General features: G+C 62.0%; 51 protein-coding genes (2 of these 51 only partly in view). 25 read left to right on the forward strand and 26 right to left on the reverse strand.

The genetic code is table 11. The features are described from left to right. The 3 genes in view from ACM6IM_RS14205 to ACM6IM_RS14215 are tightly spaced (at most 21 nt apart) and all read left to right on the forward strand, a layout consistent with a single transcriptional unit that may run on beyond the window. Positions 1 to 114 carry the end of an ArsR/SmtB family transcription factor gene (locus ACM6IM_RS14205; RefSeq protein WP_414865444.1) on the forward strand. It extends 207 nt beyond the left edge of the window, so only the last 114 of its 321 coding nucleotides appear in the window; its start codon lies off the left edge, out of view; it ends in the stop codon at positions 112 to 114. 2 nt (positions 115 to 116) lie between these two features. Continuing rightward, positions 117 to 1,283, forward strand: coding sequence for an MFS transporter (locus ACM6IM_RS14210; RefSeq protein WP_192302388.1), 1,167 nt, complete (start codon positions 117 to 119; stop codon positions 1,281 to 1,283). 21 nt (positions 1,284 to 1,304) lie between these two features. Beyond that, positions 1,305 to 2,354, forward strand: coding sequence for an alkene reductase (locus ACM6IM_RS14215; protein WP_414865445.1), 1,050 nt, complete (start codon positions 1,305 to 1,307; stop codon positions 2,352 to 2,354). 244 nt (positions 2,355 to 2,598) lie between these two features. Here the strand turns inward: ACM6IM_RS14215 and emhR are convergent, their stop codons facing one another. Then, complete coding sequence (gene emhR / locus ACM6IM_RS14220) at positions 2,599 to 3,231, reverse strand: efflux system transcriptional repressor EmhR (RefSeq protein WP_414865446.1); 633 nt, start codon at positions 3,229 to 3,231, stop codon at positions 2,599 to 2,601. A gap of 266 nt (positions 3,232 to 3,497) precedes the next feature. Between emhR and emhA the strand changes: the two genes are divergently transcribed. The 4 genes from emhA to ACM6IM_RS14240 all read left to right on the forward strand — a co-directional run bounded on the left by emhA (position 3,498) and on the right by ACM6IM_RS14240 (position 10,847). After that, on the forward strand, positions 3,498 to 4,655 hold the full coding sequence (emhA, locus tag ACM6IM_RS14225) for an efflux RND transporter periplasmic adaptor subunit EmhA (protein WP_192302391.1): 1,158 nt from the start codon (positions 3,498 to 3,500) through the stop codon (positions 4,653 to 4,655). Positions 4,656 to 4,658: 3 nt separating this feature from the next. Further along, a complete protein-coding gene (gene emhB, locus ACM6IM_RS14230; protein ID WP_192302392.1) occupies positions 4,659 to 7,823 on the forward strand; it encodes an efflux RND transporter permease subunit EmhB in 3,165 nt (1,054 codons plus the stop codon). Beyond that, positions 7,820 to 9,280, forward strand: coding sequence for an efflux RND transporter outer membrane subunit EmhC (emhC, locus tag ACM6IM_RS14235; RefSeq protein WP_414865447.1), 1,461 nt, complete (start codon positions 7,820 to 7,822; stop codon positions 9,278 to 9,280). Before emhB ends, emhC begins: the two co-directional genes overlap by 4 nt. A 316-nt stretch (positions 9,281 to 9,596) precedes the next feature. Next, on the forward strand, positions 9,597 to 10,847 hold the full coding sequence (locus ACM6IM_RS14240) for an OprD family porin (protein WP_414865448.1): 1,251 nt from the start codon (positions 9,597 to 9,599) through the stop codon (positions 10,845 to 10,847). A gap of 143 nt (positions 10,848 to 10,990) precedes the next feature. Here the strand turns inward: ACM6IM_RS14240 and pcaC are convergent, their stop codons facing one another. From pcaC to pcaR, 11 genes are all read right to left on the reverse strand, one after another. Further along, positions 10,991 to 11,383, reverse strand: a complete 393-nt coding sequence (gene pcaC, locus ACM6IM_RS14245; protein ID WP_034146727.1) for a 4-carboxymuconolactone decarboxylase — start codon at positions 11,381 to 11,383, stop codon at positions 10,991 to 10,993. A gap of 10 nt (positions 11,384 to 11,393) precedes the next feature. Further along, on the reverse strand, positions 11,394 to 12,185 hold the full coding sequence (gene pcaD / locus ACM6IM_RS14250; protein WP_192302396.1) for a 3-oxoadipate enol-lactonase: 792 nt from the start codon (positions 12,183 to 12,185) through the stop codon (positions 11,394 to 11,396). Positions 12,186 to 12,196: 11 nt separating this feature from the next. Next, complete coding sequence (locus tag ACM6IM_RS14255) at positions 12,197 to 13,561, reverse strand: 3-carboxy-cis,cis-muconate cycloisomerase (protein WP_414865449.1); 1,365 nt, start codon at positions 13,559 to 13,561, stop codon at positions 12,197 to 12,199. Positions 13,562 to 13,606: 45 nt separating this feature from the next. Beyond that, entirely contained in the window at positions 13,607 to 14,911 is a 1,305-nt protein-coding gene (locus tag ACM6IM_RS14260; protein WP_414865450.1) for an MFS family transporter, read from the reverse strand. 134 nt (positions 14,912 to 15,045) lie between these two features. Then, positions 15,046 to 15,612: a protocatechuate 3,4-dioxygenase subunit alpha gene (gene pcaG, locus ACM6IM_RS14265; protein ID WP_414865451.1), complete on the reverse strand. Its 567-nt coding sequence runs from the start codon at positions 15,610 to 15,612 to the stop codon at positions 15,046 to 15,048. A gap of 1 nt (position 15,613) precedes the next feature. Then, positions 15,614 to 16,318 carry a protocatechuate 3,4-dioxygenase subunit beta gene (gene pcaH / locus ACM6IM_RS14270; protein WP_201196580.1) on the reverse strand — a complete coding sequence of 235 codons (705 nt, stop codon included), beginning with the start codon at positions 16,316 to 16,318 and terminating at the stop codon, positions 15,614 to 15,616. 35 nt (positions 16,319 to 16,353) lie between these two features. Continuing rightward, complete coding sequence (pcaF, locus tag ACM6IM_RS14275; RefSeq protein ID WP_414865452.1) at positions 16,354 to 17,559, reverse strand: 3-oxoadipyl-CoA thiolase; 1,206 nt, start codon at positions 17,557 to 17,559, stop codon at positions 16,354 to 16,356. Then, a complete protein-coding gene (locus ACM6IM_RS14280; protein ID WP_192302402.1) occupies positions 17,556 to 18,335 on the reverse strand; it encodes a CoA-transferase subunit beta in 780 nt (259 codons plus the stop codon). Before ACM6IM_RS14280 ends, pcaF begins: the two co-directional genes overlap by 4 nt. Further along, the gene (locus tag ACM6IM_RS14285; protein WP_192302403.1) at positions 18,335 to 19,192 is read right to left on the reverse strand and encodes a CoA transferase subunit A; all 858 of its coding nucleotides are present in this window, start codon (positions 19,190 to 19,192) and stop codon (positions 18,335 to 18,337) included. Before ACM6IM_RS14285 ends, ACM6IM_RS14280 begins: the two co-directional genes overlap by 1 nt. Before the next feature lie 279 nt (positions 19,193 to 19,471). Further along, complete coding sequence (locus ACM6IM_RS14290) at positions 19,472 to 20,818, reverse strand: MFS transporter (protein WP_414865453.1); 1,347 nt, start codon at positions 20,816 to 20,818, stop codon at positions 19,472 to 19,474. A 140-nt stretch (positions 20,819 to 20,958) separates the two neighbouring features. Beyond that, positions 20,959 to 21,801, reverse strand: a complete 843-nt coding sequence (pcaR, locus tag ACM6IM_RS14295; RefSeq protein WP_192302405.1) for a pca regulon transcriptional regulator PcaR — start codon at positions 21,799 to 21,801, stop codon at positions 20,959 to 20,961. A gap of 670 nt (positions 21,802 to 22,471) precedes the next feature. Between pcaR and ACM6IM_RS14300 the strand changes: the two genes are divergently transcribed. Both ACM6IM_RS14300 and ACM6IM_RS14305 read left to right on the forward strand, forming a co-directional pair. Next, on the forward strand, positions 22,472 to 22,672 hold the full coding sequence (locus ACM6IM_RS14300) for a hypothetical protein (RefSeq protein WP_192302406.1): 201 nt from the start codon (positions 22,472 to 22,474) through the stop codon (positions 22,670 to 22,672). Between the two features lie 374 nt (positions 22,673 to 23,046). Continuing rightward, positions 23,047 to 24,522 carry an inorganic phosphate transporter gene (locus tag ACM6IM_RS14305; RefSeq protein ID WP_192302407.1) on the forward strand — a complete coding sequence of 492 codons (1,476 nt, stop codon included), beginning with the start codon at positions 23,047 to 23,049 and terminating at the stop codon, positions 24,520 to 24,522. A 159-nt stretch (positions 24,523 to 24,681) separates the two neighbouring features. Here the strand turns inward: ACM6IM_RS14305 and ccoM are convergent, their stop codons facing one another. The 3 genes from ccoM to ACM6IM_RS14320 all read right to left on the reverse strand — a co-directional run bounded on the left by ccoM (position 24,682) and on the right by ACM6IM_RS14320 (position 25,602). Continuing rightward, positions 24,682 to 24,798: a cytochrome c oxidase subunit CcoM gene (gene ccoM / locus ACM6IM_RS14310; RefSeq protein ID WP_275959760.1), complete on the reverse strand. Its 117-nt coding sequence runs from the start codon at positions 24,796 to 24,798 to the stop codon at positions 24,682 to 24,684. Positions 24,799 to 24,941: 143 nt separating this feature from the next. Further along, positions 24,942 to 25,139 (reverse strand): hypothetical protein, encoded by a 198-nt coding sequence (locus tag ACM6IM_RS14315; RefSeq protein ID WP_414865502.1) that lies wholly within the window; start codon positions 25,137 to 25,139, stop codon positions 24,942 to 24,944. Between the two features lie 121 nt (positions 25,140 to 25,260). Continuing rightward, positions 25,261 to 25,602, reverse strand: a complete 342-nt coding sequence (locus tag ACM6IM_RS14320) for an aspartate-semialdehyde dehydrogenase (protein ID WP_192302408.1) — start codon at positions 25,600 to 25,602, stop codon at positions 25,261 to 25,263. Positions 25,603 to 25,822: 220 nt separating this feature from the next. Between ACM6IM_RS14320 and rapA the strand changes: the two genes are divergently transcribed. Next, complete coding sequence (rapA, locus tag ACM6IM_RS14325) at positions 25,823 to 28,669, forward strand: RNA polymerase-associated protein RapA (RefSeq protein ID WP_192302409.1); 2,847 nt, start codon at positions 25,823 to 25,825, stop codon at positions 28,667 to 28,669. Positions 28,670 to 28,826: 157 nt separating this feature from the next. On the opposite strand, the gene ACM6IM_RS14330 is transcribed toward rapA, so the two are convergent. After that, positions 28,827 to 30,176 (reverse strand): spinster family MFS transporter, encoded by a 1,350-nt coding sequence (locus ACM6IM_RS14330; protein WP_414865454.1) that lies wholly within the window; start codon positions 30,174 to 30,176, stop codon positions 28,827 to 28,829. A gap of 302 nt (positions 30,177 to 30,478) precedes the next feature. Here ACM6IM_RS14330 and ACM6IM_RS14335 point away from each other — a divergent pair, with 302 nt between their 5' ends. Continuing rightward, positions 30,479 to 30,838, forward strand: a complete 360-nt coding sequence (locus tag ACM6IM_RS14335; RefSeq protein ID WP_414865455.1) for a YkgJ family cysteine cluster protein — start codon at positions 30,479 to 30,481, stop codon at positions 30,836 to 30,838. Positions 30,839 to 30,981: 143 nt separating this feature from the next. Next, the gene (locus ACM6IM_RS14340; RefSeq protein WP_414865456.1) at positions 30,982 to 33,264 is read left to right on the forward strand and encodes a putative bifunctional diguanylate cyclase/phosphodiesterase; all 2,283 of its coding nucleotides are present in this window, start codon (positions 30,982 to 30,984) and stop codon (positions 33,262 to 33,264) included. On the opposite strand, the gene ACM6IM_RS14345 is transcribed toward ACM6IM_RS14340, so the two are convergent. Beyond that, positions 33,155 to 34,051, reverse strand: coding sequence for an NAD(P)-dependent oxidoreductase (locus ACM6IM_RS14345; RefSeq protein WP_414865457.1), 897 nt, complete (start codon positions 34,049 to 34,051; stop codon positions 33,155 to 33,157). The two genes, ACM6IM_RS14340 and ACM6IM_RS14345, sit on opposite strands and share 110 nt — an antisense overlap. Before the next feature lie 196 nt (positions 34,052 to 34,247). Between ACM6IM_RS14345 and ACM6IM_RS14350 the strand changes: the two genes are divergently transcribed. Continuing rightward, positions 34,248 to 36,449, forward strand: a complete 2,202-nt coding sequence (locus ACM6IM_RS14350; protein WP_192302414.1) for a hypothetical protein — start codon at positions 34,248 to 34,250, stop codon at positions 36,447 to 36,449. 271 nt (positions 36,450 to 36,720) lie between these two features. On the opposite strand, the gene ACM6IM_RS14355 is transcribed toward ACM6IM_RS14350, so the two are convergent. Beyond that, entirely contained in the window at positions 36,721 to 37,026 is a 306-nt protein-coding gene (locus ACM6IM_RS14355; protein WP_414865458.1) for a DUF2288 domain-containing protein, read from the reverse strand. A 339-nt stretch (positions 37,027 to 37,365) separates the two neighbouring features. Between ACM6IM_RS14355 and ACM6IM_RS14360 the strand changes: the two genes are divergently transcribed. The 5 genes from ACM6IM_RS14360 to ACM6IM_RS14380 all read left to right on the forward strand — a co-directional run bounded on the left by ACM6IM_RS14360 (position 37,366) and on the right by ACM6IM_RS14380 (position 42,369). Beyond that, positions 37,366 to 38,493: a branched-chain amino acid ABC transporter substrate-binding protein gene (locus tag ACM6IM_RS14360; RefSeq protein WP_414865459.1), complete on the forward strand. Its 1,128-nt coding sequence runs from the start codon at positions 37,366 to 37,368 to the stop codon at positions 38,491 to 38,493. 233 nt (positions 38,494 to 38,726) lie between these two features. Beyond that, entirely contained in the window at positions 38,727 to 39,650 is a 924-nt protein-coding gene (gene livH / locus ACM6IM_RS14365; RefSeq protein WP_192302417.1) for a high-affinity branched-chain amino acid ABC transporter permease LivH, read from the forward strand. Beyond that, on the forward strand, positions 39,647 to 40,903 hold the full coding sequence (locus ACM6IM_RS14370) for a high-affinity branched-chain amino acid ABC transporter permease LivM (RefSeq protein ID WP_192302418.1): 1,257 nt from the start codon (positions 39,647 to 39,649) through the stop codon (positions 40,901 to 40,903). The genes livH and ACM6IM_RS14370 overlap by 4 nt, the downstream gene beginning before the upstream one ends. Further along, positions 40,900 to 41,667 (forward strand): high-affinity branched-chain amino acid ABC transporter ATP-binding protein LivG, encoded by a 768-nt coding sequence (gene livG, locus ACM6IM_RS14375; RefSeq protein ID WP_192302419.1) that lies wholly within the window; start codon positions 40,900 to 40,902, stop codon positions 41,665 to 41,667. Before ACM6IM_RS14370 ends, livG begins: the two co-directional genes overlap by 4 nt. Next, on the forward strand, positions 41,668 to 42,369 hold the full coding sequence (locus tag ACM6IM_RS14380; RefSeq protein WP_192302420.1) for an ABC transporter ATP-binding protein: 702 nt from the start codon (positions 41,668 to 41,670) through the stop codon (positions 42,367 to 42,369). A 162-nt stretch (positions 42,370 to 42,531) separates the two neighbouring features. Here the strand turns inward: ACM6IM_RS14380 and ACM6IM_RS14385 are convergent, their stop codons facing one another. Then, a complete protein-coding gene (locus ACM6IM_RS14385; RefSeq protein WP_201196597.1) occupies positions 42,532 to 43,440 on the reverse strand; it encodes a LysR family transcriptional regulator in 909 nt (302 codons plus the stop codon). 105 nt (positions 43,441 to 43,545) lie between these two features. Between ACM6IM_RS14385 and ACM6IM_RS14390 the strand changes: the two genes are divergently transcribed. From ACM6IM_RS14390 to ACM6IM_RS14400, 3 genes are all read left to right on the forward strand, one after another. Next, complete coding sequence (locus tag ACM6IM_RS14390) at positions 43,546 to 44,145, forward strand: short chain dehydrogenase (RefSeq protein ID WP_201196600.1); 600 nt, start codon at positions 43,546 to 43,548, stop codon at positions 44,143 to 44,145. A gap of 59 nt (positions 44,146 to 44,204) precedes the next feature. Continuing rightward, entirely contained in the window at positions 44,205 to 44,870 is a 666-nt protein-coding gene (locus ACM6IM_RS14395; protein WP_414865460.1) for a COG3650 family protein, read from the forward strand. A 95-nt stretch (positions 44,871 to 44,965) separates the two neighbouring features. Continuing rightward, positions 44,966 to 46,579 carry an NAD(P)/FAD-dependent oxidoreductase gene (locus ACM6IM_RS14400; RefSeq protein WP_192302424.1) on the forward strand — a complete coding sequence of 538 codons (1,614 nt, stop codon included), beginning with the start codon at positions 44,966 to 44,968 and terminating at the stop codon, positions 46,577 to 46,579. Positions 46,580 to 46,695: 116 nt separating this feature from the next. Here the strand turns inward: ACM6IM_RS14400 and ACM6IM_RS14405 are convergent, their stop codons facing one another. Further along, positions 46,696 to 47,793, reverse strand: coding sequence for a PLP-dependent cysteine synthase family protein (locus ACM6IM_RS14405; RefSeq protein WP_414865501.1), 1,098 nt, complete (start codon positions 47,791 to 47,793; stop codon positions 46,696 to 46,698). Positions 47,794 to 48,027: 234 nt separating this feature from the next. Here ACM6IM_RS14405 and nhaA point away from each other — a divergent pair, with 234 nt between their 5' ends. The 3 genes from nhaA (at position 48,028) to ACM6IM_RS14420 (ending at position 50,767) form a co-directional block, all read left to right on the forward strand. Then, positions 48,028 to 49,215 carry a Na+/H+ antiporter NhaA gene (gene nhaA, locus ACM6IM_RS14410; RefSeq protein ID WP_414865461.1) on the forward strand — a complete coding sequence of 396 codons (1,188 nt, stop codon included), beginning with the start codon at positions 48,028 to 48,030 and terminating at the stop codon, positions 49,213 to 49,215. A 121-nt stretch (positions 49,216 to 49,336) separates the two neighbouring features. Beyond that, entirely contained in the window at positions 49,337 to 50,503 is a 1,167-nt protein-coding gene (locus ACM6IM_RS14415) for an S-type pyocin domain-containing protein (protein ID WP_414865462.1), read from the forward strand. A gap of 15 nt (positions 50,504 to 50,518) precedes the next feature. After that, complete coding sequence (locus ACM6IM_RS14420; RefSeq protein ID WP_414865463.1) at positions 50,519 to 50,767, forward strand: pyocin S6 family toxin immunity protein; 249 nt, start codon at positions 50,519 to 50,521, stop codon at positions 50,765 to 50,767. A gap of 122 nt (positions 50,768 to 50,889) precedes the next feature. On the opposite strand, the gene ACM6IM_RS14425 is transcribed toward ACM6IM_RS14420, so the two are convergent. Beyond that, positions 50,890 to 51,354 (reverse strand): glycine zipper 2TM domain-containing protein, encoded by a 465-nt coding sequence (locus ACM6IM_RS14425; protein ID WP_192302426.1) that lies wholly within the window; start codon positions 51,352 to 51,354, stop codon positions 50,890 to 50,892. A 163-nt stretch (positions 51,355 to 51,517) separates the two neighbouring features. On the opposite strand from ACM6IM_RS14425, the gene ACM6IM_RS14430 reads away from it, so the two are divergent. After that, on the forward strand, positions 51,518 to 51,754 hold the full coding sequence (locus ACM6IM_RS14430; protein WP_192302427.1) for a hypothetical protein: 237 nt from the start codon (positions 51,518 to 51,520) through the stop codon (positions 51,752 to 51,754). 5 nt (positions 51,755 to 51,759) lie between these two features. Here the strand turns inward: ACM6IM_RS14430 and pdxH are convergent, their stop codons facing one another. The 5 genes from pdxH to dinG form a co-directional block, all read right to left on the reverse strand. Continuing rightward, a complete protein-coding gene (pdxH, locus tag ACM6IM_RS14435; RefSeq protein WP_192302428.1) occupies positions 51,760 to 52,407 on the reverse strand; it encodes a pyridoxamine 5'-phosphate oxidase in 648 nt (215 codons plus the stop codon). 24 nt (positions 52,408 to 52,431) lie between these two features. Continuing rightward, positions 52,432 to 53,523, reverse strand: coding sequence for an OmpA family protein (locus ACM6IM_RS14440; RefSeq protein ID WP_414865464.1), 1,092 nt, complete (start codon positions 53,521 to 53,523; stop codon positions 52,432 to 52,434). Positions 53,524 to 53,635: 112 nt separating this feature from the next. Next, positions 53,636 to 54,781: a serine hydrolase domain-containing protein gene (locus tag ACM6IM_RS14445; RefSeq protein WP_414865465.1), complete on the reverse strand. Its 1,146-nt coding sequence runs from the start codon at positions 54,779 to 54,781 to the stop codon at positions 53,636 to 53,638. 222 nt (positions 54,782 to 55,003) lie between these two features. Further along, complete coding sequence (locus tag ACM6IM_RS14450; RefSeq protein WP_414865466.1) at positions 55,004 to 57,520, reverse strand: beta-agarase; 2,517 nt, start codon at positions 57,518 to 57,520, stop codon at positions 55,004 to 55,006. A gap of 95 nt (positions 57,521 to 57,615) precedes the next feature. Next, on the reverse strand, positions 57,616 to 57,671 hold the end of the coding sequence (gene dinG, locus ACM6IM_RS14455) for an ATP-dependent DNA helicase DinG (protein WP_192302432.1). 2,089 nt of this gene lie beyond the right edge of the window; only the last 56 of its 2,145 coding nucleotides appear in the window; its start codon lies beyond the right edge, outside the window; its stop codon occupies positions 57,616 to 57,618.

Below are 57,671 nucleotides of genomic sequence, written 5' to 3' on the forward strand. Positions count from 1 at the left end.
CTGATCAGCAGCCAGAAAGCCGGTCAATGGCACTTTTTCAAACGCAACGAGGACGTGATTCAGGCGTTCCTCGACGCCATCGTCAAGGAGCTCAGCGCTCCGGCAAGGAATTAAACATGCCCCTCTCGCTACTCATTCTGGCCCTGAGCGCCTTCGCCATCGGCACCACTGAATTCGTCATCATGGGCCTGTTGCCCGATGTGGCGGCCGACCTCGGTGTGTCGATCCCCGGTGCCGGCTGGCTGGTGACCGGCTACGCACTGGGTGTGGCCATCGGTGCACCGTTCATGGCCCTGGCCACCGCGAAGCTGCCGCGCAAGGCCGCACTGGTAGCGTTGATGGGCATTTTCATCATTGGCAACCTGTTGTGTGCCCTGGCCAGCGACTACAACGTGCTGATGTTTGCCCGGGTGATCACCGCCCTGTGTCACGGCGCCTTCTTTGGTATCGGTTCGGTGGTGGCGGCCAACCTGGTGCCCGCCAACAAGCGTGCGTCGGCGGTGGCGCTGATGTTCACCGGCCTGACCCTGGCCAACGTCCTTGGCGTGCCACTGGGCACCGCGCTCGGTCAGCAAGCCGGCTGGCGCTCGACCTTCTGGGCGGTGACCGTGATCGGCGTGGTGGCACTGATCGGCCTGATCCGCTTCCTGCCGGCCAAGCGCGATGAAGAAAAACTCGACATGCGCTCCGAACTGCGAGCCCTCAAAGGCGCCGGCATCTGGCTGTCGCTGAGCATGACCGCACTGTTCGCCGCGTCGGTCTTCACCCTGTTCACCTACGTCGCACCGCTGCTGGGCGAAGTCACCGGTGTCTCGCCACGCGGCGTGACCTGGACCCTGATGCTCATCGGCCTGGGCCTGACCGTCGGCAACATCATCGGCGGCAAGCTGGCGGACAAGGGCCTGGCGGCCACGCTGATCGGCGTGTTCATTGCCATGGCCGTGGTGTCCACCGTGCTGACCTGGACCAGCGTCGCGCTGATCCCGACCGAGATCACCCTGTTCCTCTGGGCCACCGCGTGTTTCGCCGCCGTGCCCGCCCTGCAAGTCAACGTGGTGACCTACGGCAAAGCCGCCCCGAACCTGGTCTCGACCCTGAACATCGGCGCCTTCAACGTCGGCAATGCCCTGGGCGCCTGGGTCGGCGGCAGCGTCATCGCCCACGGCTTCGGCCTGACCAGCGTGCCCCTCGCCGCAGCGGCACTGGCAGTGCTCGCCCTGCTCGTCACCCTGATCACTTTCCGCCAGAACGGTAACCCCGAGCTGGCTCCTGCTACCCACTGATATTTTCTTGAGGATATTGAAATGACCACTATTTTCGATCCGATCAAACTGGGCGACGTCGAGTTGGCCAACCGCATCATCATGGCGCCACTGACCCGCTGCCGTGCCGACGAAGGTCGCGTGCCCAACGCACTGATGGCCGAATACTACGTGCAGCGCGCCTCGGCCGGCCTGATCCTCAGCGAAGCGACTTCCGTGACGCCGATGGGCGTCGGCTACCCGGATACCCCGGGGATCTGGTCCAACGACCAGGTCCGTGGCTGGACCAACGTGACCAAGGCGATCCACGGCGCAGGCGGCAAGATTTTCCTGCAACTGTGGCACGTCGGCCGGGTGTCCCACCCGTCGTACCTGAACGGCGAAGCTCCGGTCGCACCGAGCGCTATCCAGCCCAAAGGTCACGTCAGCCTGGTGCGTCCGCTGGCCGACTACCCGACCCCACGCGCCCTGGAAACCGATGAAATCGCCGACATCATCGAGGCTTATCGCACCGGTGCCGAAAACGCCAAGGCCGCGGGCTTCGACGGCGTGGAAATCCACGGTGCCAACGGCTACCTGCTCGACCAGTTCCTGCAAAGCAGCACCAACCAGCGCACCGACCAGTACGGCGGCTCCCTGGAAAACCGCGCCCGCCTGTTGCTGGAAGTGACCGACGCTGCGATCGAAGTCTGGGGCGCCGGCCGTGTTGGCGTACACCTGGCACCGCGCGCCGACGCCCACGACATGGGCGACGACAACCTGGCCGAAACCTTCACCTACGTTGCCCGGGAACTGGGCAAACGCGGCATTGCGTTCATCTGCTCTCGCGAGAAAGAAGGCGCCGACAGCCTTGGCCCAACCCTGAAGGAAGCGTTCGGCGGCCCTTACATCGCCAACGAGCGTTTCACCAAGGACAGCGCCAACGCCTGGCTCGCCAGCGGCAAGGCTGATGCCGTGGCCTTCGGCATCCCGTTCATCGCCAACCCTGACCTGCCGGCGCGCCTGAAAGCCGATGCACCGCTGAACGAGCCGCGCCCGGAACTGTTCTACGGCAAGGGGCCGGTGGGCTACATCGACTATCCAACGCTGTAACCCTGCCTGCCTGAAACGCAAAAAGCCCCGGTTCGATAGCACCGGGGCTTTTTGTTATCGGGCACATCATGCTGGAGCAGCCGGCCGGGCCTCGATTGCTCGCGAGGGTCCTGCGCGCCCGGGATGATCGCGAGCAAGCTGACGCCTACCGGGACCAACACAAAAACCCTACAAAATACGTCGCTCACTGCCTGTCAACTTGGCGTTCAGCCGTATATAAAAGCACCCCATCACGAAACGTGTTTCATTTGCGCAGACTGGGGCTCAGGCGCAGCATGTCCAGCCCGGTATCGACCCAGCGCTCGGCCTCGGCGTGCAATTGAAAACTGTCGGGGGCCAGGAGCCACTGGTACAGGATGCCGTCGATGTAGGCATGCAGGCTGATCGCCGCCCGGGCCGTGTCGAGATTTTCCGGCAACTGCCCGCGATTCACCGCGTTACGCAAGGCCAGGCCGATGCGCACATTGCAATCGAGGCTCGCCTCCAGGCGTTGCTGGCGCAGATCGCACATTTCGTCGGTGAATTCGCACTTATGAAACAAAATCTCATTGATGCGGCGGGTTTTCGGGTCCAGTGCAACTTGATGAAACAAATGAATCAGCAATTTGCGCATGCAGCCCAACGGGTCGGGCTCCTCTTCGCTCTCACTGGCCTTGGCCATTTCGTCGAGCGGCTCGTGCAGCGTATCGAGCATGGCCTGCACCAGGTCCGCCTTGTTGCTGAAATGCCAGTAGATGGCGCCGCGCGTCACGCCGGCCAAGGTCGCGATGTCGGCCAGCGTGGTGCGCGCCACGCCCCGTTCGTAAAAGGCTTTCTCGGCCGCTTCGAGTATCTGGCTACGGGTTTCCTGGGCTTCCTCTTTGGTACGACGGACCATGGCAGTACAACCTCAATCAGGGTGCTTCAGCGATGTCTGAACAGGCGCTGAATAAAAGTGGGGCGGACGCTCTCGGGTGTCGTCCCCGGCCTACAATTCGAACCTTTGAAACGGCTTTTGTAACGGTGTGGGTACGCAGCCAAGGTATTTACAAACAACCATGAACGTAAGTATATTCCTTAGCAAGCTACTTATCCACCCGGCACTCTTTTTTTACCCTTTCACATTTCCTGTGCGCCATTGGCGCGCCTGACCCGAGGATTTTCATGCAATTCAAGCCAGCTGTTACCGCTCTGGTCGCCGCCGTCGCCCTTGCATCGCTGCTCAGCGGATGTAAAAAGGAAGAGGCGGCACCCGCCGCTCCACCGCCTCAGGTCGGCGTCGTCACCCTGCAACCCCAGGCCTTCACCCTGACCTCGGAGCTGCCGGGGCGCACCAGCGCCTATCGCATTGCCGAAGTGCGTCCTCAGGTCAACGGCATCATTCTCAAGCGTCTGTTCAAGGAAGGCGCCGACGTCAAGGCCGGCCAGCAGCTGTATCAGATCGATCCAGCGGTGTATGAAGCCACGCTGAAAAGCGCCGAAGCCAACCTGCAACAGACCAAATCGATCTCCGATCGCTACAAGCAATTGGTCAACGAGCAGGCGGTCAGCCGCCAGGAATACGACACCGCCCAGGCCAACCGCCTGCAATCGGAAGCCGCCCTGCAAAGCGCTCAGATCAATGTGCGCTACACCAAGGTCTACGCGCCACTGACCGGTCGCATCGGCCGCTCCAGCGTGACGGAAGGCGCCCTGGTCACCAGCGGCCAGGCCGACGCGATGGCGGTGATCCAGCAACTGGACCCGATCTACGTCGACGTCACCCAGTCCTCGGTTGAACTGCTGCAACTGCGCCGCGAACTGGAAAGCGGTCGCCTGCAGAAATCCGGCGACAACGCGGCGGCGGTCAAGCTGACCCTCGAGGACGGCAGCCAGTACAAGCTGGACGGCAAGCTCGAATTCTCCGAAGTCTCGGTGGATCAGACCACCGGCTCCGTGACATTGCGTGCCGTGTTCCCGAACCCGGACCACACCCTGCTCCCTGGCATGTTCGTGCACGCCCAGTTGCAGGCCGGCGTGAACAGCGCGGCCATCCTGGCCCCGCAGCAGGGCGTGACCCGTGACCTCAAGGGCACCCCGACCGCCCTGGTCGTCGGTCCCGACAACAAGGTCGAGCTGCGTCAGCTCAAGGCCAGCCGCACCGTCGGCAGCCAGTGGCTGATCGAAGACGGTCTGAAAGCCGGCGACCGCCTGATCACCGAAGGCCTGCAATTCGTCAAGCCTGGCGTTGAAGTCAAGGCCACCGAGGCAACCAACGTCGGCGCGAAGAACCCGGCCCCCGCACAGGCAGCTGACAAGGCTTCCAGCGGCAAAGGGGAGTAAACCATGTCGAAATTCTTTATCGAACGACCGATTTTCGCCTGGGTGATTGCCCTGGTGATCATGCTGGTCGGCGCTCTGTCGATCCTCAAGTTGCCGATCAACCAGTACCCGAGCATCGCCCCTCCGGCCATCGCCATCTCGGTGACCTACCCGGGTGCCTCTGCACAAACCGTGCAGGACACCGTGGTGCAGGTCATCGAGCAGCAGCTCAACGGGATCGACAACCTGCGTTATGTGTCCTCGGAAAGTAACTCCGACGGCACCATGACCATCACCGCGACCTTCGAGCAAGGCACCAACTCCGATACCGCCCAGGTCCAGGTGCAGAACAAGCTGAACCTGGCCACCCCGCTGCTGCCGCAAGAAGTGCAGCAACAGGGTATCCGCGTGACCAAGGCGGTGAAGAACTTCCTGCTGGTGATCGGCGTGGTATCGCGCGACGGCAGCATGACCAAGGACGACCTGTCCAACTACATCGTGTCCAACATGCAGGACCCGATTTCGCGGACTGCCGGTGTCGGTGACTTCCAGGTGTTCGGTTCCCAGTACGCCATGCGCATCTGGCTCGATCCGGCCAAGTTGAACAAATTCAACCTGACCCCGATCGACGTCAAGACCGCCATCGCGGCGCAGAACGTCCAGGTGTCGTCCGGCCAGCTCGGCGGCTTGCCTGCCCTGCCCGGCACCCAGTTGAACGCGACGATCATCGGCAAGACCCGCCTGCAGACCGCCGAGCAGTTCGACAAGATCCTGCTCAAGGTCAACAAGGACGGTTCCCAGGTCCGCCTCAAGGACGTCGCTGACGTCGGCCTGGGCGGCGAGAACTACAGCATCAACGCCCAGTTCAACGGCGCGCCGGCCTCCGGTCTCGCGGTCAAGCTGGCCAACGGCGCCAACGCCCTGGACACGGCGAAAGCCCTGCGCACCACCATCAACAACCTGAAGCCGTTCTTCCCGCAAGGGATGGAAGTGGTATTCCCGTACGACACCACCCCGGTGGTGACCGAATCGATCAAGGGCGTGGTTGAAACCCTGGTCGAAGCGGTCGTGCTGGTGTTCCTGGTGATGTTCCTGTTCCTGCAGAACTTCCGCGCCACCGTCATCACCACGATGACCGTGCCCGTGGTACTGCTGGGTACATTCGGGATCCTCGCGGCAGCCGGTTTCAGCATCAACACCCTGACCATGTTCGGCATGGTGCTGGCCATCGGCTTGCTGGTGGACGACGCCATCGTCGTGGTGGAAAACGTCGAACGGGTGATGAGCGAGGAAGGCCTGTCACCCAAGGAAGCGACGAAGAAATCCATGGGCCAGATCCAGGGCGCCCTGGTCGGTATTGCCCTGGTGCTGTCGGCGGTGTTGCTGCCCATGGCGTTCTTCGGTGGTTCCACCGGTGTGATTTACAAGCAGTTCTCCATCACCATCGTCTCGGCCATGGCCCTGTCGGTCCTGGTGGCGCTGATCTTCACCCCGGCCCTGTGTGCCACCATGCTCAAGCCGATTCCCAAAGGCGAGCATGGCACGCCAAAACGCGGCTTCTTTGGCTGGTTCAACCGTAATTTCGATCGCAGCGTGCAAAGCTACGAGCGTGGCGTGGGCAATATCCTGCGTCACAAGGCGCCGTACCTGCTCGCCTACCTGATCATTTTCATCGGCATGATCTGGCTGTTCCTGCGCATTCCGTCCTCGTTCCTCCCCGAGGAAGACCAGGGCGTACTGTTTGCCCAGGTACAGACACCGGCCGGCTCCACGTCCCAACGCACGCAAGTGGTCGTGGACCAGATGCGTGAATACCTGCTGCGTCCGGCCAAGGACGGCGGTGAAGGCGATGCGGTGAACTCGGTGTTTACCGTGACCGGCTTCAACTTCGCCGGCCGTGGTCAGAGCTCGGGCATGGCGTTCATCATGATGAAGCCGTGGGACGAGCGTAACGCCGATAACAGCGTGTTCAAGGTCGCGGCCCGTGCCCAACAGCACTTCTTCACCTTCCGTGACGCCATGGTGTTCGCCTTTGCTCCGCCAGCCGTACTGGAGCTGGGTAACGCCACCGGTTTCGACGTGTTCCTGCAGGATCGCGCCGGCCTGGGCCACGAGAAGCTGATGGAGGCGCGCAACCAGTTCCTCGGCATGGCCGCGCAAAGCAAGGTGCTGGCGCAGGTGCGTCCGAACGGTCTGAACGACGAACCGCAATACCAGCTGGAAATCGATGACGAGAAGGCCAGTGCCCTGGGCATTACCATCGCCGACATCAACAACACCCTGTCGATTGCGCTGGGCAGTAGCTACGTCAACGACTTCATCGACCGTGGTCGGGTGAAGAAGGTGTACGTGCAAGGCCAGCCGGACTCGCGGATGAGCCCCGAAGACCTGCAAAAATGGTACGTGCGCAACAGCGCGGGGACCATGGTGCCGTTCTCGGCGTTCGCCAAGGGTGAGTGGATCTACGGTTCGCCGAAGCTGTCGCGCTACAACGGTGTGGAAGCGGTGGAAATCCTCGGCGCCCCGGCACCGGGTTACTCCACGGGTGAAGCCATGGCCGAAGTCGAGGCCCTCGCCAAGAAACTGCCGGCCGGCGTCGGTATTTCCTGGACCGGCCTGTCCTATGAAGAACGCCTGGCAGGTTCGCAGGCACCGGCGCTGTTCGCCCTGTCGTTGCTGATGGTGTTCCTGTGCCTGGCGGCGCTGTACGAAAGCTGGTCGATTCCGATCGCGGTGGTGCTGGTGGTACCGTTGGGGATCATCGGCGCCCTGCTGGCCACCAGCCTGCGCGGCCTGTCCAACGACGTGTACTTCCTGGTGGGCCTGTTGACGACCATCGGTCTGGCGGCGAAAAACGCCATCCTGATCGTCGAGTTCGCCAAGGAACTGCATGAGCAAGGGCGCAGCCTGAGCGAAGCCGCGATCGAAGCCTGCCGCATGCGTCTGCGCCCGATCATCATGACCTCGCTGGCGTTTATCCTCGGCGTTGTACCGCTGGCGATTTCCACCGGTGCAGGTTCAGGTAGTCAACATGCGATCGGTACCGTGGTAATTGGCGGTATGATCACCGCCACCGTACTGGCGATCTTCTGGGTCCCGTTGTTCTTCGTCGCCGTATCGTCCATGGGCCAGCGCAAGATTGCCGACCAGGACGATGCACATGAACCTTCCAAAGAGGCTGGCCAATGAGCAAGTCGCTACTCTCCATCGCAGTCGCCGCCTTCGTGCTGAGCGGCTGCTCGCTGATCCCTGACTACCAGCAGCCGCAAGCGCCGGTGGCAGCCCAGTACCCGCAGGGTCCGGCGTATTCGCCGGCCCAGGCACCTGCCCAGGCGGCCGCAGAGCAAGGCTGGAAGCAGTTTTTCCATGACCCGGCCCTGCAGCAGATGATCCAGGTCGCCCTGGAGAACAACCGTGACCTGCGTGTCGCGGCGCTGAACATCGATGCGTTCGCCGCGCAGTACCGCATCCAGCGTGCCGACCTGTACCCGGCCATTTCGGCCAACGGTACCGGCAGCCGCCAGCGGGTTCCGGCGGATGCCTCGCAGACCGGCCAGGCCGGGATCACCAGTTCCTACTCCGCCACCGTCGGCATCAGTGCCTATGAACTCGACCTGTTCGGTCGGGTTCGCAGCCTGAGCGAAGAAGCGCTGCAAAGATACTTCGCCACCGAAGAAGGCCGTCGCAGCACGCAGATCAGCCTGGTGGCCAGCGTGGCCAATGCCTACCTGACCTGGCAGGCCGACAAGGAACTGCTCAAGCTGACCCAGGACACCCTCGGTGCCTTCGAGGAGAGCTACAAGCTCACCTCACGCAGCAACGAAGTGGGGGTTGCCTCGGCGCTGGACCTGGCGCAGTCGCGGACCTCGGTGGAAAACGCCCGTGCGCAACTGGCCCGTTACACCCGCCAGGTCGCCCAGGATGAAAACAGCCTGGTGCTGCTGCTCGGCACCGGCATCCCGGCCAATCTGCAAGCCGCCAAGCCGCTGTCCGACGATCTGCTGAGCGATGTTCCGCCCGGCTTGCCGTCGGACCTGCTGCAACGCCGTCCGGACATCCTGCAGGCCGAATACAACCTGAAAGCGGCCAACGCCAACATTGGCGCGGCACGTGCGGCGTTCTTCCCCAGCATCAGCCTGACCGCCAACGCCGGGACCCTCAGCCCCGACCTGTCGGGCCTGTTCAAGGGCGGTTCGGGCACCTGGCTGTTCCAGCCGCAGATCAACCTGCCGATCTTCAACGCCGGCAGCCTGCGCGCCAGCCTGGATTACTCGAAAATCCAGAAGGACATCGGCGTGGCGAACTACGAGAAGTCCATTCAAACGGCCTTCCAGGAAGTCGCCGACGGCCTGGCCGCGCGCCAGACCTACACCGAGCAGTTGCAGGCGCAACGTGATTTCGTCAGTGCCAACCAGGACTACTACCGCCTGGCCGAGCGTCGTTATCGCATTGGGGTCGACAGCAACCTGACCTTCCTTGATGCCCAGCGTCAGCTGTTCAGCGCCCAACAGGCACTGATCACCGACCGCCTGGCACAGCTGACCAGTGCCGTGAACCTGTACAAGGCACTGGGCGGCGGCTGGAACGAGCAGACGGCAAAGGTCGAACCGCTGAAGGAAGAAGCACCGAAGATGCGGTTGTTCTGATTTTTGGCGCGACACAAGAAGCCCACCGTTTGGTGGGCTTTTTGTTTTCAGCGGGGAATCTCTACTGGCAGTGCCGGCGTCATCGTCGGAACGCCGCCCGGAGCAAACCCGCTCCCACAGTGACCCGGTTCCTTCAGGAGGAATGCGGTCGAATGTGGGAGCGGGCTTGCTCGCGATGAGGCCAGTCAATACATCACAAAAACCCTGATCAATATCAGTTCGATAATCGCCCAAAACCCACTTCCGCAGATTGAACCATCCAGTACATTCACAGCACCATCGGGCCCACAAAACCAATAACAACAGGCTCGAATCCATGACACTCGCAATCCGTCCCCACTACTTGATCGCCCTCGCCGTCGCCAGCACCACCCTCCCCGCATCAGCCGAAGAATCGGGTTTTGTCGAAGGCGCCAGGGTCAACCTGAACCTGCGCAACTTCTACATCAACCGCAACTTCACCAACCCCAGCAAAACCCAGGGCAAGGCCGAAGAGTGGACGCAAAGCTTCATCCTCGACGCCCGGTCCGGGTTTACCCAGGGCACGGTCGGGTTCGGCATGGACGTGCTGGGCCTGTACTCGGTGAAGCTCGATGGCGGCAAAGGCACCGGGGGCACGCAACTGCTGCCGCTGGACCACGATGGCCGTCCGGCGGACAACTTCGGTCGCACCAACGTGGCGTTCAAAGCCAGGTTGTCGCAGACCGAAGTGAAGGTCGGCGAATGGATGCCGGTGCTGCCGATCCTGCGTTCGGACGATGGCCGCTCGTTGCCGCAGACTTTTCGCGGCGGCCAGGTCACTTCGAAGGAAATTGCCGGCCTGACGCTCTACGGTGGTCAGTTCCGGCAGAACAGCCCGCGTGACGACAGCAGCATGAGCGACCTGTCGATGACCGGCAAAGCCGCGTTTACCTCGGACCGCTTCAACTTCCAGGGCGGTGAATACCTGTTCAACGAAAAACGCACGCAGGTTGCGTTGTGGAATGCCCAACTCAAGGACATCTACAGCCAGCAATACCTCAACCTGACCCACAGCCAGCCCGTCGGCGACTGGACCCTGGGCGCCAACCTCGGCTATTTCTACGGCAAGGAAGACGGCAGCGCCCGGGCCGGTGACCTGGACAACAAGACCTGGTCGGCCCTGCTCTCGGCCAAGTACGGCGGCCACACCTTCTACGTCGGCCTGCAAAAGCTCACCGGCGACAGCGCCTGGATGCGCGTCAATGGCACCAGCGGCGGCACACTGGCCAACGACAGCTACAACGCCAGCTACGACAACGCCAGGGAGAAATCCTGGCAGGTGCGTCACGACTACAACTTCGTGGCGCTGGGCATTCCCGGCCTGACCCTGATGAATCGCTACATCAGCGGCGATAACGTGCACACCGGCACCGTCACCGACGGCAAGGAATGGGGACGCGAAAGTGAACTGGGTTACACGGTACAGAGCGGTGCGCTGAAAGACCTGAACGTGAAATGGCGCAACTCGACCTTGCGCCGTGACTTCAGCAACAACGAGTTCGATGAGAACCGCTTGATTGTCAGCTACCCAATAAGCTTGCTGTAAACCTTGCAACCGCTATCGCGAGCAGGCTCGCTCCCACAGGGGATCTACGGTGAATACAAAGCCTGTGTCCGCATCGAACAACCTGTGGGAGCGAGACCGGCTTGCCGGCGATGGCGTCAGTAGCAACACACGAATCTCGGGATCTACTCCCGCGACTCGACCCCCAACTCATCCCAGACCGACTCGGCCAGGTGAAACGTCGCATTGGCCGCCGGAATGCCGCAGTAGATCGCGCTCTGCATGATCACTTCCTTGATTTCGCCACGGCTGACGCCATTGTTGGCGGCGGCGCGCAGGTGCAGCTTGAGTTCACCCTCGCGGTTCATGCCGATCAGCATGGCGATGGTGATCAGGCTGCGGGTATGGCGCGGCAAACCCGGACGGGTCCAGATGTCACCCCAGGCGTGGCGGGTGATCATTTCCTGGAACTCCGAGTTGAACTCGGTCAGCGTGGTCAGGCTGCGGTCGACATGGGCATCGCCGAGCACGGCGCGACGCACGTTCATGCCCTCGTCGTAACGTTGTTTCTCGTCCACAACAATCCCCTTAATCGGCCAACAGGAAGGCCAGCACCCGCGCGCTGAAATCAGCCCCGGCCTGGACATTGGACAGGTGCGCGGCATAAAACTCGGCGTACTCGGCGCCCGGCACGCGCTCCTCGATGAAGTGCCCACCGGACGGCGGCGTAACGGCGTCTTCAGTGCCGGCGATGACCAGCAGCGGCACCTTGATCGACGACAATTGCTCACGCAAATCGGCATCGCGCACGGCCGCGCAATTGGCGGCATAACCTTGCGGCGACGTGGCCGCGAGCATGTCGGTGATCTGCTTCGCCGCCGCCGGATTGGCCTGGGCAAAGTCCGGGGTGAACCAGCGCGCAATCGATGCATCGCGCAGCGCAACCATGGCGGCCGCGCCGTCGCGCAGCACGGTTTCGATCCGGGGGTTCCAGATCGACGGATCGCCGATCTTCGCCGCGGTGTTGCACACCACCAGTTTGTTCAGGCGCTGTCCGGCGTTGATCCCCAGCCACTGGCCAATCAGGCCGCCCATCGACAGACCACAGAAATGCACCCGTTCGATGTTCAACGCGTCCAGCAGCGCCAACACATCGGCGCCCAGTTGCTCGATGCTGTACGGCCCCGGTGTGACCAGCGACTGGCCGTGGCCACGGGTGTCGAAACGCAGCACGCGAAAGTGCCGGGTGAAGTCAGCCATCTGCGCATCCCACATGTGCAGGTTGGTGCCCAGCGAGTTGGACAGCACCAGCACCGGCGCCTCCACCGGCCCATCGAGTTGGTAATGCAGTTCGCCCTCGGCGAGTTGTACGAAAGCCACAGCAATCTCCTTCAGGCAGTCAACGCGGAATGTTCAGCCACCGCACGCTCGACCCAGACCTGGGCCTGACCGAGGTAGTGGGCGGGGTCCAGCAGGTCATCGAGCTCAGCCGCCGACAGTTCGGCAGTCACTTGCGGCTCGTCGCCGAGCACGGCGCGCAGGTGTCGTTGTTCGGCCACGGCGCGCTTGCAGCATTGCTCCAGCAGGTGGTGCGCGGTGTCGCGCCCGACGCGCTGGGCGAGGACGATGCTCACCGCTTCGGCCAGGACCAGGCCCCGGGTCAGGTCGAGGTTGCGCGCCATGCGCTCGGCGTCCACTTCCAGACCGGCCGCGAGCAACAGCGCCTGCTTGAGACTGCCGGACACCAGGCAGCAAATCTCCGGCAAGGTTTCCCACTCGGCGTGCCACAGGCCCAGGCTGCGTTCGTGCTCTTGCGGCATGGCGCTGAACAGGGTCGAGAGCAGGCCAGGCACCCGCGTTGCGGCGCCGATCAGCACCGCCGCCCCCACCGGGTTGCGTTTGTGCGGCATGGTCGAGGAACCACCCTTGCCCGGTGCCGAAGGTTCGAACACTTCGCCGGCTTCGGTCTGCATCAGCAGGCTGATGTCGCGTCCCAGTTTGCCGAGGCTGCCGGCGATCAAGCCCAGCACCGAGGCGAATTCCACCAGGCGGTCGCGCTGGGTGTGCCAAGGCTGCTCCGGCAGGCTCAGCTGCAACTCGTCCGCCAGCGCCTGGGCAACCGGCATGGCCTTCTCGCCCAGGGCCGCCAGGGTGCCGGACGCGCCGCCAAATTGCAGCACCAGCAGACGTGGCCTGAGCGCTTGCAGGCGTTGCCGGCTGCGGGTGACGGCACCCAGCCAGCCAGCGATCTTCATGCCCAGGGTGACCGGCGTCGCATGCTGCAACCAGGTGCGCCCGGCCAGCGGTGTGGCAACAAAGCGCGCGGCTTGCGTCGCCAGGGTTTCGCCCAGTTGCGCCAGATCGCCTTCGATCAGTTCCAGCGCACGACGCAGTTGCAGCACCAGGCCGGTGTCCATCACATCCTGGCTGGTCGCACCCAAGTGCACATAACGCTCGGCGTCGGCATCGCTGGCCGCAATCCGCTTGCCCAAGGCTTTCACCAACGGAATCGCCGAATTGCCCGCCGTGGCAATCGCCTCGCCAAGGGCGGCAAAGTCGTACTGCCCGGCCTGGCACGCGGCGTCGATGGACGCCACCGCCGCGTGCGGAATCAACCCGACCCGCGCCTCGGCCCGGGCCAGTGCCGATTCGAAATCGAGCATGGCCTGAACCCGGCCCTGATCGCAGAACACCTCACGCATATCGCGGGCAGTGAAATAGGCATCGAACAATTGATTGCCCGGTCGCTGGTTCATAAACAGTCCTTGAAAGCGTGGGCCGCAGCGGCCCACGCAGATGGATCAAAGGTCGTGGTGCAGATATTTCGCCTGTTTCGGCAGGCGCAGGCTGAACAGGAAAGCCACCGCCATCATCACCGTAACGTACCAGTAGAACGAGTTTTCCATGCCCCCGGCCTTCAGGCTCAGGGCGACGTACTCCGCCGAGCCGCCGAAGATCGCGTTGGCCACCGCATACGCCAGGCCAACACCCAGGGCGCGCACCTCGGGCGGAAACATCTCGGCTTTCACCAGACCGCTGATCGAGGTGTAGAAACTGACGATGGCCAGCGCCAGGGTGATCAGCACGAAAGCCAGGAACGGGCTGCTGATGCCTTTCAGGGTCAACAGAATCGGTACGGTAAACAGCGTGCCGAGGCTACCGAACCAGAGCATCGAGTTACGCCGGCCGATCTTGTCGGCGAGCATGCCGAAAAACGGCTGCATGCACATATAGAGGAACAGTGCGCCGGTCATGATGTAACTGGCGGTCTTGGCGTGCATGCCGGCGGTGTTCACCAGGTATTTCTGCATGTACGTGGTGAAGGTGTAGAAAATCAGCGAGCCACCGGCGGTGTAGCCCAACACGGTGATGAACGCGGCCTTGTGGTCACGGAACAGCGCCATGATGCTGCCGGCGTCCTTGTTCTCGCGCATCTCCTTGCTGGTGGTTTCCTTGAGCGAGCGACGCAGAAACAGCGAAATCAACGCAGCCACCGCACCGACCACGAACGGAATCCGCCAGCCGTAGGCACGCAACTCATCTTCGTTGAGAAACTGTTGCAGGATCACCACCAGCAACACCGCCAGCAGTTGCCCGCCGATCAGCGTCACATACTGGAACGAGGCGAAGAAACCGCGCTGGCCCTTGAGGGCCACTTCGCTCATGTAGGTGGCGGTGGTGCCGTACTCGCCGCCCACGGACAGACCCTGGAGCAAACGGGCGAACAGCAGCAGGACCGGGGCCCAGACGCCGATGTCCTTGTAAGTCGGCAGGCAGGCGATGAGCAAGGAGCCGAAGCACATCATCAGAATCGAAATCAGCATCGAATTCTTGCGCCCGTGCTTGTCGGCGACTCGGCCGAAAATCCAGCCGCCAATCGGTCGCATCAGGAACCCGGCGGCAAACACGCCGGCGGTGTTCACCAATTGCACCGTCGGGTTGTCCGAGGGGAAAAACGCCGGGGCGAAATAGATCGCGCAGAAGGCATAGACGTAGAAGTCGAACCATTCGACGAGGTTGCCCGACGAAGCACCGACAATCGCAAAGATCCGTTTGCTGCGCTCTTCGCCGGTGTAGTGCGCTGTAGTAGCGGAGGGAATGGTCATTGTTGTTTCACTCTTTGGGGACAGTGAAAGTCTAGACATACTTTGCAACAGTCCCGTTCCACAGATGGCTCAGCACCTACATTCCCTTGTGGGAGCGCGCTTGCCCGCTCCACAAGGCAATGTGCGGCGTTCGATCAATAATCGAAAAACACTGTCTCGGCCTCGGTCCCCTGCAACACCACATTCCACTGATAAACGCCGCTCGCATCCGGCTTCGCCAGCAGCGTGCCGCGACGTTCGGCGGGAACGCACTCCAGCAACGGATCGTTCACGTTGGCCAGTTCGCCCTCGAAGTAAATCCGCGTCAGCAAGTGCTTCACCAGGCCACGGGCGAACACCAGCACCACCAGGTGCGGCGCCTGGGTCGAGCCCTTCAGGCCTTCGACCGTTCCCGGCTTGATCGTGGTAAAGCGGAAGCGCCCTTCGGCGTCCACCGGAATCCGGCCAAAGCCTTCGAAGTGCGGGTCCAGGGGTTTGTCCTGATCGTCTTCGGGATGGTCGTACTTGCCGGCGGCGTTGGCCTGCCAGACTTCGAGCATCGCGTCGTTGACGATGTCGCCATTGCCATCGACGACTTGCCCGGTGATCGCCACGCGTTGGCCAAGTGTCTGCTCGACGGTCAGGTTTTCACGGTTCAGCCAGGTCAGGCCAATGTGGTAATACGGCCCGACGGTGTGGGACGTGGTCGCAGTCAGGGTCATCTTATTTCTCCATCGGCGTGGCGTCGCGGCCGCGCAGGACAATGTCCCAACGATAACCGAGGGCGTAGGAAGGAATGGTTTTTTCCAGGTCGAAACGAGCGATCAGGCGCTCCTTGGCGCTGGTATCCGGTACGCAGTTGTAGATCGGGTCGTACGCCAGCAGTGGATCGCCGGGGAAATACATCTGCGTCACCAGGCGGGTCAGGATGCTCGGCCCGAACAGTGAGAAATGGATATGCGCCGGGCGCCACGCGTTGTGGTGGTTGCCCCACGGGTAAGCGCCGGGCTTGATCGTCTGGAACTGATACCAGCCATCGGCGTCGGTCACGGTGCGGCCCGTGCCGGTGAAGTTCGGGTCCAGCGGCGCGTCGTGCAGGTCACGGGCATGGGCGTAGCGTCCGGCGGCGTTGGCCTGCCAGATTTCCACCAGGATCCCCGGCACCGGCAGGCCGTTTTCATCCAGCACACGGCCGTGAATGATGATGCGCTCGCCCTGAGGTTGTCCCTCGTGCTGGGCGGTCAGGTCATTGTCCTTGTCGTTGATGCGCTCGGCACCGACGGTGGGCCCGGTGATTTCCGACAATGAATGGGGCAGAAACACCAACGGCTTGGACGGCGAGCGCAGGTTGGTGGATTGGTAAGTCGGGTGCAGGTATTCCGGCTGGGTGCCTTCCTGCGGGCGGCGATAACCAGGCTTGTCAGACATTTCGCTTTCCTCTGTTCTTGTTAGTCCGCTGGGCGTCAAACGCGCTCGATGGCCAGGGCCAGGCCTTGGCCCACTCCGACGCACATGGTCGCCAGGCCTTTCTTGCCACCGGTCTTTTCCAGTTGATGCAGCGCCGTCAGCACCAGACGCGCACCACTCATGCCCAACGGATGCCCCAGGGCGATGGCGCCGCCGTTCGGGTTGACCTGGGGCGCGTCATCGGCGATCCCCAGTTCGCGCAGCACGGCCAGGCCCTGGCTGGCGAAGGCTTCGTTGAGCTCGATGACGTCGAAATCGCTGACCGCCACGCCCAGGCGCTCGGTGAGCTTGCGCACCGCCGGCACCGGGCCGATGCCCATCACCCGTGGCGCCACACCGGCACTGGCCATGCCCAGCACTTTTGCGCGAGCGGTCAGGCCGTGTTTTTTCACCGCATCGGCCGAGGCCAGAATCAACGCCGCCGCGCCATCGTTCACACCCGACGCGTTGCCGGCGGTGACGGTTTTGTCGGGATCGTTGACCGGTTTCAGTTTGGTCAGCGCTTCCAGTGTCGTGTCGGCGCGAGGATGTTCGTCCTGGTTGACCACGGTTTCACCCTTTTTGTGGGCAATACGCACTTCCACGATTTCTTCGGCAAAATAGCCAGCAGCCTGGGCGGCTGCGGTGCGCTGCTGGCTGCGCAGGGCAAACGCGTCCTGATCGGCGCGGGACACCCGGTAATCGTCCGCGACGTTGTCAGCGGTCTGCGGCATCGCATCCACACCGTATTGGGCTTTCATCAACGGATTGATGAAGCGCCAGCCGATGGTGGTGTCTTCCAGTTTCATGTTGCGCGAAAACGCCGCGTCCGCCTTGCCCATCACGAACGGTGCGCGGGACATCGACTCGACGCCACCGGCAATCGCCAGTTCCATCTCGCCACTGGCGATGGCGCGAAACGCCGTGCCGATGGCATCCATGCCCGAGGCGCAAAGGCGATTGAGGGTCACCCCTGGAATGGTTTCCGGCAGACCCGCCAGCAGCAGCGCCATGCGCGCCACGTTACGGTTGTCTTCGCCGGCCTGGTTGGCGCAGCCGAGGAACACCTCGTCCACTGCCGTCCAGTCCACGGACGGGTTACGCGTCATCAGCGCCTTGATCGGCACGGCGGCCAGGTCGTCGGCGCGGACGCTCGACAGGCCACCGCCGAAACGGCCGATGGGGGTGCGAATCGCATCGCAGATATAAACGTCGCGCATCACGCTTCTCCGGGAGCTTGGCCGTGGGCGGCTGCGGTGCGGGCTTCCAGATCACGCAGTGCCTGCAATTCGACCGCGGTGGGTTCGTCGGTGACCAGGACCGTTTCGGCGAAACGGATCGGCCAGCCGGTGGCGGCGCTCACCTGCTCGCGGGTCACGCCCGGGTGCAGCGCGGTGACCACGAATTCGTGGGTGCCCGCCTCCGGCTCCATGATGCACAGGTCGGTGATGATGCCCACCGGGCCGGCACCCGGCAGCCCCAGGCGTTTGCGCGAATCACCGCCCTCGCCATGGCCGACCGAGGTGATGAAGTCGAGTTTGTCGACGAAGGACCGCGCCGACTGCTTGAGGATGATCAGCACGCTCTTGGCCGAACCGGCGATCTCCGGCGCACCGCCAGCGCCCGGCAGGCGGACTTTCGGCTGATGGTAGTCGCCCACCACCGTGGTGTTGATATTGCCGAAACGGTCGACCTGGGCGGCGCCGAGAAAACCGACGTCGATACGCCCGCCCTGCAACCAGTAGCGGAAGATCTCACCGGTCGGGACCACGGTATCGGCAGTTTCCGCCAGCTCACCGTCACCGATCGACAGTGGCAGTACGCTTGGCTTGGCGCCAATCGGGCCCGATTCGTAGATCAGGACCACGTCCGGCGAGGACGTCAGGCGCGCCAGGTTGGCGGCTTTGGAGGGCAGGCCGATGCCGACGAAGCACACCGAACCGTTCTTCAGGCGACGGGCAGCGGCGACGGTCATCATTTCATTGGTGGTGTAAGTCATTACTTCGCCTCCGAAGCAGCGGCCAGCTTGGCCTGGAACTCGCTGAAGTCAGCGCAGCCATGGATGTATTCGTTGATCCACGCGGTGAAGGTTTCACGGTCGCGGGCAATCGGATCCCAGGCCTGGTAGAAACGGTTGTCGCGCTCGTTGTAGCCGTGGGCGTAGGACGGATGCGCACCACCGGGGACGTGGCAGACCGCGCTCAGGGCCCAGGTCGGCAATACACAGGCATTCATCGGGGCCTTGAGGTCGTCGACGATTTCCTCGACGGTGACGATGCAGCGCTTGGCCGCCAGCGCGGCTTCTTTCTGCACGCCGAGAATGCCCCACAGCAGCACGTTGCCCTTGCGGTCGGCCTTCTGTGCGTGGATCACGGTGACGTCGGGGCGCACCGAAGGCACCGCCGCCAGCACTTCGCCGGTGAACGGGCACGTCACCGATTTGATCAGCGGGTTGACCTTCGGCAAATCGGAACCGGCGTAGGCACGCAGCACCGCGAATGGCAGGCCCGAAGCGCCGGCGACGTAGGCATTGGCCAGGTCGGCGTGGCTGTGTTCCTCGATTTCCAGCGCGTGCGGCCATTGCTTCTCGACGGCATCCCGCAGGCGGTGCAGGGAGCCGACACCCGGGTTGCCGCCCCAGGAAAAAATCAGCTTGCGAGCACAACCGGCGCCGATCAACTGATCGTAGATCAGGTCAGGTGTCATCCGAACCAGCGTCAGATCTTTCTTGCCCTGACGAATGATTTCGTGACCTGCCGCCGTAGGGATCAGGTGAGTGAAGCCTTCGAGCGCGACGGTATCGCCGTCGTTGACGAATTGCTTCACCGCGTCGTGCAGCGAAAGGATTTCAGCCATGGGGCAGGCTCCCGATTTGTTTGAACCGACAGTGGATGAACAAGGCGCGATGCGCGCGCCGGATGACTGAAGGGTAAGCCTGGGGAATACCCCAAACAATCCGATAATCGCCTAAGTGTTCGTTTATCGAACAGAATGTTGTCTTGCTAATCATCCTGATTGAGCACCGCGCCGCCTGCTTTCGCGAGCAAGCCCGCTCCCACACTTGGAATGCATTCCCCTGTGGGAGCGGGCTTGCTCGCGAAGGCCGCGACTCGGTATTACTGCCCCCGGGCAGCTTCAAGTCGCATCCGCATGGCTGACCAGCCCTTTGATCACCACCGCCGTGGTCGCCAGCGCCGCCGGAATCACCAGCGCCGTCAGCACTTGTTCGAAGTTCCAGCCCAATCCGAGCAAGGTCGCGCCCATCCACGCCCCGAGAATCGCGCCGAAGCGGCCGATCCCGAGCATCCACGAGACCCCGGTCGCCCGCCCCTGGGTCGGGTAAAACCGCGCCGCCAGGGACGGCATCGCCGATTGCGCGCCGTTGACACACATCCCCGCCACCAGCACCAGCGTTGCCAACAGCGTGATGCTGCCCAGGCTCTGCCCTACTGCGTAGGCAAACACCCCGGCCAGCAGGTAGAAAGTCCCGATGACCTTGTGTGGATTGAACCGGTCCATCGCCCAGCCCACGCCCACCGCGCTCAAGACGCCGCCGAACTGGAACAGCGCACCGATGAACGCGGCCTGCTCCATGCTCGCGCCGCTGTCACGCATCAGCGTCGGCAACCAACTGGTCAGCAGGTAGACAATCACCAGGCCCATGAAATAGGTGAGCCACAACAGCAAGGTGCCGGCGCTGTAGGTCCCGGAAAAGATCACTGCGAAAACATTGCGCGCCTTCACGGTCCGCTGTTCCGGCACGCTGAAACTGGCGGCCTGGGCGACTGTGTTGGGGTCGATCGGTGCCAGCGCCTTGCGCACTTTGTCGTTGCCACGGTTGCGCACCACCAGATAACGCGCTGACTCCGGCAACCACAACAGCAGGACGACCGCGAGGATCAACGGCAGAATGCCGCCCAACAGCAGCAGGCTGTGCCAACCGAACGCCGGAATCAGCTTGGCGGACATGAACCCGCCGCCGGCCATGCCAAGGTTGAAGCCACAGAACATGCTGGTCACCAGCAGGGACTTCTTGCGTTCGGGGGTGTACTCGGCCAGCAGCGTCGTGGCATTGGGCATCCCGGCGCCGAGACCCAGGCCGGTGAGGAAGCGCAGCACCAGCAACTGATCGACGTTGCTGCTGTAGGCCGAGGCCAGGCTGAAGGCGCCGAACACCAGCACTGCGCCCACCAGGACGACTTTTCGCCCGAAGCGGTCAGCCAGCGGGCCGGAACCCAGTGCGCCGAAGACCATGCCGATCAACGCTGCACTCATCACCGGGCCGAGGCTCGCACGATCGATGCCCCAGTCCTGGGACAGGGCCGGCGCGATGAAACCCATGGCCGCCGTGTCGAGGCCATCGAGAAAGACAATCAGGAAACACAGGATCACCACCCGCCACTGATAGCGCGAGATGGGTTGAGCATTGATGAAGGACTGCACATCGAGGCAGTTCCCTACAACGGACTGGGGCTGGTTCATTATTTTTATTCCACGCAAGAACGCAGTCGGACAGGAGCCAGCGCAGGCTGGCGCTGCCGCGACATTAGAGATCCGGGTGGAACACCGTCAATTCGATAAACGCAAGTCTGTGCGGTTATCGAACAGCTTAGCCGAACAACCTACGCAAACAGCTGGGCGCTGAGGTTGCGGCTGGCCGCGAGCAGCCCCGGCAGGAAACGCTGTTCCAACTCGCTGCGGCTGACCCGCCCGGCATGGGTGCTGACATTGAGCGCCGCCACCACTTGCCCGGAGGCGTCATACACCGGTACGGCAATCGAACGCAGGCCCTGTTCCAGTTCCTGGTCGACGATGCACCAGCCTTGCTGCCGCACTTGCTGCAGGCATTCGAGCAGCGCCTCGGGGGTATGCAGGGTGCGGCTGGTCTTGGCTTGCAGGTCGGCATGGTCGAGGTATTCGCGCAGCGAGGTATCGTCCAGCGCCGCGAGCAGGATCCTGCCCATGGAGGTGCAATAGGCCGGCAGGCGCCCGCCCACCGAGAGGTCGACGGAAATCAGGCGCTGGGTGGTGGCCGAACGGGCGATGTACAAAATGTCATCGCCTTCCAGCGTGGCCATGTTGCACGCCTCGTGGAGCTGTTCGCTCATGCGGTCCAGGTAAGGTTGCGCCGACACCGCCAGCGGGGTCGAGGACAGGTAGGCATGGCCGAGGGTCAGCACTTTGGGCAACAGCGAGTAGGTGCGCCCGTCGGTGGTGGCGTAGCCGAGCTTGATCAGGGTGTGCAGGCAACGTCGCACCGCAGCGCGGGGAATTTCCGTACGGTGGCTGATCTGGGCGATGGTCAGGTGCCGTTTGCGCTCCTGGAAGGCGTGCACCACGGCCAGGCCACGGGCCAGTGACGTCATGAAGTCCGGATCGCCGGTCAGGGCCTGGATCCGCTTGGCGGGCGACGCGACAATCGGCGGCGCTACTGAAGCGAAGGAGTTGCGCAGTTGATCGTTCATATCAGGTCCTTTTCCCACACGGATCGGCGTCGGCTATTACAAGCGGCTCGGTATCGCTCACACAAGCTACAGACAGTCATGATTGGGCGATTATCGAACCGGCAATCGATAATCGCAAATTCCCGTCCTTTGAAGGCGGCCGCCGTTCTGCCAGGCTTCGTCGTCCCTTACATGCTTTTTATTTGCGCTTGAGCCTTGAGTAAAATACCCCTGTCTAATACCTGAACTTATTCGACTTAATGGCGCCAGAAAGACATCGCTGCCTAATCGACGTAAAAAGTTGCAAGTAATTAAGCCCATCACACATCAAGATCCATTTTTAACTCTTTGCCGATAGTGTTCCGCAAATCGACCGCTATAATGCGAATCAGTGGCGACTGGTTTTTCTGATTGGCCGGTTTCGCCACCGGTAACGCGATGTTCAGTCGTTGTTGCCCGAAGCAGCGCCTGACGCTCATCGCAAAATGCGCAGGCAGTGCGCTCGCTAAACAGGAAACTGATGCTACGTCAGCTGTTTTGCTCTGGTGCCGTGGCCGCCTGCAACATGGAAGTATTGATCGCCGTGTCATGAACGATGCCTTCGCGGGCACTGTTTCTTCGCCGTGTGCGGTCGATACATTGGATGCAGCGCGATTTACCAGAATCCATCTCAACCCATACAGGTAGCACTGTGACGAAAGACGAACTGCGCGCCGAATTAGAGCGCCAGGAACAACGTTACAAGGAAGTTTACGGCGGGGAAGTCACCACTTACGCCGCCCAGCCCGAACCGGAACGCAAACCCTGGCGTAAACGCGCCACCGTTCAGGATCAGGCCTTTACCCAGGAACTGCAGAAGATGGAAAAGGAACTCAGAGCCGAAGAGCCATGAGCCTGTCGGTCTGAATCCTTTCAGGGCCTGCGTCTGCAACCGCTAAAAGCGGATGCACCGATGTTGCCATTCGCGCCCGCTACGAGCGGGCAGCGGTCACCTCATCCATCTGATGAGAAAATGGCTCATGTCTGGCCCCCTTCTCAGATATTTCATACAAGTCTTTACGCGGATCGTGATTGCACGCGGAGCCCTTGTGCCTGGGTGCTTTGCGAAAAAATTCAAGCACTTGCAACCCCCTGAAAAAGCCCCGATCCCGGGGTATTGCTGCAGGATAATTCAATGAAGAATGTTACCGATGAGCAGCTAGTGCATCGATTACCCGTCTTTTCTGGCATAATCGCGCCCCCTTATGACCGGGTCAGAAAACCTTCATGATCGATTTATTCAGCGGACTGGATGCTTGGGTGCTTGTGAGCCTCTTGCTCGCCCTCACCTTTGTCCTCGCGTTCGAGTTCATCAACGGCTTTCATGACACCGCTAACGCGGTTGCCACCGTTATCTACACCAAAGCCATGCCGCCGCATCTGGCCGTGTTCTTTTCCGGTGTATTCAATTTCCTTGGCGTACTGCTGGGCGGTGTCGGCGTGGCGTACGCCATCGTCCACCTGCTGCCGGTAGAGCTGCTGATCAATGTGAACACCGGTCACGGCCTGGCGATGGTGTTCTCGTTGCTGGCTGCGGCCATCGCCTGGAACCTGGGCACCTGGTACTTCGGGATCCCGGCCTCCAGCTCCCATACGCTGATCGGCTCGATCCTCGGCGTTGGCCTGGCCAATGCCCTGATCAATGAAATTCCGCTGGCCGATGGCGTGAACTGGCAGAAAGCCATTGATATCGGGGCCTCCCTGGTGTTCTCGCCCATGGCGGGTTTTGTGATCGCGGCGCTGATATTGCTGGGTCTCAAATGGTGGCGCCCGCTGTCGAAAATGCACAAGACGCCGGAACAGCGCCGCAAAATCGACGACAAGAAGCACCCACCCTTCTGGAATCGTCTTGTGCTGGTGATCTCGGCCATGGCCGTGAGCTTCGTGCACGGCTCCAACGACGGCCAGAAAGGCATCGGCCTGATCATGCTGGTGCTGATCGGTATCGTCCCGGCACAGTTCGTGCTCGACCTGGGCAGCACCACCTACCAGATCGAACGCACCCGCGACGCCACCCTGCACCTGAGCCAGTTCTACAAGCGCAACGGCGACACCCTGGGTGAGTTCCTGGCGCTGGGCAAAAGCGTCGAAGGCGACCTGCCGGAGAAATTCCGCTGCAACCCGCAGCAGACCGAACCGACCATCAGCGCCCTGCTCGACACCCTCAAGGGCGTCGCCGACTACCACTCGCTGCCGTCGGAAAGCCGCATCGAAGTGCGTCGCTACCTGCTTTGCCTGGATGACACGGCCAAGAAGGTCAGCAAGCTGCCGGGCCTGGCCCCTCGTGAAAAGGCTGACCTGGACAAACTGCGCAAGGACCTGACCGCCACCACCGAATACGCACCGTTCTGGGTGATTCTCGCGGTGGCCCTGGCCCTGGGCCTGGGCACCATGGTCGGCTGGAAGCGTGTGGTACTGACCATTGGCGAGAAAATCGGCAAGCAAGGCATGACCTATTCCCAGGGCATGTCGGCACAGATCACCACCGCGAGCCTGATCGGCATGGCCAACATCTTCAGCCTGCCGGTGTCCACCACCCACGTCCTGTCATCGGGCGTGGCCGGCACCATGGTCGCCAACAAGGCCGGCCTGCAGAGCGGCACCGTGAAAACCATCCTGCTGGCCTGGGTCCTGACCCTGCCCGCCACCGTGGCCCTGTCGGCCGGCCTGTTCTGGCTGGCATCGAAGGCGCTGGGTAGCTGATTCATCGTTGCAACGAAAAAGGCGCGTTCCGAGAGGTTCGCGCCTTTTTTATTTGCATCCCGACCACTTGCCGGGGATTGATCCGCTTTTCAACAGGCAAAAAAAAGGGCAACCGAAGTTGCCCAAAATGCCTTGCGTGCTCATTGCCTCCAGAAAGACCTACGGTTTTTTCCGCTTGTGTGCGTCTTTCCAGATAAAGAATCCAAACCCTGCAAAAAACAGAACCATGAGGCTGACAGTCAGCACCCCGGCGAACACCACGTTGTCGAAAAACATGACTGGCCTCCTGCGCTTGCCTTGTTGCGATGGGGCTAAGTTAACCAATCAGGCAGGCGGGGAAATTGACCGGGATCAATATCGTCAGGGTTTGGAGGCAAAGGAGGAGGGAAAGTGATCTACATCAATAAAGAAGGGGGGGATTAACGCTTTTTCGGTTTGTTCTTCGGTTTCTTCTTGGCGGTTTTGCCCAGCGGCATGGCCTGCTCGAAGGCTTGACGCACTTCATTCAGACGTTTTTCATTGAGGTCATGAACGCGCTTGGCACGTTCGGCATTCAGGTCGATCAACTTGTCGTCTTGGCTCATGGCGTTCAGTGCATCGTGTGAATTGAAATTCAACTGCGCAATCGTTCGCAGGGGATTGCGCCAATAATGCAGCCTGGTGCACGCGCTGACCAGCGGTCAAGGCCTCGATCAACTGCGAAAAATAAAAAGAATCGGACGACGTTCATCCAACCGGCTAGATCTGAATATCGACCCACAGCCCCTGGCGCGGCTCGTCATCGATCAGCGGCTTGACCGGCACGGTGTTGTCAGCGTTGAGCTCGACGCCGGGTATCGCCAGGTGCTCTTCGGGATCTTCATCCGCTTCACGGCGACGGCGTTGCTGCTCCTGCTTGCGGCGCTGTTCCTCGCGCAGCTGAAAAGCCGCCTCCTCGGGGTCGCGCTGTTGCAGGTCGATGGTGCTTTCGTTGGAGCTTTCCTGCACCGGTACAACGGGCGGGATATCCGGTCGCTGGCGAATCGGATCGTGCTGTGACGTGACCGGCACGGCACTCAAGGGAAGCATCGGTGGCAGCATGGTTTTTTTGTCTCCTGTCCTCAGGTTTTCGGCTGCGCCGATGACGACTTGAGCCATCGGTCGAAAACTGTGACCTGATTGGCACACACAAGTGCCCTGCCCCCTGTGCATCTCAAGCGTTGAGCCAAGGTCAATCGATGAGTTTTTCCGAGAGTCCTTTGGCCCTCAAGCCCTCATTCCGTTAAGATAGCCCGCTTTTTCAAGGTGGGAGTCAGGCAGCATGGCGCAGCAGTATCAACCGGGGCAACGCTGGATCAGTGACAGCGAAGCCGAGCTGGGTTTAGGCACCGTTCTGGCACAGGACGGCCGCTTGTTGACCGTGCTCTACCCGGCCACTGGCGACACACGCCAGTACGCGCTACGGAATGCGCCCCTGACCCGCGTGCGATTTTCGCCAGGCGACTCCATCACCCACTTCGAAGGCTGGAAGCTGACCGTCCAGGAAGTCGACGACATCGACGGCCTGCTGGTCTATCACGGCCTCAACGCGCAGAACGAAGCGGTTACCCTGCCGGAAACCCAACTGTCGAACTTCATTCAGTTCCGCCTGGCCAGCGACCGTCTGTTTGCCGGGCAGATCGATCCCCTGGCCTGGTTCTCCCTGCGCTACCACACCCTTGAACACACCAGCCGTCAGTTGCAGTCCTCGCTCTGGGGCCTGGGTGGCGTGCGTGCGCAACCGATTGCGCACCAGTTGCACATCGCCCGTGAAGTGGCCGACCGCATCGCACCACGGGTTCTGCTGGCAGACGAAGTCGGCCTGGGCAAGACCATCGAAGCCGGTCTGGTGATCCATCGCCAGCTGCTTTCGGGCCGCGCCAGCCGCGTGCTGATCCTGGTGCCGGAAAACCTGCAGCACCAGTGGCTGGTCGAAATGCGTCGTCGCTTCAACCTGCAAGTCGCGCTGTTCGACGAAGAACGTTTCATCGAAAGCGATGCGACCAACCCGTTCGAAGACACCCAACTGGCGCTGGTGGCGCTGGAGTGGCTGGTGGACGACGAGAAGGCCCAGGACGCGCTGTTCGCGGCCGGCTGGGACCTGCTGGTGGTCGACGAAGCTCACCACCTGGTGTGGCACGAAGACCAGGTCAGCCCGCAATATTCGCTGGTCGAACAGCTGGCCGAAGTCATTCCCGGCGTGCTGCTGCTGACCGCGACCCCGGAACAGCTTGGCCAGGACAGCCACTTCGCCCGTCTGCGCCTGCTCGACCCGAACCGCTTCCATGACCTGCACGCCTTCCGCGCCGAGAGCGAAAACTATCGCCCGGTGGCCGAAGCCGTTCAAGAGCTGCTGGACAAGGGGCGTCTGTCGCCTGCCGCGCACAAGACCATCCATGGTTTCCTCGGCAACGAAGGCGAAGCCTTGCTGACGGCAGTCAACGATGGCGACACCGAAGCCAGCGCCCGCCTGGTTCGTGAACTGCTGGACCGTCATGGCACCGGCCGCGTGCTGTTCCGCAACACCCGCGCCGCCGTGCAGGGTTTCCCGGAGCGCAAGCTGCACCCCTACCCGCTGCCGTCGCCGGACGAATACCTCGAACTCCCGCTGGGCGATCACGCCGAGCTGTACCCCGAAGTCAGTTTCCAGGCCCAGCCGGATGCCAACGACGAAGAGCGCTGGTGGAAATTCGACCCGCGCGTCGAATGGCTGATCGACACGCTGAAGATGCTCAAGCGCACCAAGGTGCTGGTGATCTGCGCCCACGCCGAAACCGCGATGGACCTGGAAGACGCCCTGCGCGTGCGCTCCGGCATCCCGGCCACGGTGTTCCATGAAGGCATGAACATCCTCGAGCGTGACCGCGCCGCCGCCTACTTTGCCGACGAAGAGTTCGGCGCGCAGGTGCTGATCTGCTCGGAAATCGGCAGTGAAGGTCGCAACTTCCAGTTCTCGCACCACCTGGTGCTGTTCGACCTGCCGTCGCACCCGGACCTGCTGGAGCAGCGCATCGGTCGTCTCGACCGGATCGGCCAGAAACACACCATCGAATTGCATGTGCCGTACCTGGAAACCAGCCCGCAGGAGCGCCTGTTCCAGTGGTACCACGAGGCCCTGAACGCGTTTCTCGCGACTTGCCCGACCGGCAACGCCCTGCAGCACCAGTTCGGCCCGCGCCTGTTGCCGCTGCTGGAAAATGCCGATGACGGCGAGTGGCAAGCGCTGATCGACGAAGCCCGCACCGAGCGCGAGCGCCTGGAAGCCGAGCTGCACACTGGCCGCGACCGTTTGCTGGAGCTCAATTCCGGTGGCGCTGGCGAAGGGGAAGCGCTGGTCGAGGCGATTCTCGAACAGGACGATCAGTTCGCCCTGCCGATCTACATGGAAACCCTGTTCGACGCATTCGGCATCGACAGCGAAGACCATTCGGAAAACGCCCTGATCCTCAAGCCGAGCGAGAAAATGCTCGACGCCAGCTTCCCGCTGGGCGACGACGAAGGCGTGACCATCACTTACGACCGCAACCAGGCGCTGTCCCGCGAAGACATGCAGTTCATCACCTGGGAACACCCGATGGTGCAAGGCGGCATGGACCTGGTGCTGTCCGGCTCCATGGGCAACACCGCCGTGGCGCTGATCAAGAACAAGGCGCTGAAACCCGGCACGGTGCTGTTGGAACTGCTGTACGTCAGCGAAGTGGTCGCCCCGCGTTCCCTGCAACTGGGCCGCTACCTGCCGCCGGCCGCCCTGCGCTGCCTGCTCGATACCAATGGCAACGACCTGTCGGCCCGGGTGGCATTCGAAACCCTCAACGATCAGCTGGAAAGCGTGCCGCGTGCCAGCGCCAACAAGTTCATCCAGGCCCAGCGCGACCAGCTGACGCCACGGATCAACGCCGGTGAAGAGAAAATCCTCCCGCGTCACGCCGAGCGTGTGGCCGAGGCAAAACGTCGCCTGGCCGCCGATACCGACGAAGAACTGGCGCGCCTGACCGCGTTGCAGGCGGTCAACCCGACCGTGCGCGACAGCGAACTGGTCGCCCTGCGCACTCAGCGCGAACAAGGCCTGGCCATGCTCGACAAGGCGGCGCTGCGACTGGAAGCGATTCGGGTGCTGGTGGCAGGCTAAACCTCCTGCGCCACCGACCATGGAAAAGGCCCGCAGTGATGCGGGCCTTTTTTGTGTGCTTGAGTTTTCCAGTGCGGCTGATGATGCATCGCGAACCGGCTCGCGCCCACAGGGTTTGCACTATCCCCTGTGGGAGCGAGCCTGCTCGCGATAGCGACTATGCCGTCGCCGCGGAAACCTGAGGCTCGACCACGGCGCCCAACTCCTCCTTCATCCGTTTGGCATCGCGCACAAAACAGCGCGACGCCAGGAACAGGAACACCATGGTCAGGAACAGCGCGACCGGGATCAGGTACATCGCGTCGTGCAGCCCGACGGCCTTGAACGCCTCGGTCATCTGTTCGGCCCCCGCCGCGAGCATGGCCGTCTTCGCAAAGTGATCGGACAGGCCGCCCACCACCACCGGCCCCAGGCCGCCGCCGAGCAGATACAACCCGGCAAAGAACAACGCCATGGCGGTCGCCCGCAGGCGCGGCTCGACCACGTCCTGGATGGCCGTGTAAACGCAGGTGTAGAAGTTGTAGGCAAACAACCAGCCGACACTGAACACCGCCACGAACACGCCGATCTCGATGCGTCCGGCGTGCAACGCCCAGGCGGTGCACAGCGTCGAGATGATCAGGCTGAACGCGGCGAACAGCAGGCGCCCGTTCGCGACCCGCTGGTGGATCTTGTCTGCCACCCATCCCCCCAGGGTCAGGCCGATCAGCCCGGTCACACCGACGATGACGCCGGTGGCGACGGCGGCCTCGTGCAAAGGCATCAGGAAGTAACGCTGCAGCATCGGCACCAGGAAGGAGTTGCACGCATAGGTCGCGAAGTTGAAACACAGCCCGGCCATGACCAGCCACAGGAAGGTCGGCACCGCCAGCACCCGACGGATCGGCCGGTCTACACGCTCCTGGGAAACCTGCACGCTTTCCGCCGCGCCGCGCTTCGGCTCCTTGATGTAGAACATGAACACCGCCAGGATCAGCCCCGGCACGGCGGCGATGAAAAACGGTGCACGCCAGCTGTCGAACGCCTTGACCATCCAGCCGATGGTGAAGAACGCCAGCAACAGGCCCAACGGCAAGCCCAGCATGAAAATGCCCATGGCTCGCGCGCGGCGGTGGGCGGGAAACAGGTCGCCGATCAGCGAGTTGGCGGCCGGCGCGTAACTGGCTTCGCCGATGCCGATGCCCATGCGCACGATCAGGAAGCTCCAGAAACTGCCCACCATGCCGTTGACCGCAGTCAACCCGCTCCACGCGGCCAGGCCCCAGCCCATCAATTTGGCGCGCGAACCGGTGTCGGCCATCCGCCCCAGGGGCAGCCCGGCAATGGCATAGACGATGGTGAACGCCGTGCCGATGATCCCCAGCTGGAAATCGCTGAGGCTCCACTCCATGCGGATCGGCTCGATGATGATGGCCGGGATGGTGCGGTCGAAGAAATTGAACAGGTTCGCAAGGAACAGCAGGAACAGAATGCGCCAGGCATTCGCCGCTTGGGTCGAGTTCTGCATGGGTCCGTCTCTTTTATTGTTATGGGGGCTTCACTGCCGTCGCATCCGAGCCCGGAACCTGCAATCTAGTCAGGCTCGCCCGAGCTGTCTGTCATTATTTGTAAAGCTGATATCAGCCCATGGCGAACACCCGTTGCGCCTCGGCGCTCGAACCCGGAACCTGCCGACACCGGTTGCTTTTCATGTGCCCCGACAGGCGTGAAAAAATACCGCCCGCGCCCCCTTCCCAAGCCCGTTGCGAAGCCTAGAATGGTGGCGTCGCCTTCTCTGACGCTGCCCTATCCCTCCTTTGATGATCGCCCATGTCCGAAGCCAGTCCGTGTCTGCATTGCGGTGCCTGCTGTTCTCATTTTCGCGTCTCGTTTTTCTGGGGAGAATGCACCTCTGCCGGCGGAACAGTGCCCGACGATCTCGTCGCGCCGATCAGCCCCAGCCGGGTCGCCATGCTCGGCACGGACTGCAAGCCCACCCGCTGTACCGCTCTGGTCGGGACCGTGGGCAGCACCGTTCAATGTTCGATTTATGACCAGCGCTCCAGCACCTGTCGGGAATTCGAAGCCTCGTGGGCCAATGGCGAGGCGAACGTGGATTGCGACGCCGCCAGGGCAGCGTTCGGCCTGCCCCCTCTGCAACCCGGGTTCGAGACCTTCGAAGCCGTCTGAGCGTTAGCACAAAACGCTATCGAGTCCATACCAAAATCATTGGTACCACCGTGCCACTACGGCTGGCGCTGATTGCATGAGTTCTATACTCCAATGCATTCGCCGGCGTGCATGACGCGGGCAAGGACCGGATGGGGCGTGCTATGGAATGGCTGGGCTTGCATTTTGTCACTGAGCTGACCGCGGACGGCCAGGTCGTTCTCAACTGCACGCATGATCCTTTCCTGGTGCTGCTGGCCTATCTGGTGGCCTGCGTCGGTGGCTTCGCCACGCTGGATATTTCCGAACGCATTGGCCATTCGGAAAAGCCCGCCTCCCAAAGGCTCTGGCGTTGGGTCGGTGCCGGCTGCCTGGCGGGCGGTATCTGGGCCATGCACTTCATCGGCATGCTGGCGTTCCAGGCGCCGGTGCAGATTCGCTACGAATTGCCCGTCACCCTGGCCTCGCTGCTGATCGCCCTCTTCGCCTCATGGCTGGCGATGCATACCCTCAGCCATCCTCGCCTGACGATCCGACAATACGTGCAGGCCTCGATCTGCATCGGCATGGGCATCGCCACCATGCATTACGTGGGCATGTCAGCCATGCGTTCGAACGCGGTGGCGTATTACCAACCTGTCCTTTTCGGTCTGTCCATCGCGATCGCCATCGGTGCAAGCCTGGCGGCGTTGTTGCTCTCCAGTCGCCTGCGCGAAGGCTCTGGTCGGCTGCATCAACTGATCAAACTCAGCGCCAGCCTGGTCCTCGGCGCAGGCATCATCAGCATGCACTTCACCGGCATGGCCGCCTTCACGCTGGTGCTCCCGGCCGGCAGCCCGCTGACCTTGCCCGGCGACAGCAGCCACCAGCAATTGGCACTGACGGTGGCCGTCATAACCCTCCTGATCATCGGCAGCAGCATCAGCGCGGCACTGGCGGACAAGAAACTGCAGCACAAGGAACGCGACCTGCAAAGGGTCAACATGCTGCTTGGCCAGTTGGACGAAGCACGACTGTCGCTGCAACATGCGGCGAACTATGACGCCCTGACCGGCCTGATCAACCGCCGTGGCTTCAACCAGGTGTTCGCCGAGAAGCTGCAGCAGAAAACCACGGAAGGCGGCATGCTGGCGGTGATGTTCCTGGACCTGGACCACTTCAAACGCATCAATGACAGCCTCGGGCACGACGCCGGCGATGAGTTGCTCACCGTCATGGCCCGGCACATCAGGGGGTCGGTCCGCAGCCAGGAAGATGTGGTGGCGCGCTTTGGCGGCGATGAGTTCTGCCTGCTCATCAGCCTGCGTGATCGCGAGGAGGCGCGGCTCATGGCCCAGCGCATCATGCTGAAAATGAAGGAACCGATCGAGCTGGCCGGGCGCCGCATGGTCATGACCACCAGCATCGGTATCAGCCTGTTCCCCGAGGACGGCACGACCTGTGAAGAACTGTTGAAACACGCCGACCTCGCGCTCTATCAATCCAAGGGCGGCGGTCGTAACGGGCTGAACTTCTTCAACCCGAGCCTCAAAACCCGGGCCTCCCTGGACTTGCAAATTGAAGAAGAACTGCGCCATGCCCTGCGCGAGAACACCGGACTGGTGCTGCACTACCAACCGATCTATGACCTGAAAAGCCACCAGGTCACCAAGCTCGAAGCGCTCGTGCGCTGGCAACATCCCATCCACGGCCTGCTGACACCCGATCGCTTCATTGCCATCGCCGAAGCCAACGGCCTGATCGCCGAACTGGATCAATGGGTTCTGCGAAAAGCCTGCGAAGACCTCGCCGAGCTGTCGCGCCAGGGCGCAGAAACATTGCACGTCGCGGTCAACTGCTCACCGCTGAACCTGGCGCGTGAGGACCTGGCCAACGACATCGAACAGGCGCTGCGTGTGGCCGGGGTCGCCCCGCAGCGACTGGAACTGGAAGTCACCGAGAACGCGCTGATGGACAACATTGCCGAATCCCTGGTGCTGCTGCGCCAGATTCGCGCCCTCGGCGTTTCGCTGTCGATCGACGACTTCGGCACGGGCTATTCCTCCCTGGCCTACCTGAGGCGCCTGCCGCTGAACACGCTGAAGATCGACCGCTCGTTCATCCAGGACATCCCCAAGGCCAGCCAGGACATGGAAATCGTGCAGGCGATCATCATCATGGCCCACACGCTGCACTTGCAGGTGGTCACCGAAGGCGTGGAGACCCCCGAGCAATATGCATTCCTGGAGCGCAACGGTTGCGACATGGTGCAGGGTTACCTGCTCAGCCGTCCGGTGCCCCTGACGGAACTGCGCACGGTGCTGGACGACATCCACCAGCGCCAACACACGTACGCCTTCAGCTCCCTGACCCTGGCTCACGGTACAACTGCACTAACGTCGACGGATCCTTTTCCAAAAAGCCCTGGCCCCCATGCAGGCGCATCAGTTGTGCGGCCAATCCGCTGATCGGCGTGGCCGAGCCCTGCTCGCGGGAAAACTTCACCGCCGTGTCCAGGTCCTTGAGCAGCGTGCGCACGTGCCACTTCACCGGTTCGAAACGGCTGTCGGCCATTTGCGGCGCCAGGATCTGCAACGGCTTCGAATCGGCGAATCCGCCGGCCAGCGCCTCGGCGATCAGACCCGCGTGGACGCCGGAGCGCTCGGCCAGCGCCACCACCTCGGCGATGACCAGCGCGTTACAGGCAACGATCATCTGATTGCAGGCCTTGGTCACCTGCCCCGCCCCGACCGCCCCCATGTGGGTGACCCGCTGGCCGAGACTGAGCAGCACCGGCCTGACACGCTCAAGGTCCGCCGCCGTGCCGCCAACCATGATGGCCAGGCTGCCAGCTTCGGCACCGACCACGCCGCCGGACACCGGCGCGTCCAGCCAGCTCATGCCGGCCTGGCTGGCCAACTGCGCCGACATTTCCCGGGTGGCGGCAGGTTCCAGGCTGGAAAAATCCACCAGCAACTGACCACTTTTCCCACCCTCGGCGATACCACCCGGCCCAAACACCACTTCGCGAACCACGGCAGTGTCCGCCAGGCATAACATCACCACATCGGCGTGCTGGCACAGTTCGGCCGGTGTGGCAACGTGTCGCGCGCCCGCTTCAACCAGCGGGGTGCACTTGGCCGGATTGCGGTTCCACACGGCCAGCGTATACCCCGCAGCCAGCAGGCGCCGGCACATCGGCAGGCCCATCAGGCCAATCCCGGCGAAACCCAACGATGGTAGGGTTGACATCATTTAGCCTTCTTTTCGATTAAAGATCGCCGAATATTGGCCGATCCATCATGACTAGGAAAGGATTCCCCCGAGCGATGCTCAGGCCAACCCCCTGATGCTTGGGCCCATTACGCGCCGAACGAAGACGCGAGAACCCAACCGTGACGGTCCGGCGCACCCCGCCGCCCAACCGACCAGCCCAGGTACATGGCGCACAATGACTTCCAAAAACAACCCGGCCCCCGCCATATCCGATCTGACGCCCAGCCCCGCAGCGAACAGCCCTGCTCCGTCGAAGCCATTGACGCCGTCGCGCCCGCTGGCGAGCCAGCAATACCTGTATTTCACCGAGACCAACACCGACCGCATCCTCGACAACCTCGACGGCCTGCGCGACCTGGTGTTCCCGCGCCCACCGCACCTGGAAGGCGACAGCGAACAGTACAGCGCCCAGGAATTCCCGTCGGTGTGCCTGATCGGCCTCGGACGCTGCGGTTCGAACATCGCACTGGATGTCGCGGAGCTGGTGTACAACGCCCGCAAGTTCTACCTCAACGAATTCAACAACGAAGATCGCGTATCGTCGGATAAACGCCTCGCCGACAAAGGCTACAGCCCGGCACAGTGGATCCGTTCCAGCCTGCGCCTGATCCCGAACAAGGCCACCAAGCCGGTGTTCCTGGTCGAGCCGCTGGTCATGCTCGGCGACCTCGACAAGGACATCGCCGGTCGCATCCGCTTCTCGCGCAAGGGCGAAAAGAGCGGCTTCCTGCGCGACTACAGCAAAATGAAGATCATGGACCTGTCGGAAGTCCACGCCGGTGGCGCCGGTAACGCGCCGATCCTCGGCCAGTACCTGGCCAAGATCATCCTGAACAAGGACACCCAGCGCTTCTCCAGCCCCGACTGGAAAATGATCCACTCGTACCTGATCGACAGCTGCGGGATCAAGGCCAACCAGTCGCGCCTGTACTTCTCGATCTTCAGTGCCGGTGGCGGTACCGGTTCGGGCATGGCTTCGGAGTTCGGCCTGGCCCAACAGCATTCGTACATGAACAAAACGTTCGACACCAAGCCGATGGACGAACACGACGGCAAGAGCGGTCATTCGTTCGTGTTCGAACCGATTTTCACCAGCGGCATCTGCGTGCTGCCGAACATCTCCGATCACCGCAGCGAAATGTCCGAAGCCCTGCACATCAACGCCGGTCGCCTGCTGTGTAAGTACCTGTCTGAAGAGTGGGACTTCTCCTACAACTTCGCCAACGAAGACAGCAGCGAAGCCAGCGTCATGGGCCGTATCCGCCCCTGGAACGCGATGATGCTGATCTCCAACGACATCATGCGCTACGCCGAAGAAAACGATGATGGCAACATTCAGAACATCGACGTCAACGCGATGGAGAAGCATGCCAACCAGTACATCTCGCAACAGATCTTCAACATCCTGACGGCGCAGGCGGTCACCACCGACTACGACCAGAACTACTTCCGTCGCGCCGGCATCGACATCGGCGAAACCATTCGCCTGGACGCCAACGACCTGTTCATGAGCCTGGCCGGCCCGGTCGCCATCGCCTACGCCGAATCCGTGGTACCGGAAACCCCGCCGCCGAGCAGCGACAAGTTCAAAGTGTTCGAGAAAGAGCCGCAACGCCTGAACATCGACGACCTGTTCTTCCGCTCCATCGACCTGCCGCATTTCAACAAGGTGACCCAGGCCATCGAAGGCATCAGCTTGCTGCCGATCGAATCCAAGCGTTACCGCGCCTCGCTGGAGCAATACAAGAATTCCGGCTACGACGCGGCGGCGCTGCACGACCTGCACTTCTTCAAGAACTGCTCGTCGGTGGTGTCGATCGTCTCCCTGCCGAAAGACTACAAGCTGTCCTACATGGACCTGAACCGGTTGAAGACCCACCTCAACAGCCTGTTCCCGAACACCACGCTCAAACGCTATGCGCTGGTGATCGGCGCCTCGGCCAACCTGTCGCTGACCACGTTGATCGCCAAGAGCCCTTGCCTGTCGGATGACTTCCTGACGCTGATCGTCGCATTCATCAAGCGCTGCTTCGCGAAGAACCCGTACCGCTTCGACGAAACGCTGGACAACTCGATCCTGGACTTCATCATCCAGGAGGAATTCAACGAAGAGTTGATTGACGACTTGCTCAACGAGTTCGAGAACCCGGCGAAAATCCTCGACACCAACTGGTATGCGATCAAGCCGATGTACGAGAAGAAGTACCGCGAACTGATCAACGACAAGGAGAAGTTCGTCTCGATCAATGACATTCGCCTGTCGCGCGATTGTGTGAAGAAAGCGATCAAGTACCTGCGCGAGATCTACCGTCACCGCATCGGCAAGACCAAGGTGATATCGCTGAACAACCACACGGGCAAGACTTACTCGGTCTGATAGTGACCGAGGCGACCCCATCGCGAGCAGGCTCGCTCCCACAGGTGGACAGTGAGCCCCTGCGGGAGCGAGCCTGCTCGCGATGGGCCCTGAAAGCGGCGCAAATCCACATCTGGAAACAATTAAACAAGCCTCAACCAGCGCCCTCAACTGTGCCCGTTACGTTTACGTCACCGTGAAGCTGTAGCCTTTCTCTACGGCAACATGCCATCACGCTACTCGGCTACACACTTTCCCACGAAAATCTGACGCACCAATCAAGTGCGCAACTTCATTCAGTCGCCCTTTCCTGGATCATAATCCAGGGCGAAACCACCACTGCCCAAAGCGTTGGATCACGTTCGAAAAGATCCAGCGCCCGCGTTTCAGACAGTTTGGCGACCTCATCGGCGGCCAGCCAGGCAGCCACTTTCTCCCCATCGTCGGTCGCCACGGCCTCTGCCGCCGCGATCAAATCCAGGCCCGGATCGACCCACAATAGGGCACCCTTGGCGAAGAAGGGCTCCAGCTCTTTCCACGAAATAGATGCGGTTTCACCAAGCAGCTTGGCATAGAGGGTGCTAGGTTCTTCAGTCATGGGTCCTGTCCGGAAAAGAAATCGACGTGGATGATAACGTCGGTGGTCTGGCAGAAAAACCCGGAAGCAATTGCATCACCGATTGAAAACTGCAGGAGCGCCAAGGATTGCTGGATTGTTCAGCTGGAACCCCGCCGCAATTCTGTCTTTTTCTTTCACAAAAGCGACACCCCTTGATTTTGCCCCCCGGCGCCAGCTTCCCAGGCTGACAATCGGCGCTCTACACTGTACCGGTACAGTTGCCGAGGGCATTTTCCGGAGGATGTCGTAGATATCTGACCCGGTTCTGCTGCTACGGCGCCAGGACTATAAAAATTACAACAGTAAGAGTGGAGCACTATGACAAAGGCTACTAAGCAGATTTCCAAACTGTTTGCCGCTATGGTTCTGGCCGGGGTTGCCAGCCATTCGTTCGCAGCTGACACCATCAAGATCGGTATCGCCGGCCCTAAAACCGGTGCTGTAGCCCAATACGGCGACATGCAGTTCAGTGGCGCCAAAATGGCCATCGAGCAAATCAACGCCAAGGGCGGCGTGGACGGCAAGAAACTCGAAGCCGTTGAATACGACGACGCCTGTGATCCGAAGCAAGCCGTGGCGGTAGCGAACAAGGTCGTCAACGACGGCGTCAAGTTCGTGGTCGGTCACCTGTGCTCCAGCTCCACTCAACCGGCTTCGGACATCTACGAAGACGAAGGCGTGATCATGATCACCCCGGCTGCCACCAGCCCGGACATCACCAGCCGTGGCTACAAAATGGTGTTCCGCACCATCGGCCTGGACAGCGCCCAGGGCCCTGCCGCCGGTAACTACATTGCCGATCACGTGAAACCGAAAATCGTTGCTGTGCTGCACGACAAACAGCAATACGGCGAAGGCATCGCCTCGGCCGTGAAGAAAACCCTGGAAGGCAAGAACGTCAAGGTTGCCGTGTTCGAAGGCATCAACGCCGGCGACAAGGACTTCTCCTCGATCATCGCCAAGCTCAAGCAAGCCAACGTCGACTTCGTCTACTACGGCGGCTACCACCCTGAGCTGGGCCTGATCCTGCGCCAGGCCCAGGAAAAAGGCCTGAAAGCCAAGTTCATGGGTCCGGAAGGCGTGGGTAACGACTCCATCTCGCAAATCGCCCAGGGTGCTTCCGAAGGCCTGCTGGTCACCCTGCCGAAGTCGTTCGACCAGGACCCGGCCAACGTTGCCCTGGCTGACGCCTTCAAAGCGAAGAAAGAAGACCCGAGCGGTCCGTTCGTGTTCCCGTCGTACTCGGCTGTGACCGTGATCGCTGATGCCATCACCTCCGCCAAGAGCGAAGACCCTGCCAAGGTGGCTGCCGCCATCCACGCAGGCACTTTCAAAACCCCGACCGGCGACCTGAGCTTCGATGCCAAGGGCGACCTGAAAGACTTCAAATTCGTGGTTTACGAGTGGCACTTCGGCAAACCTAAAACCGAAGCTTCGCCTCAGTAAGGCTTTGCCTGACTGACTGCCAACAAAGCCCACGGCGTGCCGTGGGCTTTGTTTTACGAATGTACCTGGGCCGTACTGGCGTGATCCGCCAGTCTCCCCACCTGAAAATCTCAAAACCGTCATCAGCGGTTCGCTGGCAAAACCCGGATTCGAAGTGGATGCAGATCCACGGGGCTCGGGCGGGAAAATGACTCCACCAGTGAAATGCGTATCAGGTTTTTAGGAGCGCTGTAATGCCTGACATCTATCACTTTTTCCAACAGCTGGTTAATGGCATGACCATTGGCAGCACGTATGCCCTGATCGCCATCGGCTATACGATGGTTTACGGCATCATTGGAATGATCAACTTCGCCCACGGCGAGGTGTACATGATCGGTTCCTACGTGGCGTTCATCGCCATTGCCGGGCTGGCCATGATGGGACTCGACAGTGTTCCGCTGTTGATGACCGCCGCTTTCCTCGCGACCATTGTCGTGACCAGTGCCTACGGCTACAGCATCGAACGGATCGCCTACCGCCCCTTGCGTGGCAGCAACCGTCTGATCCCGCTGATTTCCGCCATCGGCATGTCGATCTTCCTGCAGAACACCGTTCTGCTGGCGCAAGACTCCAAGGACAAATCCATTCCCAACCTGATTCCGGGCAACTTTGCTTTTGGGCCAGGTGGCGCACATGAAGTGCTGATTTCCTACATGCAAATCGTGGTGTTCGTGGTGACGCTGATCGCCATGCTCGGCCTGACGCTGTTCATCTCCCGCTCTCGCCTGGGCCGCGCCTGCCGCGCCTGCGCCGAAGACATCAAGATGGCCAACCTGCTGGGCATCAACACCAACAACATCATCGCCCTGACCTTCGTCATCGGCGCCGCACTGGCGGCCATCGCGGCCGTGCTGCTGAGCATGCAATACGGCGTGATCAACCCGAACGCCGGTTTCCTGGTCGGCCTCAAGGCCTTCACCGCCGCCGTACTGGGCGGAATCGGCAGCATCCCCGGCGCCATGCTCGGCGGGCTGGTGCTCGGCGTTGCGGAAGCCTTCGGTGCCGATATCTTCGGCGACCAGTACAAGGACGTCGTGGCGTTCGGTCTATTGGTCCTGGTGTTGTTGTTCCGGCCAACCGGCCTGCTGGGTCGTCCGGAGGTTGAGAAAGTATGACTAGGAATCTTAAACAGGCGTTGTTCAGCGCCTTGCTGGTGTGGGCGGTTGCCTACCCGGTACTGGGCCTGAAACTGTCCATCGTCGGTATCAAGCTCGAAGTTCACGGCACCAGCACCACCACGCTGGCCATCATCGCGGTGTGCTCGGTCCTGATGTTCCTGCGGGTGCTGTTCGATCAGCAGATCAGCTCGGCCTGGCGCTCCTCGCCCGGCATGCCGTTGATCCCGGCCAAGACCAGCCACTTCCTGACCCTGCCGAGCACTCAGCGCTGGATCATCATTGCGTTGATCATCGGCGCCCTGATCTGGCCGTTCTTCGGCTCCCGCGGTGCGGTGGACATCGCCACCCTGGTGTTGATCTACGTCATGCTCGGCCTCGGCCTGAACATCGTGGTCGGCCTGGCCGGCCTGCTCGACCTCGGCTACGTCGGTTTCTACGCCGTCGGCGCCTACAGCTATGCGCTGCTCTCCCACTACCTGGGCCTGAGCTTCTGGGTCTGCCTGCCGATCGCCGGCCTGATGGCCGCCACCTTCGGCTTCCTGCTGGGCTTCCCGGTCCTGCGCCTGCGCGGTGACTACCTGGCCATCGTGACCCTGGGCTTCGGTGAAATCATCCGCCTGTTCCTGCGTAACCTGACCGACATCACCGGTGGCCCGAACGGCATCAGCAACATCGAGAAACCGACGTTCTTCGGCCTGACCTTCGAACGTAAAGCCGCCGAAGGCATGCAGACCTTCCACGAGTACTTCGGCCTGGAATACAACTCGATCAACAAGGTGATTTTCCTTTACCTGGTTGCGCTGTTGCTGGCCCTCGCCGCGCTGTTCATCATCAACCGCCTGCTGCGCATGCCGATCGGCCGTGCGTGGGAAGCCCTGCGTGAAGATGAAATTGCCTGCCGTGCGCTGGGTCTCAATCCTACGGTCATCAAGCTCTCGGCCTTCACCCTCGGTGCCAGCTTCGCCGGTTTCGCCGGCAGCTTCTTCGCCGCCCGCCAGGGCCTGGTGACACCGGAGTCGTTCACCTTCATCGAGTCGGCGATCATCCTCGCCATCGTCGTGCTGGGTGGCATGGGCTCGCAGCTGGGCGTGATCCTGGCGGCCGTGGTGATGATCCTGTTGCCTGAAATGATGCGTGAGTTCAGTGAGTACCGCATGTTGATGTTCGGCGCCCTGATGGTGCTGATGATGATCTGGCGACCTCAAGGTCTGCTGCCCATGCAACGTCCTCACATGGAGCTGCGCAAATGAGCCGCGAGATCCTTAAAGTTGAAAATCTGAGCATGCGCTTCGGCGGCCTGCTCGCGGTCAACGGCGTGGCCCTGACCGTGAAAGAGAAACAGGTGGTTGCCCTGATCGGCCCCAATGGGGCCGGCAAGACCACGGTGTTCAACTGCCTGACCGGTTTCTACAAGCCGAGCGGCGGCAGCATCCTGCTGGACGGCGAGCCGATCGAGGGCCTGCCCGGCCACAAGATTGCGCTCAAGGGCGTGGTGCGCACCTTCCAGAACGTGCGCTTGTTCAAGGACATGACGGCGGTCGAGAACCTGTTGATCGCGCAACACCGTCACCTGAACACCAACTTCCTGTCCGGTTTGTTCAAGACCCCGGGGTTCCGCAAGAGCGAGCGCGAGGCGATGGAATTCGCCGAGTACTGGCTGGACAAGGTCAACCTCACGGAGTTTGCCAACCGTCCGGCCGGCACATTGGCCTACGGTCAGCAACGTCGCCTGGAAATCGCCCGCTGCATGATGACCCGCCCACGGATCCTCATGCTCGACGAACCGGCCGCCGGCCTGAACCCGAAGGAAACCGAAGATCTGAAGGCGCTGATCAGCGTGTTGCGTGAAGAACACGACGTGACCGTGCTGCTGATCGAGCACGACATGAAACTGGTCATGAGCATTTCCGACCACATCGTCGTGATCAACCAGGGCACCCCCCTGGCCGATGGCACGCCGGAACAGATCCGCGACAATCCTGAAGTGATCAAAGCCTACCTGGGGGAAGCGTAAATGCTGCAGTTCGAAAACGTTTCCACTTTCTACGGCAAGATCCAGGCCCTGCACAGCGTCAACGTCGAAGTCCGCCAGGGCGAGATCGTGACCCTGATCGGTGCCAACGGCGCCGGCAAGTCGACCCTGCTGATGACCCTCTGCGGTTCGCCGCAGGCCCACAGCGGCAGCATCCGCTACCTGGGTGAGGAGCTCGTCGGCCAGAGTTCGTCGCAGATCATGCGCAAGAGCATCGCCGTGGTGCCGGAAGGTCGTCGGGTGTTTGCCCGTCTGACCGTGGAAGAAAACCTCTCGATGGGCGGCTTCTTCACCGAAAAGGGTGATTATCAGGAACAGATGGACAAGGTTCTGGGACTTTTCCCACGCCTGAAAGAACGCTTCACGCAGCGCGGCGGCACCATGTCCGGCGGCGAACAGCAAATGCTTGCCATCGGTCGTGCACTGATGAGCAAACCCAAGCTGTTGCTGCTCGACGAGCCCTCGCTGGGCCTGGCCCCGATCATCATCCAGCAGATCTTCGATATCATCGAGCAGCTGCGCAAGGATGGCGTGACGGTGTTCCTGGTCGAGCAGAACGCCAACCAGGCGCTGAAGATCGCTGACCGCGCCTATGTTCTGGAGAACGGCCGGGTGGTGATGCAAGGCACCGGTGAAGCGCTGCTGACCGACCCGAAAGTGCGCGAAGCGTACCTGGGCGGCTAAGTGGCTGCAGAACCAGAAAAGACGGCCTTCGGGCCGTTTTTTTATGCCCCCCGATTGTGGGAGCGAGCCTGCTCGCGATGGCCTCAGATCCTTCAACACGATCGTTGAAGGTCAAACCGCAATCGCGAGCAGGCTCGCTCCCACCGGGGCCGGGGTGATGCTTCAAAGGCGATCCAGTGCCTCGCCACTGCGCTTGAACCAGCCCATCAGATAATCCGCCAGCACCTGCGTACGCTTGGGCAAGCCACCCTGGTAGGGGTGCACCAGGTACATCGGCATGCGTCGGGTCTGGAAGTCGCGCAGGAGCCAGCGCAATCGACCGTCAGCCAATTCCGCCTGCAACAGGTAGGACGGCAGGCGCGCAATGCCGGCGCCCGCCAGTGCGGCTTTTTTCAGCAGGCTGTAATGATTGCTGGCGAACGGCCCCGAGACACGCACCCGCAACAGCTCGTGTTGCTGGTGATAGAGCCATTCCTCGCGCCCGCTGTAGTGGCTGTTGAGCAGGCACTGGTGCTCCGCCAGGGCCTGTGGCGCCAGGGGTTCGCCGTGTTGCGCGAGATAGGCCGGGCTGGCGCAGGTCAGTTCGTGCCAGGCCAGCAGCGGGCGCGCCACCAGACGCTCGTCATTGCCCACTTCGGAACGCACCGCCAGGTCGAAACCTTCCCGCGACAGGTCCCGGTAGTCGTTGCTGAGGTCGAGTTCGATCTGCACTTGCGGGTACTGCTGGGAAAACTCCAGCAACAAGCCATCGAAGAAGGTTTCTCCCAGGGACACCGGAACGGTCATGCGCACCGGTCCGACCATGTCGTCCTTCAGGCGGGCCAATGCCTGACGCGCCCTTTCCACCTGCACCACCAGCGCCTGCGCTTGCGGCAACAGCGCCGCCCCGGCTGCCGTCAGGCTCAGCCGACGCGTGGTGCGCTGCAACAGGACCACGGAAAACCGCGTCTCCAGCAAGCTGATGCGCTTGGACAACTGGCCTTTGCTGCACCCCAGTCGCTGCGCCGCCAGGGTAAAGCTGCCGGCTTCGATCAACACGGCAAACGCCGCCAGATCATCCATCTCGCTCATGGATTGTTTCCAATAGAAAACCAAAGGTTGCCTATTAGCGCGCTTATCCACGGAAAAAACCACTCTAGACTGAAACCACTTTCAACCCACACGAGGATCCACCCCATGAAAATTCTTCTGATCGGCGCAGCCGGTACGATCGGTTCGGCCATCGACAAAGCGCTGTCCGAGCGTCACGAGATCATCCGCATCGGTCGCAACAGCGGTGATTTGCAGGTGGATATCAGCGACAGCGCCTCGATTCGCCGCCTCTTCGAAAAGACCGGGACATTCGATGCGCTGATCTGCGCCGCCGGCAACGTGACCTTCGCCCCGCTCGACGAAATGAGCGCAGACAGTTTTGCCCTGGGCCTCAAGGACAAACTCATGGGCCAGGTCAACCTGCTGCTGATCGGCCGCGAATTCGCCAACGACGGTGCCTCGTTCACCTTCACCACCGGCGTGCTCAGTCACGACCCGATCCGCAGCGGCGCGTCGGCGGCGCTGGTCAACGGCGCCCTCGACAGTTTCGTGCGGGCTGCCGCGATCGAACTGCCGCGCGGCCTGCGCGTGAACTCGGTCAGCCCTAACGTGCTGCTCGAGGCCATGGGCAAATATGCACCGTACTTCCGCGGCTTCAAGCCGGTTCCCGCAGCCGATGTGGCACTGGCCTACGCCAAGAGCGTGGAAGGCCTGCAAACAGGTCAGACCTTTCATGTGGGCTGAGCCCTTGTGATGAACGGTCAGGCTGAGTAACGTGGCGGCACTTGTCTGGAGAGCCAAAGATGCGTGTTGCCCGTTCCTTAGTCCTCGTTGCCCTGCTTCCGCTGTTCGCCGCCTGCCAGTTACTGGAAAGCCCCCGTGAAAGTGCCTCTCACGTGGGTCAGAGCCGAATGCAGGGTCAACTGATGGCAGCCGATGGCAAACTGGTGTTCCAGCCGTGCAATGAGCAGCGCAACCTGGTGGTCAACGACATCGGCGGCACCAGTGTCCTGCAGGAGGCCGCGACCCTGGCCGACGCGCAGGGCAAGCTGTTCGCCGATGTTCGCGGGCGCGTCGTTGCCAGCGGCGGCGAGGACCGGCTGGACCTGGCGCAGTTGTACCGCGTCGAGCGCTCGGGCACCGCGTGCGACGATCCGAACTTCAAGTTGCTGATCCTGCGTGCCGCCGGCCATGGTCCGGACTGGAACGTCAGGGTCAGCGGCAAGGGCATGGTCATCGACCGGGCGGGGCAACCGCCGCTGGCCGTTCCCTACGTTGAGGAGCAACTGGGCGACGGGCGCTTCAACCTCAGCACCGAAGCCAATAACCAGCACATCGAACTGTGGGTCGCGCCGCAGCGTTGCGTCGACAGCAGCACCGGCAGCATTGCGCACATGAGCGCCGAGTTGCGTGTCGATGGCCAGGTCCAACGGGGCTGCGGGTATTTCGGCGGTTCGCGCAACGACTGATCGTTTAAGCCTCACGGGAATCGTCCTTTGAGGCTTATAATCGCGGCCTTCAAACGCCCTGGCGCAGTTGAGCGCCCCGCGAACCGGATCCCGCCATGTTACGAATCACCGAACTCAAGCTGCCGATCGACCATCCCGATGAAGACCTGCGCCGCGCCATTGTGCAACGCCTGGGCATCGCCAGTGATGACCTGCTCGACTTCACCTTGTTCAAGCGCAGCTACGATGCGCGCAAGAAATCCTCCGAACTGTGCTTCATCTACACCATCGACCTCACCGCCAGGGATGAGGCGGCCCTGCTGCACAAGTTCGCCGACGACCGTAACGTCAACGTGGCACCGGATGTCAGCTACAAAATGGTCGGCCAGGCGCCGGCCGGCCTAGAGCAACGCCCGGTCGTGGTCGGGTTCGGCCCCTGCGGCATTTTCGCCGGCCTGTTGCTGGCGCAGATGGGCTTCAAGCCGATCATCCTCGAGCGCGGCCCCGATGTCCGCCAGCGCACCAAGGACACCTGGGGGCTGTGGCGCAAAAGCGTCCTCAACCCTGAGTCCAACGTGCAGTTCGGTGAAGGGGGTGCCGGCACCTTCTCCGACGGCAAGCTCTACAGCCAGATCAAAGACCCGAAATTCATCGGCCGCAAAGTCCTGCACGAGTTCGTCAAGGCCGGCGCGCCGGAAGAAATCCTCTACGTCAGCAAGCCGCACATCGGCACCTTCCGCCTGACGGGCGTCGTGGAAAACATGCGCGAGCAGATCCGCGCCCTGGGCGGTGAGGTGCGCTTCCAGCAGCGCGTCACCGACGTGTTGATCGAAGACGGTCAACTGGTCGGCGTCGAGCTCCACGGCGGCGAACAGATCCACTCCAGACACGTGATCCTGGCCCTCGGCCACAGCGCCCGCGACACCTTCCGCATGCTCCACGGCCGTGGCGTGTTCATGGAAGCCAAGCCGTTCTCCGTGGGCTTCCGCATCGAGCACCCGCAGTCGCTGATCGACCGCGCGCGCCTGGGCAAATACGCCGGCCACCCGAAACTTGGGGCCGCCGATTACAAACTGGTGCACCACGCCAAGAATGGCCGCTCGGTCTACAGCTTCTGCATGTGCCCGGGTGGCACCGTGGTTGCCGCGACGTCCGAGCCCAATCGCGTCGTGACCAACGGCATGAGCCAGTACTCGCGTAACGAGCGCAACGCCAACTCCGGCATCGTGGTCGGCATCACCCCGGAAGTCGATTACCCGGGCGGCCCGCTGGCGGGCATCGAATTGCAGGAACGCCTGGAATCCCACGCCTATGTCCTGGGTGGCAGCAACTACGAGGCACCGGCGCAACTGGTGGGCGATTTCATCGCCGGCAAACCGTCCACCGAGCTGGGCAGTGTCGAGCCTTCCTACAAACCCGGCGTGGCACTGGGTGACCTGGCCCTGGCCTTGCCGGCGTTCGCCATCGAAGCCATTCGCGAAGCCTTGCCGGCGTTCGAAAAGCAGATCCGTGGTTACTCGCTGCATGATGCGGTGTTGACGGGCATCGAAACCCGCACGTCGTCGCCTTTGCGCATCACCCGCGATGAGTCGATGCAGAGCCTGAACGTGAAGGGTCTGTTCCCGGCGGGTGAAGGCGCAGGTTATGCCGGCGGGATTCTGTCGGCGGGTGTCGATGGCATTCGCATTGCCGAAGCCGTGGCGCGGGACATCCTCGGCCTGCCAGCCTGACCCGATTCAAATGTGGGAGCGGGCTTGCTCGCGAATGCGGTAGATTAGCCAACATCTCTGTTGAGTGTTAAACCCCTTCGCGAGCAAGCCCGCTCCCACACTTGATAGTGTGTGTGTCAGATGTTGGCGCGCAGCACTGTGTCCGGCAGTGGCTCACCTCGTTCGACCGTGGCAGCCACTTCAGCCATCAACCCGCTCAATTCATACCCTTGGGCCTTGAGCCAGGCTTGATCGTAGTAGCTGGTCTCGTAACGCTCGCCGCCATCACACAGAATCGCCACGATCGACCCCGACTCCCCCGCTGCCGCCATCTGCTGCGCTGCCATCAACGCGCCGATCAGGTTGGTCCCGCTCGACCCGCCGACACGCCGCCCCAGGCGTTGCGCCAGGTAGTGCATGGCAGCCAGCGACAAGGCGTCCGGCACCTTGACCATCGCATCGATCACTTTCGGCAGGAACGACGCCTCGACCCGCGGCCGTCCGATGCCTTCGATCCGCGAGCCGTGATCCAGGCGCAGGCTGGCATCGCCGGTCTGGTAGTAAGCGAAAAACACCGAACGCTCGGCATCGGCACACAACACGCGGGTGCAATGCTGGCGATAACGCACGTAGCGGCCGAGGGTCGCGGTAGTGCCGCCGGTGCCGGGGCTGGATATCAGCCAGCTCGGCTCGGGATGTTGCTCGAAACGCATCTGGTGGAAGATCGACTCGGCGATGTTGTTGTTCGCCCGCCAGTCGGTGGCGCGTTCGGCGTAGGTGAACTGGTCGATGAAATGCCCGTCGTGCTCACGGGCCAGGCGCTCGGACTCGGCATAGATTCGGGTCGGATCGTCCACCAGGTGGCTTTTGCCGCCGTAGAATTCAATCTGCGCGATCTTCTCCCTGGAGGTGGTTGCCGGCATCACCGCGATGAACGGCAACCCCAGTAGACGAGCGAAGTACGCCTCGGAAATCGCCGTCGAGCCGCTGGATGCCTCGATCACCGGCGCACCGGGCTTGAGCCAGCCGTTGCACAGCGCATACAGGAATAATGAGCGCGCCAGGCGATGTTTCAGGCTGCCGGTGGGATGGCTCGACTCATCCTTGAAGTACAACTCGATGCCCGGAAAACCTGGCAGGGGCAAGGGGATGAGGTGCGTGTCGGCGCTGCGCTGGAAGTCGGCTTCGATGATCCGGATGGCTTCCCGGGCCCATTGTCGGTTGTCGCTCATGATGGCTTCTCGTTGAGGCGGCCTTGTTGCAAGGCTCAGCCCCGCAGCTTAGGAAAAATCCGACATCGCGCACAGATACAGCTGAGCCTCAATACCTGAATCAACTGCTAGGCTCAGGTCCGTGCTGCCCATCGCACCTCAACGGCATATAACAAAAAAGAATATAACTTTTGTTTTAACAACTAACGGTACGGGTTAGGGTGTGCCACCTTTTTCATAATTCGATGGAGAGCGACCTTGCCTCTGCGTAGCACTTTCACGCGTTTCTTTCAGTTGGAAGCTGCCAGCGGTCTGTTGTTGATCGCCGCGGCCGCCCTGGCCCTGATCATCAACAACTCATCGCTGTCATGGCTGTACAACGGTCTGCTGGACACCCCCGTGGTCGCCCAGGTCGGGGCGCTGAAAATCGCCAAGCCGCTGCTGCTGTGGATCAATGACGGCCTGATGGCGCTGTTCTTCCTGCTGATCGGCCTGGAAGTGAAGCGCGAAGTGCTCGACGGCCAACTGGCGAAACCCTCGCAGATCGTCCTCCCCGGCGCGGCGGCCATTGGCGGCATGATCGTGCCGGCCCTGATCTACTGGTTCCTCAACCGCGACAACCCGGCGGCACTGAGTGGCTGGGCCATTCCGACCGCCACCGACATCGCCTTCGCCCTCGGCGTGCTGGCCCTGCTGGGCAAGCGGGTGCCGGTGTCGCTGAAACTGTTCCTGATGACCCTGGCCATCATCGATGACCTCGGTGCAATCGTCATCATTGCGATCTTTTATTCCGGCGCCCTGTCGACCTTGTCCCTGGCGCTGGCAGCCGTCTGCATCGGGGCGCTGATCGCGATGAACCGGATGGGTGTGGTCAAGCTCGGGCCGTACATGATCATCGGCCTGATCCTGTGGGTGTGCGTTCTCAAGAGCGGCGTCCACGCCACGCTGGCCGGCGTGACCCTGGCGTTCTGCATCCCTCTGCGCACGAAAAACGCCGAACCTTCGCCCCTGCTGACGCTGGAGCACGCCCTCCACCCTTGGGTGGCCTACGGCATCCTGCCGCTGTTCGCCTTCGCCAACGCCGGCTTGTCCCTCAGTGGCGTGACCGTCGAAAGCTTCACCCACGACGTTCCCATGGGCATCGCACTGGGCCTGCTGCTGGGCAAGACGATCGGTGTATTCGGCCTGACGTGGCTGGCAGTGAAAACCGGCATCGCTGCCCTGCCCCAAGGCGCCAACTGGGGGCAGGTACTGGGTGTGGCGATCCTCTGCGGGATCGGCTTCACCATGAGCTTGTTCGTCGGTTCCCTGGCCTTCGTGCCCGGCGCCAGCGACTACGCCGGCATGGACCGCATGGGCATCCTCACCGGCTCGATCCTGGCCGCCTTGATCGGTTATGCGGTGACGGCGGCGGCGAGTCGCAGGAGCGCTGCGCTGCTGTCCTGATCATCTGAGACAACTTCGCGTCACATTAGCGACGCTTCCTACAGCCACGATCAATCCGCTTCGATAACGTCGCACAACCCGTTTGCCAAGGGTTGGCGACGTATGAATGCAAGGACGATCAGTGGCTGGCAACAAGGATATTCCCAGGGTCAAAAACCCTCCGTCGGGCGATGGCCATCATGTGACCTATCGCCTGATGAACGCCACCGAGCTGGCGGAGCGGGAGGCAAGGCAAAAGGCCTACGACGCCATGCGCGAACGGCAGCAGGCGTTCGAGGACAGCCGGACGGTGGTGCCAGGCGAGCCCGCGACGGTTCGCAAGGGCTGCGTGTTCGCCAAGTCCTGCAAGCTGCCGGACGCCATCATCGACTACACGAACCCTTCGGGGATGGTGCCCACCGACAGCCTCAAGGATTACGGCGAAGTGGCCTGGCTCGGCGCCTCCGAGGTCAATAGCGCAGGCCTGGCAGAACTCAACCGCATCGGCGGCACGGCGCTCGCCATCGGCCGACTGGCGCTGTGGACGCCGGCTGCTGCAGCGCCCGTCGGCGCACTCAGCGTGGCCGGCTCAACCGCCCTGGTCGCACTGATAGCGGTGTTCTGGTCGCCGAGCCTGGGCGACAGCGCGCTCTACAGCGAAGAGCAACTGCGCACCCTGAAACAGGCCCGTACCCGCGTGCGCCTGCACGTCGAGCAGCTGGCCGACGGCACCCTCAAGGGCTACGGCTTCTACACCGGTACGAACCGCGAGTGGGAAATGGTCGATGTGGTGCAACTTGCGTTGCGCGACAGCCAATACGTTGCCGATCTGGGCGAAGGCATCAAGCTGATCTGGACCCCGGCCGTCGATGGTTCGGACATTCTCGGCATTCCCAAGCTGGAAGCGGCGCCGCAGGCACCACATATCTGGGTCTATCCGCCGACGAAACAGGCTGAGGCGATCATCGTCGACCCGGTTTACCCGCCGGATTACAAGGATTTCATTCTTGTGTTTCCGGTGGGGTCGGGGGTTCGGCCGTTGTATGTGGTCGTTTCACGCCCGCTGAATGGCGACCACACTTACCATACTCCGCCACGGACTTTACCCGCATTTTCCGACGCCATTCGCGTCAAGACCAAAGGAAATAGAAAGCGCTGGGAAAGCAAAAAGCGTATTTATGAATGGGACTACGAACACGGTGCGGTCGAGGTTTACAACTGGGCGGGCGATCATCTGGGCGAGTTTGATGCAACGACGGGCAAACAGACCGGGGAAGCAAAACCTGGAAGACGAACCTATACAAAATGAGCAGTGAGGCCAGACATGATATTTATCGAGATTGAAGGCTTTTTCCCGGATCCAAACCCCGACAATACGCTGCAGTATGAAAAAGCAGTCCCCCAAACACTGGAGACCTCAGTGCTGAACGTGATGGGTTGGTCGACTCTGCATGACGTACCTATGGGAGAGCATCTTCTATCTCCAGATCAAGCCAGTACCATTATTGAGTTGGTGGGTGAACCTTTCAGGGTAGAGCTCGATTACTACATGGGGCTTTGCACTACAAATTGAGGAGATTTCCCTCCCTCAAGATCCTACCCATGCAGAGCGTGGGAAGGATCAGCTGGCAACGACATAAAAAAAACCCCAACCAGCTCTCACTGATCGGGGTTCTTCGTTACCCGCCGCTGCGCTTAATGCGAAACGCGGCTGGTGCCGTCAACGGTCGCGATGCGTACGCGTTCGCCGACACGGAACACTTCGTTTTCCTGAACCTGCTGGACGTAGGCGCGCATGCTGCCGTCGTCTTCGCGCACGGTGATTTCCACGCCCTGGGTGCGGGTCAGGCCTTCTTCAGTGGCAGAGCCGAGCAAGCCACCGGCAACGGCACCGATGACGGCGGCCACGATGCTGCCGCGACCACCACCAATGGCGCTGCCGCCGACACCGCCGACCACGGCGCCTGCTGCGCCACCGATCGGAGTCTTGGTGCCTTCGATTTTCACCGGACGCAGGGACTCGATGGTGCCCATGCGAACCGTCTGCACGCGACGCGCTTCGTCACGGGAGTAGGAGTCACCGGTCAGGCTCGATTGGCAGCCAGTGAGCAACATCGCCATCGTGGTAAAGGTAGCAACTAGCAGAACAGACTTACGCATAGCATCAACTCCAAAGGACAGATATTCATTAAACTCCGCAGCTTGACGCGTGTCACGACGTGGCCCGGATAAAATGGGTTTGATTCAGGCCAGGTACAGGCGTTTCCACTCACCCCGGCACGCGGTATTTGGCCGAATATGCGCTGCAAAACCAAGGATTGTCATGGATTACTTCATCATTGTCGTCACCACTGTCGCCGGTCTGTATTTCCACTGGTGGATATACGTGCGGATCAAACGCTGGATGGACCGTGACCTGGCGCTCGCCCTGGCAGGTGACGACGAGCATAAGAAAGTCTTTATGCTCCAGCAACTGGCGAATGCTCAAGCGCAGAAAATCAAGCGCCGCGACCTGCCCCAGTGGCTGGAGGCCGCTGCAGCAGGTTATCCCGGTCGGTAGACTGCCTAGGGGGCCAGACGTTCAAGAATCCAGTTGGCGCCCTGGACACGGTAGTTGAGGCGATCGTGCAGGCGACTCGAACGGCCCTGCCAGAACTCGATGCGCTCGGGCAGCAGGCGGTAACCGCCCCAGTGCTCGGGGCAGTGGGGCTGGGTATCGCTGAATCGTTGCTCGGTACGCTTGAGCAGGGCTTCCAGCTCACCACGGTCGGCGATCACCCGGCTTTGCGGTGAGGCCCAGGCGCCGAGACGACTGCCCAGTGGCCGAACCTGAAAATAGGCATCGGACTCCTCTGGCGTGACCTTCACCACTCGTCCTTCGATGCGCACCTGGCGTTCGAGCGCCGGCCAGAAGAAGGTCATGGCCGCGAACGGGTTCGCGGCCAGGTGCTGGCCCTTGGCGCTGTCGTAGTTGGTGAAGAACGTGAAACCCTGCTCGTCCAGCCCCTTGAGCAACAGAATGCGGCAATGCGGTCGACCGTCCGAGTCGACGGTCGCCAGGGTCATGGCGTTGGCCTCCACCGGTGCCTGTTCGGTTTTCACCGCGTCGGCAAACCAGGTGTGGAACAGCGCAAACGGCTCGGCCGGGGCTTGCGCCTCGGTCAGGCCGTCGCGGGTGTAGTCTCGACGCATATCAGCCAGGCCCTGGGTCATGGCATATTCCTTTTGATCAACGAATCACTTTTTTGCAGCATCGGCGGCGGCGACTTTCTTGTCAGCCGTGGCCGCTTTGGCCGGGGTGGTCTTTTTCGCTGGCGTTGCGGTCTTGGCCGGTGCTTTCTTGGCGGCGGCCTTCTTGGCTGGCGCTTTTTTCGTGGCAGGCACTGCGGCTTTCTTGGCAGCCGGGGCCGGGGTGACGGGGGTGGCGACGGGTTTGACGTCCTGGGACGCGACCATCTTCACCGGCGCCGGGGCTGGCATGTTGTATTTGCTCAGCAGCGCGACCATGGTGTTCTGCGGCGTCACCAACAGTTCGACACGACGGTTCAGGGCACGGCCTTCAACGCTGTCGTTCGCCGCCCGTGGGGCGTCGCCACCCATGCCGCGCAACATCAGACGATCACGCTGCAGCCCGCTGAGACGGAAAATGGCGGCTACCGCCTGGGCACGTTCCTGGCTCAGCTTGACGTTGGCCGGCGCGGCACCCGAGGTATCGCTGTGACCCAGTACCAGCACGGCGGTCTTCGGATCGACTTCAAGGATTTTCGCCACCCGGGTGAACGGACCCAGGGTCACGGGCAGCAACATGGCCGGACGATCAGGGTTGAACGAACCTTCGACCGGCGCGGTGATGACCAGCACATCCTCACGACGTTCGAGTTGCAGGTTGCTGTCCTTGATCGCTACGCGCAGGCGCGGCTCGTAATCATCGAGCCAGGCCTGGGTGACCTTTGGATCGGGCATCGGCACGACCTTGGCGGTGCTCTGCTCTTTGCCGCCGAAAGGCCACCACCATTTACCGCCAGCCTGGGCTTCAGCCTTGGCCACTTCGACCGGCTTGGCTTCAGGCTTGACCTCGGGCTTCTTGTCCAGGGCTTCGTCGGAACCAAACGGCCAGTACCAGGGATTGGCGCTCTCGGCCTTGGCCGCTGGAGCTGCCGCCACCGGTTTCACCGGGGCTGGAGCGGGTACCGGCTCCTTGGCCGCCACTTTGTCGGAAGAGCCGAACGACCACCAGCTACCGCCATCGGAATCATTTTTTGGGTTCTGCGCACAACCGGTGACGGCGATGCTCAGGGCCAGAGCGAGGGTGGTTTTATTGAATGACATTGGATATCCACAAAAAAGTGATCATGAAAAAAGGCCGGCAGTACCCGGATAAATAGACGCTTGGAAAACATATAGGCCTTCGGGTTCCGGCCCTGGAACCCTTGAGCGCGTTTTACAGACAAGTGGCCAATACCCGGGCGAGCTTCTGCGCGCGCGGATCCATCAAAACGTAAGGTCCCAGTGTGTTGGTCACAAAACCGAAGGCAACGTCGTGTTCCGGGTCGGCAAAGCCGATGGAACCTCCGGCGCCAGGATGGCCGAATGCCCGTGGGCCGAGGCCGTAGGTCGCGTTGGGCACGTCCGGTTGATCGAGCATGCAACCCAGGCCGAAACGGGTCCGGGTCAACAGGGTCTTGTCTTCGCCGATGCTGTGTTCGCGGGTCAGTTCCTCGAGCATTTCGCTTTCCAGCAGGCTGCCGTCGAGCAGCCCGGCGTAGAAGCCGGCCAGGCTGCGGGCATTGCCGTGGCCATTGGCCGCCGGCTGCTGCATGCGGCGCCACTCGGGTTTGTTGGTGCTGGTCAGGACCGACGGCGGGTTGGTGAAGGCCCGCGTGGTCATGGACGTCGGTTCGCGCATCGTCACCTGTAGCAGGCGCTGGGCGGCGGCATCGCCGACATTGCCCTTGCCACGGGCGATGTGCGCCACACGATGGAATTCTTCATCCGCCAGGCCGACATGGAAGTCCAGCCCCAACGGCTTGGCGACGCGGGCCACGATCGATTCCCCCGGCCCGCGCTGGTCGGCCCGCCGCAGCAATTCCCCCACCAACCAGCCATAAGTGATCGCGGCATAGCCATGCGCGGTGCCAGGCGTCCACCACGGTGATTCGGCGGCCAGGGCATCGACCATGGTTTGCCAGTCGTACAGCGCCTGCGGGGCGAGCAATTCGCGCAGCGCCGGCAGGCCGGCCTGATGGCAGAGCAATTGACGCAGGGTTATGGAATCCTTGCCGGCCGCCGCAAACTCGGGCCAATAGCGAGCCACCGGGGCATCCAGTTGCAGCTTGCCTTCGGCCACCAGTTGCAGGGCGGTGACCGCCGTAAAGGTCTTGGTGCAGGAAAACAGGTTGGCAATGGTGTCGCTGTGCCAAGCCTCCAGGCCGTCCTTGTCGGCGGTGCCGGACCAGAGATCGACGACCGTTTCGCCGCCGATCCGGATGCACAAGGCGGCACCACGTTCCTGGGGATCGTCGAACAACGCGGCAAACGCTTCACGCACCGCTTCGAACCTGAGTTCGTAATGACCCTGAATCTGCACCCGTGACTTCCTCGGACAAACCTTCAACAAAGTGGCCGGCATTGTTCCAGCCATTGACCGTTTTGGGAACAGGGTTGGGCTGGGCGGTCGGTTTGCCCAAGGCTTGCTGGAGGATTTTGGGTGTCTGGAAACGCGTCATCGCGAGCGGGCTCGCTCCCCAGAGATCGCGCTCGACCGTGAGAGCGAGCCTGCTCGCGATGGACGATGATACGGTTTCAGGTGTCAGTGACCGGTGCCCGAATGCCCGCCCGCATGCCCGGCGCCCTGCCCCGCGCCTTTGCCCGCCTCACCCTGGCGCCCCCCTTCGGCGTCGTGACTGGCCTTATCGGCCTCGACCCTGGCCTTTTGCGCTTCTTTACCCAGTTGATCGATGGTCGCCAGGTTGCTTTTGCGCACGCTGTCGACGAAGCCCTGGAACGGCAGGTCGGTCACCCCCACCAAGCCAAAGTGACCGTTCTCGCCATCCAGCAGTCGGCCGGTCACCGGTTGATCGAGGTACTGGAACCAGTGCACACCGACAATCGAAGGCTCGCTCAGGGCCTGTTTCAGGAAGTTCGCGTAGGCCGGCCCACGGTCCTCTTCCCTGGCCAGTTGGGTCACGCCGCCCCAGAACGGGCCGCGATCGGCCGAGCCGAAGTTGAACTCGGTGATCAGCACCGGCTTGTCGAGGCTGCGCAGGCTGGCGAAGTCGTAACCGTCCTGCGGTTGCAGGGTGTACATGTTGAAGCTCAGCACGTCGCAATACCGCGCGCAGGACGCCACCGCTTCCGGGGTGCTGACGGCAAAGCGACCGCCCAGCAACAGCTGGTTCGGGGCATGCCACTTGAGCGAGTCGGAGAGGGTCTTGAAGTAGGTATCGGCGAACACCTGCTGGAAGTATTTGAAGTCGTTCTCGATTTCCGGGTGTTCAGCGCTCGGCAGTGGCGGGACGAAACCGGGGTCTTCCATCAATTCCCAGGCGGGCAGGTCAATGCCCCAGGCCTTGGAAAGGCCCGCCTGATTGCGGTACTTGTCGCGCAATTGCTTGAGGAACGCACGTTTGGCCGGGACATCGGTGGTCAGTTTCAACGTGCCATAAGCCAGCGCGTAGCGGGCTTTCGGGTCGTCGCCGGCGCCAGGGCCGGCCCAGGCCAGTTCGTTGTCGGCGAAATAACCGATCAGCCACGGATCGTCGCGATGATCGCGGGCGGCGATGGCCACGGCACGTTCGGTGGCCATGGCAAAGCGCGGATCGAACGGGTCGGGCATGCCACCCCACCAATCGGCACCGGTGCTGATGCTGGCGTAATCGCCGACGATGGACAGCGGTAATGTGTAGGGCATGCGATCGGCGCTGGCCAACGCCGGGGCGCTCCAGTTGCCAAGGGTGTTGAAGCCCCAGGCCTGCAGGCGGTCCAGGGTATGGCTGGCCCAACGTTGCTCGTCGATCACTGCCGTGCACGGCTCGGCGGGTTTGTGCTCTAGCGCTTTCGCAGCGGTAGCGTCCTCGGCAGCGGTCTGGGCGGCTTCGGCGACACCGGCTTCGGGGGTGGACGGGACGACTGGCGGTTCGGCCGCTTTGTCGCTGGTCGCGGCAACTGCGTCGGCCTTGGCGGCTTCGGCGACCCCGGCCCGGGTTTCGTTGACCGGCACGCAAGGGTTGCCGTAGAGACGTTGCAGGTTGGCGCCATAGAAGTCGTACCAGCGACCGGCGTTATAGCCACGGCCCTGATCGGCGCCATTGCCGCCCCGGTTGTCGCTTTCGCCGTAATGGCTGGCCAGCGGTTCGTCGGGTGTGGGCAGTGATTCGAACATCCACTCGCGGCCGGCGACGTAAGTCGGGTTGACGTCCGGGGCGACGGTATTGACCCCCAGCGAATAGAATGGATGCCCCTCGGGTGTCACCAGGTACCAGCGGCCGTCACGCTTTTCACTGCGGAAAAAGCCGCTGGCCTTGAAGGTCGGGCCCTGGGTCCAGCCGCCGAATTTGTCCAGGGACGCCTTGTGGCGCTCGGCCAGCCAGGTTTTCGTTTGCTGTTGTTCCTTGGCGATGGCGCCCTTGAGCTGCTCGTCGCTGCTGACCTTCTCCGGCCACCGGGCCCGGGTCGATTGACCGTAGGTATCGACCAGGCCGCCATAGACCGCGCGGGTCACGGCCTCGCCCTCCTGCACACCGAAGCGCTCCAGCAGAATGCTCTGCGCGGCCTTGGGCTGATCCATCGACAGGCTCACCGACACCACCTGGCTGCGATCCAGCTCGCCAGCGCTGCTGGTCAGCAATATGCGCTGACCGTCAACGGTCATCGGCATCGGCGGGCCGGCCTTCATGCCCAGGCTCAACGGCGTACTGGGCTGCAGCGGCACCAGCAGCGTCTGCGCGGGGCCAGCCGGCAGGTCGACGCGACTGACCAGCGTCTTGCCGTCGTTGCTCTGGATTTTCACGTAGAGGGTCACGGCCCAATTCATCGCACTCTGGATCCGCAGGCTCATCATGCCCGACTGCGACCAATCCCAGGCGCCGGTTTGCGGGGTCAGGCGCAGGGTCGGTTGCGCCACCGGATTGAACGTCACCCGGCGCAGCACTTCGCCTTCGGCCGTCTGCTCGGCATTCGATTGCGGCAGGCTGGCGTCCTGAGTCGCCACCTGGACCACGTCGGCGGGGCGGACAAAGTTGAACAGCGTCTGCTGGCCGGCGGGCGCCGCCCATACGGGGGCTGCGAAGAACACGGCAAGAACAGCGGGCAACGAACGGCGGATCATAAGAACGAAGTTCTCCCTAACGACCAATGATGGCCTATGGAAACGCGATGACAGAAAGATAGACAACACGATGGGCAGAATGGCCCATCGTTGCCTCAGGAAATTTCTCGGCGGAAGGGTGGCAACGCATTGAGAATGGCCTTGCCATAGC

It is taken from the genome of Pseudomonas sp. IT-P12 (assembly GCF_949767465.1).
In the GTDB taxonomy this organism is placed as follows: Bacteria; Pseudomonadota; Gammaproteobacteria; order Pseudomonadales; family Pseudomonadaceae; genus Aquipseudomonas.

Coding starts and splice junctions, on each gene's coding strand:
- ACM6IM_RS14210 (WP_192302388.1), top strand. CDS start 117: ATGCCCCTCTCGCTACTCATTCTGGCCCTGAGCGCCTTCGCCATCGGC.
- ACM6IM_RS14215 (WP_414865445.1), top strand. CDS start 1,305: ATGACCACTATTTTCGATCCGATCAAACTGGGCGACGTCGAGTTGGCC.
- emhR (WP_414865446.1), bottom strand. CDS start 3,231: ATGGTCCGTCGTACCAAAGAGGAAGCCCAGGAAACCCGTAGCCAGATA.
- emhA (WP_192302391.1), top strand. CDS start 3,498: ATGCAATTCAAGCCAGCTGTTACCGCTCTGGTCGCCGCCGTCGCCCTT.
- emhB (WP_192302392.1), top strand. CDS start 4,659: ATGTCGAAATTCTTTATCGAACGACCGATTTTCGCCTGGGTGATTGCC.
- emhC (WP_414865447.1), top strand. CDS start 7,820: ATGAGCAAGTCGCTACTCTCCATCGCAGTCGCCGCCTTCGTGCTGAGC.
- ACM6IM_RS14240 (WP_414865448.1), top strand. CDS start 9,597: ATGACACTCGCAATCCGTCCCCACTACTTGATCGCCCTCGCCGTCGCC.
- ACM6IM_RS14255 (WP_414865449.1), bottom strand. CDS start 13,561: ATGAACCAGCGACCGGGCAATCAATTGTTCGATGCCTATTTCACTGCC.
- ACM6IM_RS14260 (WP_414865450.1), bottom strand. CDS start 14,911: ATGACCATTCCCTCCGCTACTACAGCGCACTACACCGGCGAAGAGCGC.
- pcaG (WP_414865451.1), bottom strand. CDS start 15,612: ATGACCCTGACTGCGACCACGTCCCACACCGTCGGGCCGTATTACCAC.
- pcaH (WP_201196580.1), bottom strand. CDS start 16,318: ATGTCTGACAAGCCTGGTTATCGCCGCCCGCAGGAAGGCACCCAGCCG.
- ACM6IM_RS14280 (WP_192302402.1), bottom strand. CDS start 18,335: ATGACTTACACCACCAATGAAATGATGACCGTCGCCGCTGCCCGTCGC.
- ACM6IM_RS14285 (WP_192302403.1), bottom strand. CDS start 19,192: ATGGCTGAAATCCTTTCGCTGCACGACGCGGTGAAGCAATTCGTCAAC.
- ACM6IM_RS14290 (WP_414865453.1), bottom strand. CDS start 20,818: ATGAACCAGCCCCAGTCCGTTGTAGGGAACTGCCTCGATGTGCAGTCC.
- pcaR (WP_192302405.1), bottom strand. CDS start 21,801: ATGAACGATCAACTGCGCAACTCCTTCGCTTCAGTAGCGCCGCCGATT.
- ACM6IM_RS14305 (WP_192302407.1), top strand. CDS start 23,047: ATGATCGATTTATTCAGCGGACTGGATGCTTGGGTGCTTGTGAGCCTC.
- ccoM (WP_275959760.1), bottom strand. CDS start 24,798: ATGTTTTTCGACAACGTGGTGTTCGCCGGGGTGCTGACTGTCAGCCTC.
- ACM6IM_RS14320 (WP_192302408.1), bottom strand. CDS start 25,602: ATGCTGCCACCGATGCTTCCCTTGAGTGCCGTGCCGGTCACGTCACAG.
- rapA (WP_192302409.1), top strand. CDS start 25,823: ATGGCGCAGCAGTATCAACCGGGGCAACGCTGGATCAGTGACAGCGAA.
- ACM6IM_RS14330 (WP_414865454.1), bottom strand. CDS start 30,176: ATGCAGAACTCGACCCAAGCGGCGAATGCCTGGCGCATTCTGTTCCTG.
- ACM6IM_RS14335 (WP_414865455.1), top strand. CDS start 30,479: ATGTCCGAAGCCAGTCCGTGTCTGCATTGCGGTGCCTGCTGTTCTCAT.
- ACM6IM_RS14340 (WP_414865456.1), top strand. CDS start 30,982: ATGGAATGGCTGGGCTTGCATTTTGTCACTGAGCTGACCGCGGACGGC.
- ACM6IM_RS14345 (WP_414865457.1), bottom strand. CDS start 34,051: ATGATGTCAACCCTACCATCGTTGGGTTTCGCCGGGATTGGCCTGATG.
- ACM6IM_RS14350 (WP_192302414.1), top strand. CDS start 34,248: ATGACTTCCAAAAACAACCCGGCCCCCGCCATATCCGATCTGACGCCC.
- ACM6IM_RS14355 (WP_414865458.1), bottom strand. CDS start 37,026: ATGACTGAAGAACCTAGCACCCTCTATGCCAAGCTGCTTGGTGAAACC.
- ACM6IM_RS14360 (WP_414865459.1), top strand. CDS start 37,366: ATGACAAAGGCTACTAAGCAGATTTCCAAACTGTTTGCCGCTATGGTT.
- livH (WP_192302417.1), top strand. CDS start 38,727: ATGCCTGACATCTATCACTTTTTCCAACAGCTGGTTAATGGCATGACC.
- ACM6IM_RS14370 (WP_192302418.1), top strand. CDS start 39,647: ATGACTAGGAATCTTAAACAGGCGTTGTTCAGCGCCTTGCTGGTGTGG.
- livG (WP_192302419.1), top strand. CDS start 40,900: ATGAGCCGCGAGATCCTTAAAGTTGAAAATCTGAGCATGCGCTTCGGC.
- ACM6IM_RS14380 (WP_192302420.1), top strand. CDS start 41,668: ATGCTGCAGTTCGAAAACGTTTCCACTTTCTACGGCAAGATCCAGGCC.
- ACM6IM_RS14385 (WP_201196597.1), bottom strand. CDS start 43,440: ATGAGCGAGATGGATGATCTGGCGGCGTTTGCCGTGTTGATCGAAGCC.
- ACM6IM_RS14390 (WP_201196600.1), top strand. CDS start 43,546: ATGAAAATTCTTCTGATCGGCGCAGCCGGTACGATCGGTTCGGCCATC.
- ACM6IM_RS14395 (WP_414865460.1), top strand. CDS start 44,205: ATGCGTGTTGCCCGTTCCTTAGTCCTCGTTGCCCTGCTTCCGCTGTTC.
- ACM6IM_RS14400 (WP_192302424.1), top strand. CDS start 44,966: ATGTTACGAATCACCGAACTCAAGCTGCCGATCGACCATCCCGATGAA.
- ACM6IM_RS14420 (WP_414865463.1), top strand. CDS start 50,519: ATGATATTTATCGAGATTGAAGGCTTTTTCCCGGATCCAAACCCCGAC.
- ACM6IM_RS14425 (WP_192302426.1), bottom strand. CDS start 51,354: ATGCGTAAGTCTGTTCTGCTAGTTGCTACCTTTACCACGATGGCGATG.
- ACM6IM_RS14430 (WP_192302427.1), top strand. CDS start 51,518: ATGGATTACTTCATCATTGTCGTCACCACTGTCGCCGGTCTGTATTTC.
- pdxH (WP_192302428.1), bottom strand. CDS start 52,407: ATGACCCAGGGCCTGGCTGATATGCGTCGAGACTACACCCGCGACGGC.
- ACM6IM_RS14440 (WP_414865464.1), bottom strand. CDS start 53,523: ATGTCATTCAATAAAACCACCCTCGCTCTGGCCCTGAGCATCGCCGTC.
- ACM6IM_RS14450 (WP_414865466.1), bottom strand. CDS start 57,520: ATGATCCGCCGTTCGTTGCCCGCTGTTCTTGCCGTGTTCTTCGCAGCC.